The organism is Sphingomonas sp. 7/4-4, assembly GCF_027941955.1.
Taxonomy (GTDB): Bacteria; Pseudomonadota; Alphaproteobacteria; order Sphingomonadales; family Sphingomonadaceae; genus Sphingomonas.
Window position 1 is genome coordinate 3,719,389 of the sequence record NZ_CP115960.1, and the last position, 56,732, is coordinate 3,776,120.

Sequence of the window (56,732 nt, forward strand, 5' to 3'; positions counted from 1 at the left end):
CCGGCTCGAACGCGTCGAGAGCGGCGGCGCCGGCATTGCCCGGCTCGAACTCGCCGTCGAGGAAACCCACCGGACCTATCGCGAAGCGGCGCGCACGCTGTCGGCCGCACGCGCCGGGGCAGCCGCGCGGCTCGATGCCGCGGTCGAGGCCGAGCTCAAGCCCCTGAAGCTCGACGCCGCGCGCTTCCGCACCGTGGTCGAGCAACTCGACGAGGGGCAAGGGTCGGCGGCGGGCATGGACCGAGTCGAGTTCGAGGTCTCGACCAATCCGGGCGCCCCCTTCGCGCCGCTGATCAAGATCGCCAGCGGCGGCGAGCTTTCGCGCTTCATCCTCGCCTTGAAGGTAGCACTCGCCGAAGAGGGCGGTGCGGCGACACTGATCTTCGACGAGATCGATCGCGGCGTCGGCGGCGCGGTGGCCAGCGCGATCGGCGAGCGGCTGGCGCGGCTGTCGTCGAGCGCGCAGGTGCTCGTCGTGACGCACAGCCCGCAAGTGGCGGCGCGGGGCACGCAGCACCTGCTGATCGCCAAGAGCCATGACGGCTTCGTCACCCGGACCGGCGTCACGCCGCTCGACGCCGCACAGCGCCGCGAGGAGATCGCGCGCATGCTCTCCGGTGCCGAGATCACCCCCGAAGCGCGCGCGCAGGCGGAGCGTCTGCTGGTGGCCTAGCCAAAGCCCTCTCCCCTCCGGGGAGAGGGTTGGGAGAGGGGCAAGAGGGAGAGTGCGCCGCACTTCCCCTCTCCCGGCCCTCTCCCCGGAGGGGAGAGGGAGTGCAGTCTGAACGCCCGTTCAGTCTCCTTTCGCACATGCGACAAATCGCGACACAAAATGCCGGGCCATGGGACATCCCCGCGACAGGGGCGCTTCATAACGCCTTTCGACCGCAGCCGCGGTCCTGTTGCAAAAGGAGAGTAACATGAAGAAGTTCTCGCTCATTCTTGCCGGCCTCGGCATTGCCGCCGCGGCTGTCCCCGCCGCCGCCATCGCAGCGCCCGCGCCGCATTTCGCGAGCTATCAGGGCGGCTGGCAGAACATCAATGCGCGCCAGGCGAAGCTCGAGGCCCGCATCAACCAGGGCATCCGCTCAGGTTCGCTCACGCGGGCCGAAGCCGCCCGGCTCCGTGCGCAGTTCCGCGACCTCAATCGCCTCGAGGCGCGCTATCGTGCGAGCCGCCCCGGTCTGACGCTCGCCGAGCGCCGCGATCTCGATCGCCGCTTCGATGCGCTCTCGGCGCGGATCCGCTTCGAGAAGCATGATCGCCAGGGATATCGCGGCCGATAAGCGGCCTTGGCCGAAAGATCATGACGGGCTCCGCCAGCGATGGCGGAGCCCGTTCTACATCGGCCATGCGCCCCGTGCATTTGCTCCCAAAGAAAAATTAGGGCAGCAATTCAGACACATTTTTGTACAAGGACGCCATGTACGCTGCCGCCCAACCCCAGGCCGATTCCGCAACGCTCTTGGTTGTCGACGACGATCGGGACATTCGCCATCTGCTCGCGAACAGCCTCGGCGCGCACGGCTTCCGGGTCGAGACCGCCGCCGACGCGCGCAGTATGGACGAAGTGCTCGCGCGCACTTCCGTTGATTGCGTGATCCTCGACATCATGATGCCGGGCGAGGACGGCCTGTCCGCGTGCCGCCGCATCGCGAAGCGCGACGGGCCCGAAGTCATCCTGCTGAGTGCGCTCGGCGAGGAGCAGGACCGCATCCTCGGGCTCGAGGTCGGCGCCGGCCATTATCTGCCCAAGCCGTGCAGCCCGCGCGAGATCCTCGCCACGGTGCGCGCGGCGCTGCGCAAGCGCGGGACGAACCCTGCGCCGGTGAGCGAAGTCTATATGTTCGATGGCTGGCGGATCGACCTCGGCAGCCATGAGCTGTTCGATCCCGACGGCGTGCTGGTCGGGCTCACCGACGGCGAGTTCGCAGTGCTGCGCGTGTTCATCGAGCGGCCGCGGCGCGTGCTCTCGCGCGAGGCCTTGCTCCAGGCGGCGCGCGGTCCCGATTCGGACGCCTATGACCGTGCGATCGACGTGCAGGTCAGCCGCCTGCGGCGCAAGCTGCGCGCCGGCGCCGACGAGATCATCCGTACCGTCCGCAACGAAGGCTATCTGTTCGTGCCGCGAGTCGCGCGCGCATGATCCCAGCCGGGGCGCGGCCCGATCGCCGCTGTTCCTGCGCATCTTCCTGCTGATGCTGGTCTGCGTCGCCGTGGTCCAGCTCATGAACCTCGCGCTGCTGGTCGCGGCCCAGACGCCCTCGGCCAAGCTCTACACCATCGATTACATCGTCCAGACCATGAAGCAGGGCCGCGATCCGGGAGGCGAACTGCAGATCGCGCGGGTCGCGGACGTGCCGCCCGTGCCATGGAATCCGCGCAGCGAGCGGATCGGGGCGGCGCTGGCGACCGCGCTCGGCACCTCGGCCGACAAAGTGCGGATCAGTTTCCTCCGCCCTTCCTCCAGCGTGAGCGCGTGTTCGAGCGCTCCGCCGTGCCGCGCCCTTCGCCGATCAGCCCCACGGTCGCGCGCAACGTCATCGTCATCGGTGGGTTCTCGGCGGCGTGGCGCCAGCCCGACGGGCAATGGATCCGAGTCGAGCCGGTCGAGGCTTTCGAGCCGTGGCGCTGGTTCGTGCTGCTGTGGCTGATCGTCTCGGCGCTGGCCGTCGCGCCCTTCGCCTGGGCGCTCGCGCATCGCTTCGCCAAGCCGATCCGCGCTTTCGCCGCCGCCGCCGAGCGGCTGGGGCGCGATCCGCGCGCGCCGCCGCTCGAGCTCGAAGGGCCGGGCGAGATCGCCGAGGCGGCCGCCGCGTTCAACACGATGCAGGCGCGGCTCAATCGCTATGTCGACGATCGCACCACGGTGATCAGCGCAGTGGCGCACGATCTGCGCACGCCGCTGATGCGGCTCGGGCTGAGGCTCGAAGCCGCGCCCGATGACCTGCGCCGGGCGTGCGAAAGCGACATCCGCGACATGCAGGGGCTGGTCTCGACTGCGCTCGCTTATGTCCGCGATACCAGCGAAAAGCCGGTGCGGCGCCCGCTCGACCTGCGGTCGCTGACCGAGACGGTGGTCGACGATCTCGCCGATCGCGGGGAGGCGGTCACACTCGCGCCCGGAGAGACCGTGGTACTCGACGGCAATCCGGCGGCGATCAAGGCGCTGGTCACCAATCTCGTGATGAACGCCGTCAAATATGCCGGCGGCGCCGAAGTGACGCTCGATCGGGTCGATGGTCACGCGGTGCTGGAGGTGTGCGACCGCGGACCCGGCATCCCGCCCGAGGATCTCGATCATGTCTTCGAGCCGTTCTTCCGCGGCGAACGCTCGCGCAACAGGGACACCGGCGGGGTCGGCCTCGGCCTGCCCAGCGCGCGGGCAGTGGCGCGCGCGCATGGCGGCGATGTCGAACTGGCCGACCGGCCGGGCGGCGGGCTGATCGCGACAATGCGCCTGCCGATTTAGGTTGTATCGACATTCAGGCGAGCGAAGGCCTTCAATCCTCCCCCGCCAGGGGAGGTGGCACGCGCAGCGTGACGGAGGGGCGGAAGCACTGCGCTCAATGGGAGAGTACGCTGCGTACCTCCCCTCCGACGCCTTCGGCGCCACCTCCCCTGGCGGGGAGGATTTGAATGTCGATACAACCCGGCGCGAAGCGATCTGCCGGGGCGCCTCTCCGGCATACGACCATGAGGGGTCTTTCGCTCCCGTCCGCCATCATGATAGCGCTATCGCCTGCACGGCGGGCAGGTCGATTCACACGCGCGACGTGATCGAACGATCGGGCCCGCCCAAGCAGCGCGAGAGGAGAGGGTGATGAGCAACGGACGGAGCCGCCGCGAGATCCTGACCGGTTCGAGCGCCGCGCTGCTGGCAGCGACGCTGCCGGCATGCGGCTGGGCGCAGGAGCCGCCGAAACGCAAGCTGGGCTACGCGATCGTCGGGCTGGGCAGCTACGCCACCAACCAGATCATGCCTCGGCTGAAGGACTGCGAATTCGCCAAGCTCTCCGCGCTGATCAGCGGCACGCCCGAGAAGCTCGAGCGCTACGGTACCGAATACGGCATCCCGAAAACGCATCGCTACAGCTACGCCAATTACGACAGCATCCGCGACAATCCCGACATCGACCTGGTCTATGTCGTGCTGCCCAATTCGCTGCACGCCGAATATTCGATCCGCGCCAGCAAAGCGGGGAAGCATGTGCTCTGCGAGAAGCCGATGGCGGTGTCCTCGGCCGAATGCGAGGCGATGATCGCCGCCGCGAAGAAGGCGGGCAAGAAACTGATGATCGGCTATCGCAGCCATTTCGAGCCGTATAACCGCCATGGCATCGAACTGATCAAGAACGGTTTCATCGGCCGTCCGCGGCTGATCACCTCCGAGCACGGCTTCACCATCTCGCCCAACCAGTGGCGGCTCGATCGACCCTTGTCGGGCGGCGGATCGATGATGGACATCGGCATCTACAGCCTCAATGCCGCGCGCTACCTCTCGGGGAGGAGCCGATCGAGGTCAGTGCGATGGAATCGACCGACAGGACCGATCCGCGCTTCCGCAACGTCGAGGATCGGATCGACTGGCAGATGCGCTTCCCTCGGGCGCGCTGGCCGCGTGCGTGTCGAGCTACAGCTCGAACCACAATGCCTGGCGTGCCACCGGAGGCGATGGCTGGATCGGGATGGAGCCCGCGACACCCTATGAAGGGCAGCAGATGTGGACGCGCAAGAGAGGCAAGCCCGAGCAGGTGACTCTGCCGGTGCCGGCCAAGAACCAATTCGTGGCGCAGCTCGATCACCTTGCCGAATGCGCGATGAGCGGCCGCGAGCCGATCGTCGCGGGCGAGGAGGGCTTGCGCGACATGCGGCTGATCGAGGCGATCTATCGCTCGGCGCGCGAGGGCAGGGCGGTCCGGGTGGCCAAGGCGTGAAGGCGGACTGCGGGCAGCTTCTCATCACCAACCTCATCGAAATCCGCGTGGAGAGCGCCTGATGCCTGAGCCCTGGTACACGCTGGCGATCGTCGCCGCGAGCATCGCCGCGGTGATCGTGCTCGTCCTGCGCTTCAAGCTGCAGCCGTTCCTCGTCCTGCTGCTGGTGGCGCTGGTGACGGGCCTTGCATTCGGCGGCGAGCCCCAGTCGGTGATTGCCGCGATCCGCAAGGGCACGGGCGAGGCGCTCGGCTTCGTCGCAGTGGTGATCGGGCTCGGCGCAGTGCTCGGCGGGCTGCTCGAGGCGAGCGGCGGCGTCAACGCCATCGCGCATCGCCTGCTCGACTTGTTCGGCGAGAAGCGAGTGCCCTGGGCACTCACGGCGGTCGGCATCGTGGTCGGGGTGCCGTTGTTCTTCGACGTGGCCTTCATCATTCTCGCGCCCTTGCTCGCCACGCTGGCGATCCGCGCCGAGCGCCGGGTGACCTATTTCGCGCTGCCTCTGCTCGCCGGGCTGATGACGATGCACGCCTTGCTGCCGCCGCATCCGGGGCCTGTGGCGGTGGCCGAGCTGATCCACACCGATTACGGGCTGCTCGCTTTCTACGGCCTGATCTGCGGAATTCCCTCGGCACTCCTCGCCGGGCCGATCTTTGCGAAGATGTTCCATGGCGCGCCCGGTTTCGGAGATCAGGCGCCGCCGCCGATGCTCGACGAAGGCGCGCCCCAGACCAACCCGATCGGCTTCCTGCCGGCGTTGCTCGCGATGCTGTTCCCGCTCGCCTTGATCCTCATCGCGGCAGTGGCGGGGCAGGCGATGGCGCCGGGCCCGGCCAAGACCTTCCTGCTCTTCCTCGGCCACCCCTTCACTGCGCTGATGCTCGCCGCTTTGTCGGTGACCGGCTGGCTCCGCGTGCGCGAAGGCGCGCCCTGGGCGACGCTTTCGCGCATCATGACCCGCGCGCTCGAGCCTGCCGGCCTGATGGTGCTGATCATCGGCGCGGGCGCGGCGTACAAGGAAGTGCTGATCGAATCGGGGGCAGGGCAGCAGATCACCGCCCTGGTCACTGCGGCGCAGGTCTCGGTGCCGGTCTTCGCCTTCCTGCTCTCGGCGTTCGTCCGCATCGCGCAGGGCTCGGCCACCGTCGCGATGGTGACCGCCGCGGGTCTTGCCGGGCCGCTGATCACCGCGGCGGCGCTCAGCCCCAGCCGGATCGCATTGGTCACCATCGCGATCGGCGGCGGCGCCACGATCGCCAGCCATGTCAACGACACCGGCTTCTGGCTGGTGAAGCAATATCTGGGGCTGACCGAGGCGCAGACCTTCCGCAGCTGGACGATCGGCGCCACGATCGCCGGGCTCACCAGCTTCGGAATCGCGCTGCTGATCTGGCCGTTCGTGTAAAGAGAGGACATGACCAACTCCATCACGCGCCGCACGGCGCTCGCCGGAATGGCGGCGCTTCCCTTCGTCCCTGCGCTCGCACGCGCCAAAACCATCGGCAGCATCACCCGGCTCGATCCGGGCCTCGATGCCGTGATCGACGCGAACGCGCCGATCGAAGTGCTCGGCACCGGCTATCGATGGACCGAAGGTCCGGTCTGGGTGAAAAACGGCGGCTATCTGCTCTTCTCCGACGTGCCGGCGAACATCGCCTATCGCTGGAAGCAAGGCGAGGGCATCACGCCGTTCCTGAACCCGTCGGGACTGGTCGGGCCGATCCCGGCCGGCATTCGCGAGGCGGGATCGAACGGCCTCGGAGTCGATGCGCAGGGGCGGCTGATCATCGCCGATTCGGGAACCCGCGCGATCGCCGCGCTCGATCTCGCCACCAAACGCCGCACGATCCTCGCCGATCGCTATGAGGGCAAGCGCTTCAACAGCTGCAACGATGTCGCGTTCGGGCGGGACGGCGCGATCTACTTCACCGATCCGCCTTACGGCCTCACCGAAGGCGACACTTCGCCGCTCAAGGAACTGGCATTCAACGGCGTGTTCCGGCTCGATCGCGACGGCAAGGTCCGGGTGATCGACGACACGCTCAAGCGCCCCAACGGCATCGGCCTCTGCCCGAAAAAGACGACGCTCTATGTCGCGATGTCGGACGAGGCGCGGCCGCAGATCCTGGCTTATCCGCTGGGCGCCGACGGCATGCCGCGCGCCGCGCCGACCGTCTTCCACGATTTCAGCGAACCGCTTGCGCGCAAGCTTCCGGGGATGCCCGACGGGCTCGAGGTCGACAAGGCCGGCCGGCTGTTCGCTAGCGGGCCCGGCGGCATCTATGTCCTCTCGCCCGAAGGCAAGGCGCTCGGCCTGATCGCCACCGGCAAGGCCACGGCCAATTGCGCGTTCGGCGAGGATGGCCGGACCCTGTTCCTCACGTCGAGCGACATGCTCGCCCGCGTCCGGCTGAAGAGCTCGGGCTGGTAGAGCCGGGAATCGCCGCCTAGATCGGGTGCATGTCCGAACCCGAGGCGATTCCCGCGGCCACCGTGATCGTGATGCGCGAGACCGCCGACGGTCCGCCCGAATTGCTGATCGTCGAGCGCGCACGCGCGATGTCGTTCGCGGGCGGCGCACTGGTGTTTCCCGGCGGCCGTGTCGATCCGGGCGACCATGTGCTGGCGATGACGCTGGACGGGGATGCCGAAGACCGCGCCGCGCGGATCGCCGCGGTGCGCGAGACGATCGAGGAAGCCGGCGTCGCGGTCGGCGTGACGGTTCCCGTAGCGGCGATCCCCGGTCTCCAGCGCCGCCTCTATGCGGGCGAAACGATGGGGGCATTGCTCGACGAAGTCGGCGGCGCGCTCGATCTCGACGCGCTGGTGCCGTTTGCGCGCTGGCTGCCCGCCGGGGTCCATCACAAGGTGTTCGACACGCGCTTCTATCTCGCCCGGGCGCCGCGAGGCGCCGAGCCGGTGGTCGACGGCAACGAGAATGTCCGCGTCTTCTGGGCCTCGGCACGCGCAGTGCTCGACGCGGCCGATCGCGGCGAGGCCATGATCATCTTCCCCACCCGTCGCAACCTCGAACGGCTCGCATTGTTCGCCAGCTTCGCCGACGCGGCGGCCGATGCCCGCGCGCATCCGGTGCGCACGATCACGCCGTGGATCGAGGCGCGCGACGATGGCCGGCACCTCTGCATCCCCGACGATCTCGGCTATCCGGTCACGTCGGAGCCGCTCGCGCAGGCGATCCGCGCATGAGGACGATCCGCCAGGCGGTCCTCGCCGTCATCGCCTTCGCGGTGCTGCTCGGCCTCTTCTTCACGATCTATGCACTGGTCCGGAATCGACCGCAGGACCTGCCCTGGACGCGGCTCGATCTCGGCCAGCCGATCGGCGCCTTTACCGGGCGCAAGCTTGCCGGCCTGACCGACAATTTCGCCGAATGCCGCGCGCTGCTCCAGTCGGCGGGGGTGCGCTACACGATCCTGCCGACGGTGAAGTCGGGCGAGCGATGCGGCTATGCGGATGGGCTTCGCTTCGCGCCCGGCGGCAGCCAGCAGATCGAATTCAGCCCCGCGCGGCTCGGCGTCTCGTGCCCGGTCGCGGCCGCTCTGGCGATGTGGGAGTGGAACGTCCTCCAGCCCGCCGCGCAGAAGCATTTCGGCGCGCGGGTCGAGCGGATCGAGCATCTCGGCAGCTATTCGTGCCGCCGCATCTACGGCCGCAGCGCGGGCGACTGGAGCGAGCACGCCACCGCCGACGCGATCGATGTCGCCGGCTTCAGGCTTTCGGACGGCACGCACGTCAGCGTGCTGAATGATTGGGAGGATAAGGGAGAGAAAGCGGCGTTCCTGCGCGACGTGCGCACCGGCGGGTGCAAATTATTCTCGACGGTATTGTCGCCCGATTACAATGCGGCGCACCGCGATCACTTGCATCTCGACCAGGCGACCCGCGGGGAAATGGGGTGGCGGACCTGCCGGTAATAAAATCCTCCCTCGCGTAGCGGGGAGGGGACCACGAAGTGGTGGAGGGGCTTGGCCGCAGGCGATGGATTTGCGGCTACGCCCCTCCGTCGCCTTCGGCGCCACCTCCCCGCTTCGCGAGGGAGGATTTACGAGGGGATCAGTGCGGAAGCGCCGCCGCGTCGACCTTTTCCACCCATTGCGGGAAGAAAGCCGGCTGCCGGTTCGACCAGCCCGAGGCGGTCGCCGCGGCTTCGCTGATCGACTGGAGCAGTTTCCGGCGCAGATCCGGGTGCAGATGCGGCAGTGCTGCGGCGGAGCAGAAGGCCGAGGGCAGCCACGGACGGACCTCGGCGCCGATCAGCCGCTCATAGAGGAAGCGATAGGCCGAGAAGGTGGTCAGCCGCCCCTGGCCGAGATCGAAGGCCGACACGGTCACCAGCGGCGCCATGAACGGCTCGATCGAATCGAGATCGCTGTCCTCGGGCATCAGTGCGCGCAGTTCGGGAATGCGCTCGTACATGCGGGCCTGGGCGCGGATGCTCGCGGCCTCGACCACGTCGCGCGACCAGCGCTCCAGCGCGTCCTCGCGCTCGAACCCGATATCGAGCGCGCGGCGGACATAACGCTGCGTCGATGCGCTGAACCCCGCGAATTCCTTCATTTCGGCCAGCGTCATGGCGCCTTCGGCCGGCTTCATTCTGGATGCCATCACCTTAACTCCCACCCACTCAATCCCCGACGGTGATCATGCGGCAGAATGGTTAACGCGCCGCTTAATCAGCCGTTGGCTCCCATTCATCATAGGAATCGAAAAGGTGTTGCGGCGCAACAATGCTGCGATGAATCGAGTCCGCACTTGTGGAAAACTTGCACGCTGATGCTCTTGCGCAACAACGCAGCATTCGCCGAATCCGTCGCCCGGCATGCCTGGAATTAAGAAAGCATAAACCTTTGGAGCCAGCGAAAGCCGCTGTTTTCCGCGGTTTTTTGGCCGGTTCCTTCAATCCGTCGGTTCGTCGCAACGGTTCGTCGGATCGGTGGGGCGCAGGGCTGTACCGCCGTCCTATGTTGCGGTTAGCAACAATCAACAGCTTGATTCCTGACCGGGGGTCCATGAAGTTTCGTGTTCTCGCAGCGCGTTTTGCGCTGATGGCGGTTTGCGCCCTGCTCACCTCGGTGCCCGCCCAGGCGAAGAGCGCCTATCTCCAGTGCGTGCCTTATGCCCGTCAGGTCTCTGGCGTGAACATTCGCGGCAATGCCTGGACGTGGTGGGAACAGGCCGCCGGCCGCTACCAGCGCGGCGAAACCCCCAAGGTCGGCGCGGTGATGTCGTTCAAGAAGACCGCGCGGAACCCGTTCGGGCATGTCGCGATGGTTTCGGAAATCGTCAGTGACCGCGAAGTGCTGCTCACCCATGCCAACTGGTCGCGCCGCGGCGGCATCGAGCGCAACGTCCGCGCCGTCGACGTCTCGGCAGCCGGTGACTGGAGCGAAGTCCGCGTCTGGTTCGCCCCGCTCGGCGACCTCGGCACCTCGACCTACCCGATCAACGGCTTCATCTATTCGGACGGCGCGCCGGACGCATTCGCCGCACCGCAGGTAGCGAAGAAGGCCGACCCGATCGTCGTCGCCGCGCTGAACCTCGACCTCAGCGATCTCAAGCCCGAGACCGTCGCGAACTAAGCTTTCGCCGTGAACGTCAGCGCTACGCCGTTCATGCAATAGCGCTTGCCGGTGGGCTGGGGCCCGTCGTCGAAGACATGGCCGAGATGCCCGCCGCAGCGGCGGCACAGGATTTCGGTCCGCGCCATTCCCAGGGTCCGGTCGCTCTTCGTGATCACTGCATTTGGCAGGGCCGCAGTGAAGCTCGGCCATCCCGTGCCGCTGTCGAACTTGGTCGACGAGGCGAACAGCGGCAGCGCGCACCCCGCACAGGAAAACGTCCCCGCGCGATGCTCGCGATTGAGCGGGCTCGTCCCCGGAAACTCGGTCGCGCCCTGCCGAAGAGTTCGATAGGCGGCCGGGCTCAGCCGCTTCTTCCACTCGGCATCGGTGAGCGTGAAGGCGAAGCGTTGTGCCGCCTCGGCGGGCACACCACCGCATGCCGCGGTGATCGCGCCGAGGCCGGCGATGGTGAGAAGGGTGCGGCGATCGGTCTGCATGTAGAGAATGTGGGATCGCTTGGGGGCGATTCCAACGCTCCCTCTCCCTTTGGGAGAGGGAAGGGGCCCGCTCGCGAAGCGAGTGGGAAGGGTGAGGGCAGCTCGATCCTCACCCTTCCACCGACTTCGTCGGCTCCCTCCCTCTCCCAAAGGGAGAGGGAATTTGCTCAATATCTACTCAACTCCACCGGCATCTTCCTGTAGCCGTGGACGAAGCATGCCGCGACGCGCTCGGGCTCGCGCAGCACGTTCACGCGAAGCCGCCGCTTCGCCATTTCCTCGAGCAATATCCCGATCTGCAGCTCGGCGAGCCGCGCACCGACGCAGCGATGGATGCCATGCCCGAAGGCGAGGTGGCGCCGCGCATTCTCGCGATCGACGATGATCTTGTCGGCATTGGGGAAGATGCTCTCGTCGCGATTGGCCGAGAGATACCAGAGCGCCAGTTTGTCGCCTTCGCGGATCTTCTGGCCTTCCAGCTCGCTGTCCTGCGTCGCCGTCCGCCGCATATGCGCGAGCGGCGTCTGCCAGCGGATGATCTCCTGCACGGCGTTGGGGATCAGCCCCGGATCGGCCTCCAGCTTGGCGCGCTCGTCGGGGAATTGGTCGAGCCCCCAGGCATAGGCGCTCATCGAATTGCGCGTCGTATCGTTGCCGCCGACGATCAGCAGGATGAGGTTCCCGAGGAACTCCATCTGATCCATGTGGCTCATCGCATCCGAATGGATCATCATCGAGATGAGGTCCGGGGTCGGCTCCTTGCCGATCTTCCCCTGCCAGAGATTGCCGAAATAGGCGGCGCATTCGAACAGGATGTTGCGCCGCTCCTCCTTGCGCACCGGATCCTTGGCGATCTCGATATCGCCCGCCCAGTCGGACCAATAGGTCAGCAGCCGCCGCTCCTCCCACGGGAAGTCGAACAGGATCGCCAGCATCTGCGTGGTCAGCTCGATCGAGACGGTGTCGACCCAGTCGAACTCCTGTCCTACCGGCAGCGAATCGAGGATCTCGGCGCTGCGAACGCGTATATTCTCGTTCATCCGCACCATTTCCGAGGGCGTGAATGCCGGTGCCACCGTCCGGCGCTGTCCGGTATGCTTGGGCCGGTCCATCGCGATGAACATCGGCATCTTGATGTCGCCTTCCTTCAGGTCGGCGATGGTGATCCCGCCCGCCTCGGACGAATAGAGCTCGGGCAGCGATTCGACCTGGACGATCGGCTTGTACGACGAGACCGACCAGAACGGCCCGAAGCTGCTGTGCTCGGTATAATAGACCGGCGCCTTCTCGCGCAGCTCGCGGAACGGCGCCTGCCAGACATCGTCGCGGTACAATTCGGCCCGGCTCATATCGAGCGGATCGACGACCTTCTCCGGGCTCGACTCGGTCGCAAGCGTAGCCATTCCACCTCTCCTTTTCAGGCGAGCAGAACGCTAACTGACAGCAATGTCAATAGTGCCGCGCTTCCGCCGCTTCGGGCTGCCCGACTTGAGCACGCCGCGCCGGAACAGCCGCGCCGCCACCGTCACCGTGATCGCCACCCACAATATCTGCCAGGCCAGCGCCAGCGCGTGCGGCCAGAGCGCGGGCGAGTTCGCCGCATGCGCCGCCATCGCCAGCGGCGAGCTGAACGGGAAGATCTCCGCGGCGCGTGCCAGCCAGCTGTCGGTATGGCCGGCAGCATAGGATGCGAAGCCGAGCATCGCGAACTGGAAGATCGTGATCGGCAGCGACAGCATCTGGATCTCGCGCTGGGTGCCCGCCAGCGCTCCCACGCCCAGGAACACTGCGCTCTGCAGCATGTACGCCATGGTGAAATATACGACGAACAGCAGCGGGAAGACCGGCCCGACAGCGGCGCTCAGATTGCCCAGCTCGGCGGCGAAACCTGCCGGCACCACCTTGGGCAATTGCGCGATCAGCGTTCCCCAGAAGCACACGAACAGCAGCGCCGATCCGAACGCGCCGAGCAGTTTGCCGAAGAACACGCTCTCCAGCGGGATCGCGGCGGCAAGCACTTCGATCACCTTGTTCGATCGCTCCTCCGCCATCGCGCCCACTGCCTGGCCCGACAGCATCAGCGTCAGGAAGAAGATGCCCAAAGCGGCGAAATAGGCTGCCTGGCCGCGTCCGCCGGTCGTCGCCTGTCCGGTGGAGATCTCGGTGATTCTGGCGTGGCTTAAGGGGCCCGCACCGCCGCTGCGCTCGGCACGCAGCGCCTGCTCGGCGAGCTGGGCCAGATAGAGTCCCTCGGCATAGCCCGAGGGACGGCGCAGGATCTGTGGGCGGTCCAGCGGGCCGTAGAGCACCGCGGCCACGTCGAACTGGTTGCTGTCCAGCAGCGCGCGGGCCTGCGTTTTGATGTCGTCGCCGGCGCCTTCGATCTGGAGTTGCGGCCGGGCGGTCGGGTGGAGAAGACTTGCCGCAATTGCCTGTCGACCGCGGCGATCTCCGCGACCTTGTCGGGCGCGGCGATGACCACGACGCGCTGGCGCTCCTCGCTGCCGCCCGCGGCGCTGCTCGCGGTCATGCTGCCCACCGTTGCGAAGGCGATCATCAGCAGCGGGCTGAACAGGAAGAGCAGGAAGGTCGGCGTCATCACCGTCGCGGTGAAGTCGCGGCGCGCCACGGTGAGCGCCTTGCGGAGCATCCGTCCGAACTTCATGCCGCCTGCTCCAGCGCTTCGGGGCCGACGATCTTGACGAATGCGTCGTGCAGCCCGGGCCGCTCGATCGACAGCCCCGAAATCCCGTAACCGGCGTCGATCAATCGCACCAGCAGCGCCTCGATGCCTTCGGGCGGCACGGTGAAGCGCCAGCTCCCATTCTCGCGTTCGGCGTCCGCCGGCAGCAGCGCGCCTGCGGTGTCGGCATGGTGATGCGGTGTGTAATGCGCCTTGAGCGGCAGGGTCGATCGCGCTTCGTTCACCGTGCCCTCGAACTTCACCACGCCGCCGGCGATGATCGACAGCCGGTCGCACAGCCGCTCGGCATGCGCCATGACGTGGGTCGAGAACAGGATCGTCGCGCCGCGATCGCGCTGGCCGCGGATCAGTTTCTCGAGCCGTTCCTGATTGACCGGATCGAGTCCGGAAAAGGGTTCGTCGAGCACCAGCAATTCGGGCTCGTGCACCACCGAGCCCAGCAGCTGGACGAGCTGCGCCATGCCCTTGGAGAGCTTGCGGATCTTGTCGTCGGCGGCATGGCCGAGCCCGGCCGCTTCGAGCAATTCGCCCGCGCGTTTGCGCCCCACGCTCCACGGAAGTCCGCGCAGTGCGCCCATGAAGGCGATCGCCTCGCGGCACTTCATGTTGGGATAGAGCCCCCGCTCCTCGGGGAGATAGCCGACCCGGTCGCTGGCGTCGCGCGGCGCGTCATGGCCGAGCAGCATGCGTTCGCCCTCATCTGGCTCGATGATCCCGAGCAGCATGCGGAGCGTCGTGGTCTTGCCCGCGCCATTGGGCCCGAGCACGCCATAGATCATTCCCTTGTTGACTGCGATGTTGACACCGTCCACCGCCCGCCGATCGCCGAAGCGCTTGACGAGCCCCTTGGCGCTTACGGCCAAATCGCTGCTCAAATTGGTGCCCTCCATCAAGCTTCGTGGTAGCGGGTCCGCGTGCGCGAAGACAAGCCACTCGAAGTCCGGATCAAGGAGAAGGCGGCCGAAATCGGCTTTGCCGACTGCGGGATCGCACGTGCCGACGCCGCGCCCGCGGCGGGCGAACGGCTGCGCCAATGGCTGGCGGAGGGCCGTCACGGCTCGATGATCTGGATGGAGGAGCGCGCGCATCATCGCGAGAGCCCCACGTCGCTCTGGCCCGAAGTCCGTTCGGTGATCGCGCTCGGCATGAGCTACGCGCCGTCGGTCGATCCGCTCGCTCTGGAAAGGGAAGGGGAGGTCGGCCGGATCTCGGTCTATGCTCAGGGGGCCGACTATCATGATCTGATCAAGCGCAAGTTGAAGGAGCTCGCGCGCTGGCTGGTCGGCGCGGCGCCGGGTGCCGACGTGAAGGTGTTCGTCGATACCGCGCCGGTGATGGAGAAGCCATTGTCCGAGGCGGCGGGTCTCGGCTGGCAGGGCAAGCACACCAATCTCGTCAGCCGCAGCCACGGCAGCTGGCTGTTTCTCGGGGCGATCTACACCACGCTCGATCTTGCGCCCGATCACGCCGGCCGCTCGACCTGTGGAAGCTGCGACGCGTGCCAGACCGCATGCCCGACCGACGCGTTTCCGGCGCCGTACCGGCTCGATGCCCGGCGTTGCATCTCCTACCTCACGATCGAGCACAAAGGCCCGATTCCGCTCGAATTCCGCGAGAATATGGGCAACCGCATCTATGGCTGCGACGATTGCCTCGCGGTTTGCCCGTGGAACAAGTTCGCCGCCGCCGCCCAGGCCAATCTCGCCTTCGCCCCGCGCGCCGAACTGACGGCGCCCGCACTGGCCGACCTGCTCGCGCTCGACGACGCGGCTTTCCGCGAAGTCTTCGCCGGATCGCCGATCAAGCGAGATCGGCCGCGATCGCATGGTCCGCAATTGCCTGATCGCCGCGGGAAACAGCGGCAGTGAAGCGCTGATGGGGCCGGTGCGCGCGCTGCTTGGTGATCCCGACGAAACTATCCGCGAGGCGGCGGAATGGGCGTTGGCGCGATTGGAGGGAAACAGGGCGGAGGTGATCTGACCCAAGGCCGTGCTCCGGCGAAGGCCGGAGCCTTGGGTGGCGCGCGTCTCGCTCGATGCCAGCGCTCCGGCCTTCGCCGGAGCACAGTAGTTTTAACCGCGGCTCAGTATTCTACGTTCCGTTCGAACCGAGCTATGGAAGGGCCTTTCCTCTCCTTCTGCCAGCCTACCGCCCTGCCGGCTGCCGTGCCGCCAGCGCCGCGAGGCAGCTCGCCTGGTCGATCGGTCCGCCGTCGCGCTGGCGCGTGTCCAGCCAGGTCACCACCGGCTCGCCGCGCCCGTTCGAGGGCGGATATAGATATGCGTCGAGAACGCAGATCGGCCCGACGAACTGCAGCTTGCGCGCCCGGCTCTCGGTCGCGTCCATCGCCGGTGGGCCGAACTGCGCGATCAGACGCGCCGCGGTCTGGCCTTTCACCGCCGTGACGCTCGCCGGCGCGGCAGCGGGCGGCGCGGCGGGTACGGGGACATAGGCCGCGGGTCGCGCTTCGGGGATCAGTTCGCCCCCGCAGCCGCCCAGCGCCACCGCCCCCGCCAATATCCAGAACCTCATGCCTCTCTCCCGCGGTGGAATGCGTGCGTCGCCATCGCCGCGCCGAGCACCGGCGCCACCAGATTGATCACCGGCACGAGGAACAGTCCCGTGCCGATCGCGCCCAGCGAAAGACGGCGCAGGCGGGTTTGACGCCGCCACGCGTCGAGTTGCGCATAGGGCATATGTCGCGCCGCGACCATGTCGCCAAGGTCGCGCCCCAGCAGCCATGCGTTGACGAGGAAAAATGCCAGCGCTGTCCCAACACCGGTGACGAGCAGCATCAGATAGATCGGCGCGAGCAGCAGATTATAGCCGATCGTCCGCGCCGCCGATCCCACGCCCATCGCGATCGAGCGCCCCAGCGGCACCGCGCGCGCGGCGGCATGCGCGGCCGGATAATGCTTCGCCTCGACCGCCGCGACGACTTCGTCGGCGAAGATGCCCACCACCGCGACTGCCACCGCGCGGAACAGCAGCCACCAGCCGAGCACGAACAGCAGCAAGGTCGCGATATCCGCGAGCGCCCCGGCACCCGCGCCGTGCCCCATCCACTCGCCGGCCGCGCCCGCCAGCCAGCCCATCGCGAACCATAGCCCGACCCCGAGGCCCAAGAAGAGCAGCAAAGTCAGCGCCAGCGACTTGACCAGGACCAGCAGCACCGGTCGGTCGAACAGCTGGCCGACGGCGAGGAAGAACGCGTGTATCATTGCGCAATGCTTTGCCGCGCTCTAGGGCGCCCGCGCAACCCTATCGGAGCCCAGACTTGACCAGCCCCAACTATGACGTCGTCGCCATCGGCAACGCCATCGTCGACATTCTCGCCCAGGCCGAGGACAGCTTCATCGAGGAGATCGGCGTCGCCAAGGGCTCGATGCAGCTGATGTTCTCGCCCGAGGAGGCCGACGCGCTCTATGGCAAGATGGGCCCGGGCCGCGAAGTCTCGGGCGGTTCGGCCGCGAACACCGTCGCCGGCATCGCGGCTCTCGGGGAAAATGCGCGTTCATCGGCCAGGTCGCCGACGATCAGCTGGGTACCGTCTTCGCGCACGACATCCGCGCCGCCGGCGTCGACTTCGCCACTGCGGTCCGTCCCGGCCAGCCGACCACCGCGCGCTGCCTGATCTTCGTCACGCCCGACGGCCAGCGCACGATGAACACCTTTCTCGGCGCGTCGCAGTTCCTGCCCGCCGACGCGCTCGACGAAGCGGTGATCGCCAACGGCGCGATCCTCTATCTCGAAGGCTATCTCTGGGATCCCGAAGAGCCCCGCGCCGCGATGCGCAAGGCGATCGACATCGCCCGCGCCAACGGGCGGAAAGTCGCCTTCACGCTCTCCGACGTGTTCTGCATCTCGCGCCACGGCGGCGATTTCCGCAAGCTGATCGAGGATGGCCTGATCGACATCCTGTTCGCCAACGAGAGCGAATTGCTCGCCTTGTGCGAGCACGAGACGTTCGAGGCGGCGGTCGAGCACATCCACGGCAAGGTGCCTCTGCTCGTCGTCACGCGCAGCGAGCAGGGCGCGATGGCGCTGCAGGGCACCGAGCGCGTCGAAGTGCCGGCCGAGCCGATCGAGAAGCTGGTCGACACCACCGGCGCCGGCGACATGTTCGCCGCGGGCTTCCTGTTCGGCCAGGCGCAGGGCCGCGGTCTCGAGGAATCGCTTCGTCTCGGCGCGATCTGCGCGGCGGAGATCATCCAGCATTATGGCGCACGCGCCGAAGCGGACCTCAAGAAGCTCGCCGCTGGTTGAGGATCCCGCTCGATCGCTCTGGAAACATATCGGAAATACAATAGCCTGTTTCCGGGCGATATTTTTAAGCACTGAGAAACCTCGAGACCGGTAGACCGCTGAAACGGCTACCGTTTCGCGGGGGCAAAGAGTGCTGCGACGGATCGCGCCCGGGCAGGCCAGGATGGGGATGTTCATCCACGGCTTCGAAGGCTCCTGGTTCAACCATCCGTTCTGGCGCACGCGATTCCTGCTCGAACGGCCGGAGGACCTTGCCGCGTTGCTCGCCAGCGACGTTCCCGCGGTGCTGATCGACGTGGAACGTGGAGTCGGTCCCGAACCGTCTCCGGCGCCGCGTCCGGGGGCACGCGCGGCTCGCTCAAGCCCGCGCTCGCCGAGCTCCACGTCACGTCCTTCACCCCGGCCGATTCCGCCAAAGCCGACCGCGAGTTCGCGAAGAAGACCATCGCCCGATCGAAGCGCGTAGTGAGGAGGCGTTCGAAGGCGCGCGCCTGGGTCAGCCGATCCATGCCGAAGCGGTGGCATCGGTCGTCACCGACATCGCCCAGGCCGTCGATCGCAATCCCGCAATGTTCATCGACATGGCGCGGTTCAAGTCGAAGGACGAATATACCTATCTCCACTCGGTCTCGGTCTGCGCGTTGATGGTCAATTTCGCCAATCAGCTCGGCCTCGAGGAGCCGACGGTGCGGGCGATGGGGCTCGCCGGGCTGCTCCACGATATCGGCAAGATGGCGGTGCCCGAGGAGATCCTCAACAAGCCCGGCCGGCTCGATGACAAGGAGTTCGCGCTCATCCGCACGCATCCGGAGCACGGCCATGCGATGCTCGCCAGGGGCGAGGGCATCACGCAGGAAGTGCTCGACGTAAGCCTGCTCCACCACGAGAAGGTCGATGGCACCGGCTATCCCTATGGCCTGAAGGGGAGCGCGATCAGCCTCGCCGCGCGGATGGGTGCGATCTGCGACGTCTATGACGCATTGGTCTCGGACCGCGCCTATAAGGAGGGCTGGACCCCGCTAAGGGCGGCGACCGAGATGCATGGCTGGGAAGGGCATTTCGACCGCGAATTGCTGTTCAAGTTCTTCCGCAGCGTCGGCATCGCGCCCACCGGGCTGCTGGTGCGGATGCGCTCGAACCGGCTCGGCATCACCTTGCCCGACGGCACCGGGGAAACCCGCAGCAAGGTCCGCGTCTTCCACTGCGCGCTCGAACGCGCCCCACTCACGCTCGAAGACGTCTTCCTGTCCAGCGCGGGCGGCAGCGATCCGATCGTCAGCGAAGAGGATCCCGATCGCTGGGGCTTCGCCGATTGGCAGGGGCTGTCGCAGCAATTGATCGCGGGGCGTGCCGTACGGGGCTGAGGCGTTTGGAGCCGAATCGCCCCGCGCAATACTGCCAGCGATTTTCAGACATGGAGCCGCAAGCAACTAGTGTTTCGGAGTATCGGCGAACCTGTATTTGGGCAATATATGGCTTCCGTCATTGACGACATAACGCAAACGCCCTGCGAGCCATGCTTCCGCCTTTGGCCAATCCTTGAAACTGACTGGAAGCCGCGCGACGTGGTTCAGTTCGTGATCGTAGAGATCCACGTGTTGGAAAGGCATGACCATCACACTGACGATCATTTGTCCAAATCCCGCCAGACCAGAGATAGGGATAGTTTTGTTTTTAAAGAGGCGATGATAGATGATGGTTTCGCCTTCGACGCTCCAGCGTACATATTGCATCGCGATCCCGAGGACCATGAGGCCGATAAGGAAAACGCCAATGGCGACCGCGGACCAAAGTTCGTCTGGGGTCTGGTTTTCCGGATGCGTATAAATAGCATACGTCATCGCTATCAATGCGCCCGCAGCACCCAGGCAAACAAACCATCCCAACGCTCGTTTTGCAAACCCGGTCTTAAATACGAGATCATTCCGCATAAGATTCACCTATAAGATCAGGCCCAAAGGTATGGCCGATGGGTAGCGGGAACCCCGCGCCGAATTAATCGCCATGTCGCAGATGAGCGGAAAAAGGCCAACCGCTGGATGGTTCAGATCGTCGGGTGATCCAATCCTGCTTTGGTTTCAGAGCCCAGGTCATCCGGGGTATGACCGGCCCGGTGCTCTGCAAGCCGGGAGGAGTCAGTCTGTCTAATGTCGCCTCGACTTAAGCGGCGCCGGCCCTCGGCGGTTCGCTGATCCGCCCCGGCTGGCCATATTCGGCGAGCGCCTGGGGATAGCCGAGCAGGAAGCCCTGCACTTCGTCGCACCCTTCGCGCCGCAGCACGCCCAACTGGCGCTCGGTCTCGATGCCCTCCGCGAGCACGGGGATCGACAGGCTCTTGCCCAATGCGAGCACCGCCCGGACAATCGCGACTGCCTGCGGGCTCTCGAGCTCGGAGACGAACAGCCGGTCGAGCTTGATCTTGTCGAACGGAAACGCGCGCAACGTCTCGAGCGAGGAATAGCCGGTGCCGAAATCGTCCAGCGCGACGCCGATCCCCATCGCCTTGATCTGGCGCAGGACGTGCAGCGCGCGGTCCCGATCGGCGAAGATCGCGGTTTCGGTCAGCTCGATCTCGAGGCGGCGCGGCGGCAGCCCGGTATCGAGCAGCACCTGATGGAACAGCCGCGGCAGATCGGCATGGGCGAGCTGCATCGGCGAGACGTTGATCGCCACCTTGGCCTCGCTGGCCCAGCCGGCCGCGTCCGCGCAGGCGCGCCGCAGCACCCACTCGCCGAGCGGCAGGATCAGGCCGTTCTCCTCCGCGATCGGGATGAACTCGCTTGGTCCGATCGGCCCGCGTTCGGGGTGCGTCCAGCGCAGCAGCGCCTCGTACCCGGTCACTTCGTGCGTCGTGACCGAGGTCTGCACCTGATAATGGAGCTGAAGATCGCCCCGATCGAGCGCGATCCGCAGATCGTTCGCCAGCTCGCGCCGGTCGCGAATCGCTTCGTCGAGCGGCGCATCGTAATAACAGGGCGTGGGCGAGCGCTGGCTCTTGGCGCGGAACATCGCCAGATCGGCATTGTTCATCAGCGTTTCGGCATCGTCGGCGTCGGCCGGATAGACCGCGACGCCGAAGCTGCCGCCGACACGTGCGTCGAACTGGCCGAGCGCCAGCGGGGCTTCGACCGCTGCCTTCAGCCGGTCGGTGAAGAGAGTCAGCTGGCTGGGATGCTCGAAGCGCGTGAGCGCGACGAATTCGTCGCCGCCGAAACGCGCGACCATCTCGTGCCGGCCGAGCTGGCTCGCCATGCGTTGCGCGACGAGGACGAGGACCTGATCGCCGGCCTGGTGGCCGTGGATGTCGTTGATTTCCTTGAAGCGGTTGAGGTCGATCGCGACTACGCCCAGCTGGCTCCCGTTCGCGCGCGCCAGCTCGAGCTGATGCTTGAGCTCCGACTTGAAATTGACGCGGTTGGGAAGCCCGGTGAGCGCGTCGTTCATCGCCATATGGTGCAGCCGGTCCATCGCGTCCGAGCGCGTCCAGCGGTCGATCAGCGCGGCGAACACGCCGGCGGCGATCACCACCAGCCCCACCAGCGCGGTCGCGAGCGCGAGTGCCTGCATCTGCCCCGGTTCGAGCGGCGCGGCGCTGAGGCGGAGCGGGGTGATGCGCAGCGCCGTCATCGCCACGAAGTGCAATGTGGCGATCGCCGTGACCAGCAGCCCCGTGCTCGTCGCGACGCGGTAACGGCCCAGCCGGGGCGAGGCGAAGGCGCTGAGCGCGGCACCCGCGAAGACCACCGCGCACAGCACCGATGCCGCGACATAGGGGATTCGCCATTCGACGAGTCCGTCGATCCGATAGGCCGCCATGCCGGTGAAGTGCATGCCCGAAATCGCGAGGCCGACGACTCCGCCTCCCGCGATCGAATAAAAGCGGCTCCGGTGCGAAACTGCGATTCCGAATCCCATCCCCGTGCCGATGACCGCGGCGATCAGCGAGACGATGGTGAGCACCGGATCGAGCCGGACCGGAACACCCGCGCGATATGCCAGCATCGCCACGAAATGGGTGCACCAGATCGTCGCGCCGGCGCCGACGGCGGTGAGGAAAAGCCACGCGATCCGCTGAGGGCCGTCCGTGACCTGCGCGCGGCCGAACATCTGCATGATCGCGAACGCGCCGGTGCAGCAGACGAAGACTGCGAGCAGCACCAGCCAGGGATCATGGTCCCTGCCGATACACATTGCGACGTCGATCATCGGGCGGACCCTGTACGCTGCGGGCCGGAATGCCGGCACGCTTGAACACCCTCCCTGCGCAAAACGGGTTAAAAGGTGATGAAGTCCCGGCGCGACTCTCCAGCGAATGGCGGCGTCATGCGCTTGTCGCTTTGTTCATTCTTGCGGCGTAGCCACGAGATATTGGAGCCGTAAAGATGTTCGCCTTTCTAAACCGCAGGAAGGCCGCCGGCGTCGCAGCTGGTGAGGAGACCGCTGCCCTGGGAGTCTCGGCAAGCGCGCGCCGCAAGCGTCTGTTCGCCCGTATGGTCATGGCCCCCGACCCCGTAACGCCGGCTCCGCGCCTGCTCGCAACCCGCGACACCTTCGGATTGAAACCTCCGAGCGAGTGATCGGTTCGCACACGGCACGGCGGATTCGGCTTGCGCTATATGCCGCTGAACCCCACATGAGAGGCGCTGGCACTCGGGCTTTCAGAGTGCCAAATCGCAAATGGCGGCGCTGGCTTCCGATTGTTAAAACGACGCTTTGTCGTGGCCCAGCAATTGAACGGCCCGCCCCATGCCAGCCAAGGATCTGAAATTCTCGCGCGACGCGCGGGAGAGCATCGTTCGCGGCGTCGACATCCTCGCTGACGCCGTCAAAGTCACGCTTGGCCCCAAGGGGCGCAATGTCGTGCTCGACAAGGGCTATGGCGCGCCCCGGATCACGAAGGACGGCGTAACAGTCGCGAAAGAGATCGCGCTCCGGGACAAATTCGAGAATCTGGGGGCGCAACTGCTTCGCGCCGTCGCCTCGAAGACGCAGGATCACGCCGGTGACGGCACCACCACCGCCACCGTGCTCGCCCAGGCAATGGTGCGAGAGGGCATGAAATCGGTCTCGGCGGGCGTCAGTCCAATCGACCTCAAACGCGGCATCGACCTCGCGGTCCTGGCCGTCGTGGAGGTGCTGAAGGCGCGGTCGCGGCCGGTGTCCAGCAACGACGAGATCGCGCAAGTCGGTATCGTCTCCGCGAACGGCGACGAAGAGATCGGCCGCATGATCGCGGCGGCGATGGCCAAGGTCGGCAAGGAAGGCGTCATCTCGGTGGAGGACGCGCGCGGAATGGAATTCGAGCTCGAGATCGTCGAGGGCATGCAGTTCGATCGCGGCTATCTGTCGCCTTATTTCATCACCGATGCCGCGAAGATGACCGTCGAGCTTGAGAATCCCTACATCCTGATCCACGAGCAGAAGCTGTCCGATGCCCAGGCGCTGCTCCCGCTGCTGGAGGCCGTTGCGCAATCGGGCAGGCCGCTGCTGATCGTGGCGGAAGACGTCGAAGGTGCGGCGCTCGCGACCCTGGTGGTCAACCAGTTGCGCGGAGGACTCAAGGTCGCTGCAGTCAAGGCGCCGGGCTTCGGGGATCGCCGCAAGGCGATGCTCGAAGACCTCGCGGTCTTGACCGGCGGTGCGGTAGTTTCACCCGATATCGGCGTCAAGCTCGAGGGGTCGCGCTCGACAGCCTCGGCTCCGCCCGTCGCGTGACGATCGATAAAGACGATACCACCATCATCGACGGCGCTGGTGATGCCGCGGCGATCGCCGGCCGGGTAGCCGCGATCAAGCAACAGATCGAGCTCGGCGGCAGCGACTATGATCAGGAAAAGCTCCAGGAACGGCTTGCCAGACTGGCGGGCGGAGTCGCGATCATACGCGTCGGCGCCGCGACCGAAGTCGAGATGATCGAGCGCAAGGACCGGGTCGACGACGCGCTTCACGCGACGCGCGCCGCGGTGGAGGAAGGCGTGGTCCCAGGCGGCGGCACGGCGCTGCTCTACGCGTCGCGCGCCCTCGATGGCCTGACCGGCGCCAGCGACGACCAGATGCGAGGCGTCGATATCGTCCGCCAGGCGCTGTCCGCGCCGCTGCGCCAGATCGTCGAGAATGCCGGGCACGATGGCGGCGTCGTCGCCGGCCGCCTGCTCGACGGGAACGATGAGGAGATGGGCTTCAACGCCCAGACCGAAGTTTATGAGAATCTGGTCGCGGCGGGCGTGATCGATCCAACTCTAGTAGTTCGGTCCGCGCTTCAGGACGCCGCGTCGGTGGCGGGACTGGTGCTCACTACCGAAGTCGCGATCGTCGATTTTTCGGAGAGCTCGCCGGCCTCGCCGACAATGACCGGCACCGGCGGCTTTTGACCTACTCATTCGTCGCAACAGGAGGCCATATGTCGAGAGTTCCCGTTCGTCCCTATCTCGTCGCCAAGGACGAAGAAGGCGTCTTCCGCATCACCGTGCGTACGACGCGGTTCAATTCGCAAGGCTACCCGCTCGTGTCCAGCGAGACCCTCGCCGATGCATTCAAGACGCAGACCGCGGCGAAGGCGTTCGTGCGCGAGGAATTTCACGCCGAATCTAGCGACATCGCAATCAAATAGGGGCGGGATCGCCAGATCCGGGCAGAGGAAGCTAGCCGACCCGCTGCTGTCGCCACGCGCTCCGCGTGACGGGACCCGTGAGGACGCGGGCGCCATAAACGCGTGCAACAACGGCTGCATCGTCCGCGTTCATGAAGACCACCCGCGTGCCCTGCGGATGCAGCGGTTCGATCGCGCTGATCGCCGCGTTGTGTTCCGCCGACAGGGCAACCACCTCGTCGACGGTGGCGTCGATATTCACTGCGCGCGACATGCGAGCGCCAACGAGAGAGAAGGGACGGCCGGCGGCAACAACGGGCGGGAATTGCTTGCCGTGAAGAGCGAGAGAGGCGGCTTCTCACGGCGCTGCCCAGGCAGCGGCAACGGGACGAGGATTTCGGAAATTTGCAGCACGCGATGCTCCCAGCCAGAGCGGGAGCGCGAACCTCTCTCAGTCGCTTCCTTGCTCGTGACGAAGCGGAGCGATCCTTCCTAGATGGTCTTCGTGGCGCGTATTACCAGCGGCCTCGCCAAAGATATCGGGTCTGGATTCGCGGTAGGCGGTTTTCGGGGTGGAAAGCCCAGGGGGACGACAGCAACTTTACGACGTCAGGCCTCTCCCTCGCGCGCCACTTCGCGCCAGCCGATATCGCGCCGGCAGAAGCCGGTGGGGAAGTCGATCGCATCCACCGCGCGATAGGCGGCCGCCTGAGCCGCGCGTACCGAAGCGCCCCGCGCCGTCACGCCGAGCACACGCCCGCCGCTTGCCACCAGCGTCTCGCCGTCCAGCCGCGTGCCCGCGTGGAACACCTTCGCGCCAATCGCCTCGGCCGCGTCGATCCCGCGGATTGCGCCGCCGGTTTCGGGGTGCCCGGATAGCCGTTCGCCGCCATCACCACGGTCAGCGCCGTATCTGCGGAGAAGGCGGGATCGGGCCGGCCGCCAAGCTCGCCCTTCGCCGTCGCGATCATCAGCTCGAGCAGATCGCCTTCATAGCGCAGCATCAGTACCTGGCATTCGGGATCGCCGAACCTGGCGTTGTACTCGATCAACTTCGGTCCCCGATCGGTCAGCATCAGCCCCGCATAGAGCACGCCCGAATACGGCGAACCCATCCGTGCCAGCGCCTCGATCGTCGGGCGGACGATCGTCTCGATCGCTTCGCGTTCCAGCGCGGGCGTCAGCACCGGTGCGGGGCTGTAGGCGCCCATGCCGCCGGTATTGGGCCCGGTGTCGCCGTCGCCGACGCGCTTGTGGTCCTGCGCCGATCCGAACGGGAGCAGATGCGTTCCATCGGTCAGGACGAACAGGCTGGCTTCCTCGCCCTCGAGGAACTCCTCGATCACTGCGCTGGCACCGTGCACCGCGAAGATGTCGCGGATCGCCTCTTCGGCTTCCTCGCGCGTCATCGCCACGGTGACGCCCTTGCCCGCGGCGAGGCCGTCGGCCTTGATCACCACCGGCAGGGGAAAATCGTCGAGCGTCGCGAGCCCGCCGTCGCGGCTCTCGACGCGGACATAGCCCGCGGTCGGGATCTTCGCGCGCGCACACAGGTCCTTGGTGAAGCCCTTCGACCCCTCGAGCTGCGCCGCCGCCTTGTTGGGGCCGAACACGCCGATCCCCATCGTGCGCAGATTGTCGCCGAGCCCTTCGACCAACGGTGCCTCCGGGCCGATCACGACGAAGCCGATCGAGTGGCGGATGCAGAAATCGATGATCGCGCGATGGTCCGAAAGCGCGATCTCGGCCAGTTCGGCGTGTGCGGCTATTCCCGGATTGCCCGGCGCGGCGTAGAGCTTCGTGAGGAGCGGCGATTGCGCCAGCTTCCACGCGAGCGCATGTTCGCGGCCTCCCGACCCGAGTAGCAGGACGTTCATGGCCGACCCCTTTTCCGATACGTCATCCGGGCGGCTCGTAGCCGAGCAGGTGCCGGGGGACAACGCACCTGAAATGAGCGTCAGCGAACTCTCGCTCGCGCTCAAGCGGATGGTCGAGGGCGAATTCGGCCATGTCCGGCTGCGCGGCGAGATATCGGGCTGGAAACGCGCCGCCTCGGGCCACGCCTATCTCGCCCTCAAGGACGCCGATGCCGTGATCGACGGCGTGATCTGGCGCGGTGCCGCGAGCGCGATCCCGTTCCAGCCACAGGACGGGATCGAAGTGATCGTAACCGGCAAGCTCACCACTTATCCCGGCCGCTCCAAATATCAGATCGTGATCGAACGGATGGAGCTCGCCGGCGAAGGCGCGCTGATGGCTTTGTTCGAGAAACTGAAGGCGAAGCTGGCGGGCGAGGGGCTGTTCGATCCCGCGCGCAGGAAGCCCTTGCCCTATATGCCGCGCACGATCGGGGTGGTGACATCGCCGACCGGGGCAGTGATCCGCGATATCCTGCACCGGCTCGCCGATCGCTTCCCCAGCCATGTCCTCGTCTGGCCGGTCAAGGTGCAGGGGAGGGCGCCGCTGCCGAGGTCGCCGCGGCGGTGCAGGGATTCAATGCGCTTCCCGCCGACGGGCCGGTGCCGCGTCCTGATCTCGTCATCGTCGCGCGCGGCGGCGGCTCAATCGAGGATCTGTGGGCGTTCAACGAGGAAGTCGTCGTCCGGGCAGTCGCGAACAGCGACATTCCGGTGATCTCGGCGGTCGGCCACGAGACCGATACCAGCCTGTGCGATTTCGCCGCCGATCTGCGCGCGCCGACCCCCACTGCGGCCGCCGAGATCGCGGTGCCGGTGCTGGCGGACGTCCGCCACACCGTCGCGACGCTCGCGCATCGCACCGAACGCTGTGTCCGCCGCTATCACGAGCGTGCCGGCGAACAGCTCGCGGCATTGGTTCGGGTGCTGCCGCGCCGCGACGCGCTGCTCGGGCCCCAGCGCCAGAAGATGGACGATCTCGCCGGGCGCCTGGATCGCGCGCTCGAACGCCGGGTGACTCTCGCCCGCGCGCAGCTCGATCGCGACGCCGGCGCGCTGCGCCCCGCCGTGCTCGACCAATTGGTGGCGACGGCGCGGCATCGCTTCGAAGGCGCGTCGCGGCTGCTCGACAGCGTCAATCCCGACAATCTGCTCCAGCGCGGCTATGTCCGCGTGGGCGCCAAGGCGACCGGAAAGGTCGTCACCACCGTCGCCGAAGCCCAGGCGGCGGGGGCGATTACGCTTCAGTTCAGGGATGGCCCGGTAGATGCCCGGGTTGAGCGGCCCGCCGGCAAACCCTACACCGGTTCGGCCCCCGAGCAGCCGAGCTTGCTGTAAACCACTATGGAATCGAGACCGTCATGCTGATGTCCAACACCGCCCGCGCCGCCAAGCTCCATTACATGGCCAACGGCTTCCGCGTGCTCGCCCCCGGCGACCACGTCGTCTGCGCGGTCAGCGGTGAGCGCATCCCGCTCGACATGCTGCGCTACTGGAGCGTCGAGCGTCAGGAACCCTATGCCAGCGCCCAGCACGCTGCCGAGGCGATCCACGGCAAATGAGGCAAGCCCGGTTGGGGGCGGCTCTCGTGCTGGGCCTGCTCTGCGCCTCCGCCCAGGCCCGTGACGTTCAGCCCGCTGCGGCGGCGGTGCAGGCCGATCCCTTCGCACTGACCGGAAAGCTGGTGCAGGGCGGCATGGCGACCGGCACGGCGCCGCGCGGGACGACGCTGCTCAGCCTCGACGGCAAGCCCGTTCAGATTGCGTCCGACCGACGCTTCCTGATCGCGTTCGATCGCGATTCCGCTCCGGCGGCGACGCTCGTCGCCCGACTCGGCAACGGAATCGAGGTCCGCAAGCAGCTTTCGATCGCCCCGCGCGCCTGGGACATATCGCGCCTCAATACCTTGCCTAAATATCCGGTGCCTCGCCCCGAGTTCGACCGGGTGCGCCCGGCCGAGCTCGCCCAGATCAGCGCGGCGCGCGCGCTGGGGAGCGATTCCCAGGGCTGGCGGCAGACCTTCCTGTGGCCGGCGGTCGGCCGCATCTCGACGCTGTTCGGCTCGCAGCAGAATCTATGCCGGCGAACCCGGCGCCTATCATTCGGGCATCGATATCGCCCGGCCTACGGGCACGGTCGTGTTGGCGCCGGCCGACGGCGTGGTCATTCTCGCCACGCCCCGGCCCTTCACGCTCGAGGGCAATCTGGTGCTGATAGACCATGGCATGGGGCTCAACAGCGCGTTCATGCACCTCTCCCGAATCGACGTGAAGCTCGGTGAGCGCGTTCGCCGGGGACAGCCGCTCGGCGCGGTCGGCAAGAGCGGGCGGGCGACCGGCCCGCATCTGCATTGGGGGTTGCGCTGGAACGACGCCCGGCTTGATCCCTTGCTCGTCGCCGGACCCATGCCTGCCGCGGACTAATGTGTCCCCTGCATTGCGACGCAACATTATTTTCATGTCCCGCGTCGCTGACGCAACATTCAAACCAGCAATGTGGCATTTTGGATACAGTGCCTCCAAAAGGCGGGGTGCCAACCTGAATGCACGCTTTACAGCGGGCGGACCCCTCTCCATCCATCGAGCCAAGCTTTGCCCAGAGCATGTCTACAGACGTGCGGGGGCGGAGCGGGGAGACACATCGGCCGGAATGCACTGCAGCACGGCCGGACCAAGCGAGGGAAATTCATGAAGAAGACCCAGATCACACGCGGTCTGCGCGGCGGTACGGCTTTGTCCGCTATCGTACTCGCAGGCACGCTGTTCGCCGCGCCTGCGTTCGCGCAGGACGCATCGACGCCGGGGCAGACCCAGATTGCGACGCAGGCCGACGACGCGCAGGACACGGGCGACATCGTCGTCACCGGCACGCTCTTCCGTCGCACCGACACGGAAACCGCTTCGCCGGTGACCGTCGTCACCAGCGAGACGCTCAGCCGTGCAGGCACCACCACGATCGCCGACGCGATCCGGCAGGTTTCGGCCGACAGCGCCGGCTCGATCCCGACCGGCTTCCAGGGCGGCTTCTCGGCCGGCGGTTCGGCAGTCTCGCTGCGCGGCCTCGGCGTTTCGTCGACTCTCGTCCTCATCGACGGCCTCCGCTCGGCTGCCTTCCCGCTGAACGACGACGGCCACAATTCCTATACCGATCTCAACTCGATTCCCTTCAGCATCGTCGATCGCGTCGAAGTCCTGAAGGACGGCGCTTCGTCGACCTATGGCGCCGAGGCGATCGGCGGCGTGGTCAACGTCATCCTCAAGAAGCAGTTCACCGGCGTCGCCGGCACCGTCGAGGGCGGCGTTGCGGAGGGCGGCTATGGCGCGCGCTATCGCGGCAACCTGACGGCGGGCTTCGGCGACTACGAAGCCACCGGCTGGAACTTCTACGTCAACGGCGAATACCAGCAGGACCGCCGCATCTCGGTGCAGGATGCCGGTTTCCCGTTCAACACCACCGATCTGAGCTCGATCGGCCTGATCGACAACAATACCGGCGACAGCGCGCTGTCGACCGCCACGATCAACGCCGTGGTTCGCCGCACGACCCAGAGCGATCTCAACAATCCGTTCACCGGCGGCGTTGCTGCAACGGGCCTCTACACCACGCTGAACCCCTCCAATTGCGTGGGTAACACCTACACCGTTGCAGGCGCTTCGGGTGGCGTCGGCTGCCGGCATGACAACACCTATGAGTTCAGCCAGGTGCAGCCGTTCCAGGAGCGCTTCTCGGTCAATGGTCGCCTCAGCATTCGCCTGACCGACGATATCGAAGCCTATGTGCTCGGCAGCTATTCGCACAGCCAGGTCGACATCAAGGCCGCGCCTTCGGCGATCCGCCAGCGTCAGCCTTATGGTGCGGCACCGACCACTGCGTCGAACAACCCCGGCATTGTGCTGCCTTATTATGTCTGCGCAGCGGGCGTGAACTGCATCACCGCCGCCGACCGGCGCCTGAACCCGAACAATCCTTATGCGACCGTCAACGGCGCCGATGCAGCGACTGCGGCGGCGAACGCGGCACGCATCTACTATCTGTTCGGCGACATCCGCACGGGCACCGAGCGTGGCAACGAAGTCATTCGCGGCGCGATCGGCTTCAACGGCTCGTTCGGCGACAAGACCCACTGGCGGGTCGAAGCAGTCGGCGCGCGTGACAATCTGGAGCTCAATGCGTTCGGCGTGATCAACATCGCAGGCCTGAAGCAGGCGGTGAACACCGGCGCGTACAACTTCATCAATCCGTCGGCCAACACCGACGCGGTGCGTCAGCTGATCGCTCCGAACATCACCAACCGGGCAACCACGTCGCTGGCATCGTTCGATGCGTCGATCACGCACGAGTTCTTCCAGCTTCCCGGCGGTCCGCTCCAGGTCGCCGTCGGCGGCCAGATCCGTCGTGAGACGCTCGACAATCCGGGCCTGAACCCGAACCGTGAGAATTATGCCAACACGGCGGCTGCTTTCGGCGCGCACACCGTGACGGCGGGCTATTTCGAAATCAGCGCACCGATCCTGCCGGTCCTCGAACTGAGCGGCTCGGGCCGGTACGATCATTATTCGGAAGGCTTCTCGCGCTTCTCGCCGAAGGTCGGCGCGAAGTTCACGCCGATCCGTGAAGTGGCGATCCGCGGCACCTATTCGCAGGGCTTCCGCGCTCCGACCTTCGCGGAAAGCAACCCGCGTTCGAGCTTCCCGGGCTTCGTGACCTTCACGCCGCCGACGAGCTTCCAGATCGCGCACGGCGGCCTGATCAGCGGCGGCAATACCAACCCCTATGCGCAGTCGTATGCCATCGGCGGCGGCTTCTCGGGCAACCCGGACCTCAAGCCGGAGACCTCGCGTTCCTTCACCGGCGGTATCGTTGTCGAGCCGACCCGCGGCGTCAGCATCACGGTCGACTATTACAACATCAAGAAGAACAACGTGATCGTCGCCGGCCCGGATGCCGGTGCGGCACGCGCAGCCTACTTCGCCGGTCAGCCGCTTCCGGCGGGCTATACGGTGGGCGCCGTCGACGCGATCGACCCGCTCTTCCCGAATGCCCTGCCGCGTGTGCTGGTCATCAACGGCCCCTACGTCAACGCCGGTTACTTCAAGACCCAAGGCCTCGACTTCTCGGCTTCGCTCGATCTTCCGATCACGGACGGCGTGCGGTTCGTCAGCCGTCTCGACGTCAACAAGATCCTGAAGTTCGACGTCGACTTCGGCGACGGCACGACGCGTCCGTATGTCGGTACGCTCGGGCCGTACGAGCTGTCGTCGGGTGCCGGTACGCCGGAATGGCGCGGCAACTGGCAGAATACGCTCGAACTGGGTGACTTCTCGATCAGCGCGACGACTTATTATGTCTCGCGGATCAAGGCTGTCGCTGCCGACGAAGTCGAGCCGGACAACAACGGCGACCTCGATCTATCGTGCGACCAGAACCTGTACGGGACCGGTGAAGATGCGTGCTACATCAAGCGCTTCATCTATGCCGACCTGAACATGACGTATAAGGTCAACGACGACTTCTCGTTCTACATGAACGTTGGCAACTTCACCAACGAGCGCGCGCCGATCGCTCCGGCGTCCTACTCGGGCGTGAACTACCTGCCGACGTGGCATTTCCCGGGCGTTATCGGCCGCACCTTCCGTGCGGGCGCTTCGTTCAAGTTCTAAGAACCGGACAGCACAACAAAATGGGGCGGCTCCGCGAGGAGCCGCCCCTTCTTGCCCGGCGATCGCGGCTCAGACGACGCTGAGTTTCAGAGCCCCGTCCCCTTCGTCGATCGCCACGGTCGACCCGTCCTTGACGTCGCCGCGCAGGATCAGGTCCGCGAGCGGGTCCTGCAGATAACGCTGCACCGCGCGCTTGAGCGGACGGGCGCCATAGACCGGATCGTAGCCGACCCGCCCGAGCCACGCGCGCGCGGCGTCGGTGAGCTCGATCCGGATCTTGCGATCCGCGAGCAGCTTGCTCACCCGGCCCACCTGGATGTCGACGATCGGCGCCATATGCTCCTGGCCCAGCCGGTGGAACAGGATGATCTCGTCGAGCCGATTGAGGAACTCGGGCCGGAAATGCGCGCGGACGATCTCCATCACCTGCGGCTCGACATCCTCCACCTTCTGCCCGTCGGCGAGGTTGGTCAGGAACTGCGATCCGAGATTCGAGGTCAGGATCACGATCGTGTTCGAGAAGTCGACCGTGCGGCCCTGGCCGTCGGTCAGCCGCCCATCGTCGAGCACCTGGAGCAGGACGTTGAACACGTCGCTATGCGCCTTCTCGACCTCGTCGAACAGCACGACCTGATAGGGCCGCCGGCGAACCGCTTCGGTCAGCACGCCGCCTTCCTCATAGCCGACATAGCCTGGAGGCGCGCCGAGCAGCCGCGCCACGGAATGCTTCTCCATGAACTCGCTCATGTCGATGCGGACCATCGCGTTGCTATCGTCGAACAGGAATTCGGCGAGCGCCTTGGTCAGCTCGGTCTTGCCGACGCCGGTGGGCCCGAGGAACAGGAACGAACCGAGCGGGCGATTGGGATCCTGCAGCCCGGCGCGGCTGCGGCGCACTGCGGTCGCCACGGCCTTCACGGCTTCGGCCTGGCCGATCACGCGCTTCCCGAGCTGTTCCTCCATGTTGAGAAGCTTCTCGCGTTCGCCCTCGAGCATCCGCTCCATCGGGATGCCGGTCCAGCGCGCGACCACCGCGGCGATGTCGTCGGCGGTAACTTCCTCGCGCAGCATCGCGCCTTTGGTCGTCGCCTGTGCCTCTTCCAGCTGCCGGGTCAGCGCCGGGATCGTCCCGTAATTGAGCTCGGCCATCTTGCCGAGATCGCCTGCGCGCTGCGCCTGCTCGAGCTCCATTTGGCGGCGTCGAGCTGCTCCTTGAGCCGCGATTCGGCGTTGATCTTGTCCTTCTCCGCCTGCCAGCGCCCGGTGAGCTCAGCCGACTGCTGCTCGAGATTGGCGAGCTCGGCCTCGAGCGTGGCGAGCCGGTCCTTCGACGCGGCGTCGGTCTCCTTTTGAGTGCCTCGCGCTCGATCTTGAGCTGGATGATCTCGCCGGTCGAGATTCTCGATCTCCTCGGGCTTGCTTTCCACTTCCATGCGGATGCGGCTGGCGGCCTCGTCCATCAGGTCGATTGCCTTGTCGGGCAGAAAGCGATCGGTGATGTAGCGGTTGGAGAGCGTCGCGGCGCTGACGATTGCGCCGTCGGTGATCCGCACCCCGTGGTGCAGCTCGTATTTTTCCTTCAGCCCGCGCAGGATCGAGATCGTGTCCTCGACCGTGGGCTCGCCGACGAAGACCGGCTGGAAGCGCCGCTGGAGCGCGGCATCCTTCTCGACATATTTGCGGTACTCGTCGAGCGTGGTGGCGCCGATGCAGTGGAGTTCGCCGCGCGCGAGCGCGGGCTTGAGCAGATTGCCCGCATCCATCGCGCCCTCGGTCTTTCCGGCGCCGATCAGCTGGTGCATCTCGTCGATGAACAGGATGATATGGCCTTCGCCGGCCTTGACCTCGTCGAGCACGCCCTTCAGCCGCTCCTCGAATTCGCCGCGATATTTGGCGCCCGCGATCAGGCTGCCCATGTCGAGCGACATCAAAGCGCGGTCCTTGAGATTGTCGGGAACGTCGCCATTGGCGATGCGCAGCGCCAGCCCTTCGGCGATCGCGGTCTTGCCGACGCCGGGCTCGCCGATCAGGACGGGATTGTTCTTGGTGCGCCGGGCGAGGATCTGGATCGTGCGGCGAATCTCCTCGTCGCGTCCGATCACCGGATCGAGCTTGCCGTCGCGCGCCGCCTGGGTGAGATCGCGCGCGAACTTCTTGAGCGCGTCGTAGCGATCCTCGGCGCCCGCAGTGTCGGCGGTGCGCCCGCCGCGAAGCTTGTCGATCGCGGCATTGAGATTTTGCGGCGTGACGCCGGCGGCGGCGAGTGCCTTGCCCGCGGTCGTGGTGCTGGCCAGCGCCAGCGCGAGCAGTAGCCGCTCGACCGTCACGAAGCTGTCGCCGGCCTTGGCCGCGACCTGCTCGGCCTGGTCGAGCACGCGCACCGCGTCGTTATCCAGACCAGGCGTCTGCTGCGCGCCTCCGCCCGACACGGCTGGAACCTTGGCCAGTGCCGCATCGGTTTCGGAGAGCGCGCGCTTCGCATCGCCGCCTGCTGCATTGATCAGTCCGCTCGCCATGCCCTGCTCGTCCTCGAGCAGCGCCTTGAGCAGATGTTCGGGCGAGATCCGCTGGTGGTTCATCCGGATCGCCACGGTCTGCGCCGACTGGAGGAATCCCTTGGCGCGGTCGGTGAATTTTTCGAGGTTCATGCTGGCCCCTGTTGGTTACGGAGCCGATGTAGTGTTGCCATTGTGCAACACAAGGGTCTTGTCGTGTGGGCTCAATCCGGAATGTCGTCCTGGAAATCTTCGTACGTCTCGCCATTGAGCAGGAAGAATGTCAGCCGGTCCAGCTCTTCCTCCTGCTCGGCGTTCATGCCGTGCATTCTCGCGAAGAGCTGCACCGCGATCGTTCCGATGTGCTCGTAATGTATCTCACCATCTTCAATGGATACGACGGTCAGGTCGATCGCGGTCTTCAAATGTCGCGCGGCTTCCTTGAGATTCTTCGGCGCATTGAAATCGATGAACTTCGTCAGGGCGCGTGCGGCGGTAAGTTTCCAGCCGGTTCCTTCGTCGTCCGCTTCGAGATCCTGACGTTTCGACAGCTCCTTCAGATCTTTCTTGGCGCTCTTCTCGTCCGCGCCGCCCGTGCCGCCGCTGGTCATCCCTTGCTTGCGGTCATAAGCGGACCCTGCGCGCTTGTTCCACACGCGGAGGAACATTTCGAGGATGTTGCTCAACGTCTCGTTGAGATCCTCGCCCTCTGCGCCGTGTGTCGCTTCATGGTGATATTGCCCGATCAGCGGCTCGATGCTCGACAGGTCGATGGTATGAAATTTGTTGTCGCCGCCAAGATATTTGGCGCTCGCCTCGGCATCGAGGTGCAACAGCATTCCTGGAGCGTCGTCGCTATCTGGACATGAGTCTTGTCGCGGCAATGTTTCTCCAAAGCCAGTTCGACCAGCGCCTCGGCAACGGTGTGGTCGCCTTGCCCGCCCGAGGCCGTCGTCGGCACGCGCTCTGCGAACTGGATCTTGTCCACGACGCGCGACGCCATGTGCTTGCGGGTCGTGACCTTGATCAGGATGCATTGAGCGACATCGGCCTCCGCGGCGCGCTGCAACGGTACCGCCGCCGCGGTCTGCGGCTGCGCGTCCGCGCGGGTACCCATCACGTCCGCCTCGCGCTCCAGTGCCGGATCGTCGTTTATCGCGGTGTCGTTCGCCCTCAGCGTCGGACGCACCCGGCCCTGTTTCTGCTGCACCACGTGCCACGCTTCGTGGGGAAGATGATGGTTTTGGCCGGGTGCAAGATGGATGTCGCTGCCCTGGGCATAGGCATGTGCGCCGAGTTGCGCGGGCTTGTCCGAATTGCGATGCACGCGGACATCGTCGAGCGACAGACCCGACACCGCCTCCATTCCCAGCTTGAGTCGATCGGGAGTCCGGTGCGATTGGCCGCGCGGGCATTCAGCTGTGCCGCACGATCGCGCATCGCCTGCATCGTCGGGCGTTCGGTTAGCTGGTGCGGGCTTGGCGAAGCGTCCCGCGCGGGGCTTGCCGACGAAAGCGGTCCCGCTTGCTCCCTTTCGAGCTATACTGCGTCATCCGCATCTCCTTCGTCGCCGACCGCCGCGCCCGCTGGAAGTGCGCGCGTCGCGGCCACGGAAACCGTCGAATCCTCGCCGAACGTCTCCCTCCACTGGTGCTGGAAGCTCTGCTCGCCCTCGCGTCCGTACATCTCGTAGGTCGGCACGACGCGCGGGGCATCCTCGTCTGCACCTACCCGCCGCCACGTTTCCATCGTCATGTCGTCCGGTCCATCCTTCGCCACGACCGCCGCGCCGTGATATTTGGTGCCATCGCCGCTTTGCCGCACTATCACATAGCCTTGGCCCACCGCCGGGCTTGCTTCCGCATCCTGATCGGTGGCCGCGCCGCGCTGGACGTTCAGCGCGTCGCTTTCGCCCCAGAGCGATCGCGCGCCGGTCTCGGGATGGATCAGGTCGGATACGTCATGGCCTTCGTTGAGCTGCTGCCCGTGCATGATTTCTTCCATGCCATGGGTGCAATCCTCAAGGACCTCGATGGCTGGTTTGTAGCGGTCGTAGGTGATGGTTTCGGGGGCCGCATCGGCAGCGTCCGCTCCCGCTTCTGCGGCGCCTTGCCAAGCGGGGTTGGGCAACTCGGCCGTCCCGTCCGCTGTGCTCTGGTGCGGGGCCGCCTCGCCTTGCGCGGCATAGCCGGAGGACTGCCCGCCATCCTCATCGATCGCGTAGCGCTGGTTCTTCGAAAAGGTATAGTCCCCATGGTCGAAGAAGCATTGGACCACCGGCGTCGCCGCCCGTCGCTGGACCAATGCAGCGGCAATCCGGCGCTGGGCCGTCACGCTCGCCCGGGCGTTGAGGCTGGCGGCGATCGACGCCTCCCGCGGCGATCGGTCGGCGGCGGCGTGCGTGTGCCCGCTTGCATTCGCCATTCGGCGGGTGGGCGTCGCGAATTCGGCCATCGTGCTGCCTCGAGTGCGGACGCCGGGATAATGCATCCGCGCGCGAGCGAGGTGACAATCGTCCCCGTTATGGAGCGGTCTTTGCCGGTCGAGGTGCGCGGGGCGCGCCCTTGGCGAAGCGATTGCCATAGCGATTGCCTTCATACCAGCGCGGCGGCTCGGGCGCGTCGGCCACTTCGCGGGCGATCAGGTAGTTGAGCCGCGCGAACTTGGCTCCCGCCTCCCAGTTGAAGGGCAGATCTGCCTGATCGGACGGCTGATGGTAGTTCTTCGCGAGGAAGTTCCTGAACGCCTTTTCGCCGCCATTCTTGAACCCCGTCATCAGGAAGATCGACGGCACACCGACCTTGACGAAGCTGTAATGGTCGGAGCGTTCGAAGAAATCCTCCTCGGGCATCGGATCGGGGAGACCGACACGCCCATGCTGGCGCCCGCACGGGCAGTGACTTCGCCCAACGTCGAATGCTCGCCGCCAAAGGCGATCACGTCCTGAAAGTCGTAGAGCAGGATCGGCATGTCGAGATTGATGTCGGCGACGACCCTGCCCTTGCCGACCACCGGATTGCGGGCGAGGTAGTTCGATCCCAGCAGCCCGCTTTCCTCACCCGCCAGCGCTACGAACAGGATCGATCGCTTCGGCCGCTGCCTGCTCCCGGCGAATGCGCGCGCCGTCTCGAGCATGGTCGCGACGCCCGAGGCATTGTCCATCGCGCCGTTGTAGATCTTGTCGCCCGCGCGCAGCGGATCGGTTCCGACATGGTCGAGATGCGCGCTCAGCACGACATATTCGTTCCTTAGCACCGGATCGGAGCCGGGCAGGACGCCGATGACGTTGGGTGCCTTGTAGATGCGCTGGCGCGGCGGATCCCCCGCCGTGATCGGGAGCTTCGCGATCTGGAACCAGCCCGCGTCAGTCCGGGCCTGAACCAGTCCGAGCGCGGCAAAGTGCTCGGCGACATAGACGGCTGCGGTCAGATAGCCTTTCGACAAGGTATAGCGGCCCCCTAGCGCGTCGTCGGCGAGGAACTCGACATGCTTGCGCACTTCGCTGGCGCTGAACGCCGGTTCGTTCGGAGCTGCCTGGGCATGCGCGGCCATGGGCGCGAGGACGAGCGAGAGCCCGGCGAGGAGCATCGGAACACGCATGGGAGGTCTCTCGGAAAAAGGCGCCAATCGGCTCGAGGCTAATCGAAAAACGGTCGGCTGCAAACGCTTACGGATTCGGTTGCAGCGGTTACCGCCTGCGCTATGTTCGGCCGCAGCCTCATCCTTTCCCGGGAAGCCCACCGCACATGAAATCGTTCCTGATGTACTGCAGTGCAGCCACGGTTGCGCTCGCCACCGCTTCGATTCCGCCGCCGCGCAGCAGGTCGCCGCGAGCGCTTCCGCCGCAAAGCCGGTGCCGGTGGCCGAACTCGTGAAGCGCGTCGACATTCCCTTTGAGGAATTCACGCTCAAGAATGGCCTGCGCGTCATCGTCCACACCGATCGCAAGGCGCCGATCGTCGCGGTGTCGACCTGGTACGATGTCGGATCGAAGCACGAGCCGCAGGGCAAGACCGGCTTTGCGCATCTGTTCGAGCATCTGATGTTCAACGGCTCGGAAAACGCTCCGGGCGATTTCTTCGAGCCGCTGAAACAGGTCGGCGCGACCGACTTCAACGGCACCACCAGCTTCGACCGCACCAATTATTTCGAGACCGTCCCGCGCCCGGCGCTCGATCGCGCCTTGTTCCTCGAGAGCGACCGCATGGGCTATCTGCTCGGCGCGATCACCCAGGACGTGCTCGACGAGCAGCGCGGCGTCGTCCAGAACGAGAAGCGCCAGGGCGACAACCAGCCTTATGGCCTCGTCTATTACAAGCTGCTCGAGGAGCTGCTGGCGGGCAACGCCTATGGCCATAACGTGATCGGATCGATGGCCGATCTCGATGCCGCGAGCCTCGACGACGTCAAGAACTGGTTCCGCTCGCATTACGGCCCGAACAACGCCGTGCTGGTGCTCGCCGGCGATGTCGACGCGAAGGAAGCGCGGCCGCTGGTCGAGAAATATTTCGGCGCGATCGCCGCGGGGCCGAAGAGCGTGCTGCCCAAGGTCGAGGTGCCGACGCTGCCGCAGTCCAAGACCGTGGTGATGAAGGACCGCGTCGCCGCGACGATGATCCTGCGTACCTGGGCCGTGCCGGGCATGAACGATCCCGATGCCGTCGCGCTCGACGTGTTCGGCGACGTGCTCGGCGGTCTCGCCAGCTCGCGGCTCGACAATGCGCTGGTGCGCAAGGACAAGGTCGCGGTCCAGGTCTCGGCCGGCATACAGTCGATGTCGCAGCTCGGCATCTTCCAGGTTCAGGCGATCGTGAAGCCGGGCGTGGACGCTGCGCTGGTGGCGAAGCGGCTCGACGAGATCGTGGCCGATCTGATCAAGAACGGCCCCACCGCGGATGAAGTCCAGCGCGTCGCCACCACCACCGTTTCGGGCCGCATTTCGGGGCTGGAATCGGTCGGCGGCTTCGGCGGCAAGGCCGTCGCTCTGGCGTCGGGCGAACTCTATTCGGGCGATCCCGCTTTCTACAAGAAGCAGCTCGCCGAAACGGCGGCGGTGACGCCGGCGCAGGTTCAAGCCGCCGGCCGCAAGTGGCTGAGCCGGTCGTCGCTGACGATCCTGGTCGAGCCCGGCCAGCGCGAAGCCTATCAGGAAGCGCAAGCAGTGCCGGCCGCCGCCAAGCCCGCCGAAGGCGCAGCCAAGGCCGAGCCGGTCAAGGGTACCCGCGGCGCATTGCCGGGCGTCTCGCAGATCGGCGATCTCGACTTCCCGGACGTCAGCCGCACCAAGCTCTCCAATGGCGTCGAGATCGTCTACGCCAACCGAACCGCGGTTCCGGTCACGCAGGTGGTGATGAGCTTCGACGCAGGCGTCGCGGCGGATCCCGCCGCCAAGCTCGGCACGCAGAACCTCGTATTGTCGCTGCTCGACGAAGGCACCACCAGCCTCAACTCGACGGCGATCGCCGAGGCGCGCGAGCGGCTGGGGGCGAGCATCGGCACCGGCAGTTCGTCGGACCGCACCTATTTGTCGGTGGCCGCGCCGAGCCCCAATTTGCCGGGCGCGCTCGACCTGTTCGCCGATGTGGTGCGTAACCCGGCCTTCGCGCCCGACGAGATCGAGCGCATCCGCGCCACCCAGCTCACGGGAATCGCGCAGGAACTCACCAGCCCGCAGGGGCTCGCCAATCGGGCATTGCCACCGCTGCTCTATGGCCCGGGCAATCCTTATGTGAAGCTGGCCGCCGGTTCGGGCGATCCCGCGGCGGTCAAGTCGCTCACCCGTGACGATCTGCTCGCTTTCTATCGGGCGTGGATCCGCCCGGATAAGGCCAAGGTCTTCGTCGTCAGTGATCGCCCGCTCGCCGAGGTCAAGGCGGCGCTCGAGGCGCGCTTCGGCAACTGGAAGGGTCAGGGCGCCGCGGGCGTGAAGGCGTTCAACGTCGCGCCGAAGCAGGTCGCGCCGAAGATCGTGCTGGTCGACCGTCCGGATTCGCCTCAGTCGCTGATCCTCGCCGCGCAGATGACGCAACTCGATCCGTCGAGTGAATTGCTGACTCAGGTCACTGCCAATCAGGTACTCGGTGCCGGCTTCCTGTCGCGGATCAACATGGAACTGCGCGAGAACAAGCATTGGTCCTATGGCGCGCGCGGCGGCTATGACTGGCTCGAAAAGGCCGTGCCCTACACGATCAGCGCGCCCGTCCAGGCCGACAAGACCGGCGAATCAATCAAGGCGATCCAGCAGCAGGTCGGCGATTTCCTGACGACGAAGGGCGTCACCGACGCCGAACTCACCCGCGAGATCAACGGCACGACGCGCGAGCTGGCCGGCCGATCTCGAAACCTCCGGCGCAGTGCTCTCGGCGATGCAGCAGAACGACCTGCGGCACCGTCCGGACAATTTCTACGATACCGTCACGCAAAAATATCGGGCGATGACCGTCGCGCAGCTTGACGCTGCGGCACGCGCGGCTTTGGACCCGAAGAAGTTCGTCTGGGTGGTCGTGGGCGATGCCGCGAAGGTCAAGCCGCAGCTTGACAGCCTCGGCCTGCCTGTCGAGGTGGTCCCCGCAGCGTCGGTTGCGGGCTCGGCCGCGACCGCCGCATCGAAGTAAAATCCGGATCAGGAGAGACGATATGGCGAATGTCGATGGCAGCTGGAACACGGTGACCAAGTCGCCGATGGGCGACCAGCAGGCAGTGCTGACAGTGCAGAGCGCGGGCGACAGCTTCACCGGCAATTTCTCGGGCGGGCTCGGCACCACCGACATCAAGGACGGCAAGGTCGACGGCGACACGCTGACCTTCTCGCTCGACATCACCGTGCCGATGCCGATGACGCTCACCGTCGAGGCCACCGTGGACGGCGACGACCTCAATGGCACCGTCACCGCGGGTGCGTTCGGGAGCTTCCCGATCAACGGTACGCGCGGCTGAGGTTTCGCTTCGGGTGAAAGGGGCCCGCTTCCGAAAGGAGGCGGGCCTTTTTGTTCAATCCTCCCCGCCAGGGGAGGTGTCGGCGAAGGCGACGGAGGGGGAGGACTCACTACACTCAGTGAAACCTCCCCTCCGTCATGCTACGCATGCCACCTCCCCTGGCGGGGGAGGATTAGGTGCGCTTAACCCGCGTCACATGCCCCATCTTGCGCCCCGGCCGGGCATTGCCCTTGCCGTAAAGGTGCAGATGCGTTCCCGGCTCGGCGAGCAGTTCCGCCCATTGGTCGGCATCGCTGCCGATCAGGTTGATCATCTCGACATGGCTGCCGGTGAGCGCGGTCGATCCCAGCGGCAGGCCGCAGATCGCGCGGATGTGATTCTCGAATTGCGAGGTCTCGGCGCCCTCGATCGTCCAGTGCCCCGAATTGTGCACCCGCGGCGCCATCTCGTTGAACACCGGGCCGTCTTCGGTCGCGAAGAATTCGAGCGTCAGTACGCCGACATGGCCGAGCGCCTCGGCCACGCGTCCCGCAAGCGTCGCCGCCTCGGCCCAGTGCCGCGCGATCTCGGCGGGGGCGGGGAGCGAGGAGCGCGCGAGGATGCCGTCCTTGTGTTCGTTCCACGGCGGCGGATAGCTGGTTAGTTCGCCGTCCACCCCGCGCACGGTGATGATCGAGAATTCGTGGCTGAATTCGACGAACCCCTCGAGGATCGCCGGCCGCTCGCCGATCTCGGCCCAGGCGGCTTCGGCTTCAGCAGCGTCGCGGATGCGCACCTGGCCCTTGCCGTCATAACCGAGCCGCAATGTCTTGAGGATCGCCGGCGCGCCGATCTGGTCGACTGCGGCCTTCAATTCCTCGAGCGTCGAGACCGGCGCCCAGGGCGCGGTCCGCCCGCCGATCCCGCCGACGAACGCCTTCTCGCGCGCGCGGTCCTGCGCGATCGAAAGGCTCTGTGGGCCGGGCCGCACCGGCACCTTGCCCGACAGATATTCGACCGGACCGATCGCGATATTCTCGAATTCGTAGGTCACCACGTCGGTCTGCCCGGCGACTTCGTCGAGCACGATGCGGCTGTGATAATCGGCGCGAGTGTAGCTGGAGGCGGTCTGCGCGGCGACGCTTTCGGCATCGGGGGCGAGAACGTGGGTGCGATAGCCGAGCTGCGCGGCGGCGACTGCCAGCATCCGCCCGAGCTGGCCGCCGCCCAAAATACCGATGATCGATCCGGGAGGCAGCGCAGTCATTCGGGGTTGGTCGCCACGCTGTCGGTCTGCGCCGCGCGCCACGCCTTGAGCCGTTCGGTGAGCGCCTCGTCCGACGTCGCGAGGATCGCCGCGGCGAGCAGCCCCGCATTGATCGCACCGGGCTTGCCGATCGCCAGCGTGCCCACGGGCACGCCGCCGGGCATCTGGACGATCGAATAGAGGCTGTCGACGCCCTTCAGCGCCTTGGACTCGACCGGCACGCCGAGCACTGGCAGATGCGTCATCGATGCCGCCATGCCCGGCAGATGCGCCGCACCGCCCGCGCCGGCGATCACTACCTTGAGCCCGCGGTCGGCGGCGCCGGTGGCGTAATCGTAGAGCCGCTGCGGAGTGCGATGGGCGGAGACGACCCTGGTCTCGTGCGGCACACCCAGTTCGTCGAGCACGCGCGCGGCATGGCGCATCGTCTCCCAATCGGAAGTGCTGCCCATGATGATGCCGACTAGAGGTGCGTCCGACATGCCTGCCCCGTGTTGCGGAAGGCTGGGTTGTTAGTGGGGGAGGGGGCGAGGGCAATTCTATTCCTGCAAGGGCACGGGGGCACGAAGAAGAAGGGGTTCACGCGGAGGCGCGGAGAAGAGAGAAGGTTGTTCACGCGACGGCGCGACGAGGGTGCGCCGGCGCGCCAGCGGCGCTCTTCAGCCGCGTGGCAATGTCTCCCGACGTGAGCGTAGGGCGATAACATCGTCGCGTCGTTGCGTCGTTGCGCGAAATCTCCGCGCCTTCGCGCCTCCGCGTGAACCTTTTACCGCTCGCTCAGATAATACCGATCCGTCGCCACCAGCCCTTCGTCCAGCTCGTAGACGATCGGCTGCCCCGTCGGGATTTCGAGGTTGACGATCTCCTCGTCCGGGATTCCCGACAGATGCTTGACCAAGGCCCGCAGCGAATTGCCGTGCGCCGAGATCAGCACGCGCTTGCCCGCGCGGATCTCGGGCGCGATCCGCTCTTCCCAATAAGGCAGCACCCGCGCGATCGTGTCCTTCAGGCTCTCGGTCTGCGGGATCGGCACGCCGTGATAGCGCAGGTCCTTGGCAAGGTCCCAGGGCGACCCCTCCTCGGGCAGCGGCGGCGGGATGTCGAAGCTGCGGCGCCAGATCTTGACCTGCTCGTCGCCGTGCAGCGCCGCGGTCTCGGCCTTGTTGAGCCCGGTGAGCCCGCCATAATGCCGCTCGTTCAATTTCCAGCTCTTCTCGGTCGGCAGCCACAGCCGGCCCATCGCCTCGAGCGACAGGTTGAGCGTCTTGATCGCTCTGGACTGGAAGCTGGTGAAGGTCAGGTCGAAATCGAGCCCCTTTTCCTTCATCAGCTCACCTGCGGCCCAAGCTTCCTTGACACCCAGCTCGGTCAGATCGACGTCCCACCAGCCGGTGAAGCGGTTCTCGAGGTTCCAGGCCGACTGGCCGTGGCGGATCAGGACGAGCTTGGGCATGGGGCCTCCTTGCAACACTTTGGGCAGGTCCTTAGCGAGTCACGCGGCGCGGACAAGCGGGCGGTCGTTCGGGTGAACCAACGCGGCCCTCGCTCAGTTTCCCGGGCGGTCCAGGACGAGCAGGGAGACGCCTTGCCGGCGCAGGGTTACCTCCAGGTTTGCTCGACCGCCACTGACCGCGACGCTACGGGCCGGTCCCACCGGCGCGAGCTGAGAGGCTTTCTCCAGCACGGCATATTGGGCGGCATCGGGCGATTGCGGGGAGCCCATCGCCTTCCATGCGCTGAACGCATTGGCATGACTCTCGTCGACCGGCCACTCCGTCAACTGGCGGCTCTTGCCGCGGCCCAGCCCCGCCAGATTCACGCGGATGGCGGCGTCGGGGCCGGCAAGATCGTCGTCATGATAATACCAGATGAGGATCGCCAGCTTCCCGTCGGCAGTCGTGGTGGCGATCGTGCCGATATCGGGAGCGCTGCGGACACCCGCCTCCATCATGGCGGCGAGCGGGATCTGGCCGCTGCTTCGTGCCGCGATGCGCGTGTCGCCCAGCTGAGCGAACAGCCGGAACACGTTGAGGACGGGCAAGTCGATGCCGTTGGTGGCGAGCTGGCGATAGCCGGCGAACCAGGGCTGGTCCTCGAAAGTGAAGGCCCAGGTGAGCGCGCCTTCGATGTTCACCTTGTGCTGGTCGGCTAAGTCCCAGATCCGCGCGAAGCTGGCGGCGGTGTAGCTCGAATACATCGTGCCGTTGCGATAGGCGTTCTGCGGACCGGGGCAGGCGGCACATCCTCGGGATCGCTTTCGCCGATGACGATCGGCTTGCTCGCCAGCTCGGGCACGGCCGCGATCTTGGCGAAACCGTTGCTCACGCCCTTCAGATGCGTCGCGATGCCCATGCGGACGTGACCGTCGACGAAGCTCGGCTGTCCCTTGGCGTGGAAGGCGAGGAAGTCGGTCGGTGTGCCGATCCTGCCCGTGGCGTGATTGGTGCCACGCGCGACATGGGCGAGGAACTCGTCCATGAACGCGCCGCCCGATCCGGCGACGTCGGGTCCGCCCACGCGCGCAGTGGGAAGCGCCCGGCGCACGGCATCGATCGCATAGTCGTGGAGCTTGTTGAACTCTCCCTGCGTGCCCGTCCAATAAGACGGGCCGTTGGGCTCGTTCCAGACCTCGAAATACCAGCTTTCGACTTCTTCGCGCCCGTAGCGTTCGACATTGTGCTTCGTCCATTGATAGACGAGCTCCGCCCATTTGGCGTAGTCCCGGGGCGGCGCATTCCACGCCCCGGCGATGAGGTTATAGGCGAAGCCGGGGCGCCAGCTGTGCTGATAGGGCGTGCCCGGCGGCGCCGAGGACAGGGCTTCGGGCATGAAGCCGATCTGGAGATAGGGCCTGACGCCGCGCGCGCGATAGGTGTCGATAATCCGGTCGACCACCGTCCAGTCATAGACCGGTTTGCCGTCGGCACGCTCGGTATAGGCGTTGGTGCTGCCCCATTTGAACGCGGGCGTGCCGTCGCCCGTGTTGAGCAGATTGTGCGCGCGGAAATACACCGCGCCCGGCTTCAGCGCACCCAGATGGGCGAGCAGCTTTCGGCCGTCCTTCATCGTCGCGTAATTGGGCTCGTCTGCACCGAAGAAGCGCCAGATGGGCTTCAGCGGACCGCGCCGGAGGCCGGCGTCGACCTCGATAATGACAGGGATGCTGGCGGGGGCCGAGACCTGGGCGGCGGGCGCGTTTTGCGGCGGTGCCGCCGCGACAGGGAGCGCTGGACTGGCGAGCAAGGCGATCATCGCGACCCCGCTCGCGATCCGTGTAATCGCCCGCATCATTCCCCCTTTTGCAAAGCAACGTTCCGTACCGGCGGCTTCGCAGGATCAATTAGCAGGTATCTGAACCACTGCTAGTCGGCGCATTGTCAGCGTGCGCCGCCGCCTGCGAGGGCCTGAACCCGCAAGCGCGGGAAAACCACTTCGAGCGGCTTCGTGTCGGGCAGCACGTAGACATATCCGCCCTTCTTCCGGAAAAGCGGGCGCACGGTCTTGCTGTAGAAGGTCGCGGGCACGTTGATGCACCCGAAGGTTATCCGATTGTCGTCGGAAGTCGGCGACAGCATCCGCTGGCGCCGCCGCTCCTTCGCACTGACGCCCTTCGGGATCGGGTGCAACGCCACGGACGTGGCGTAGTCGACCCAGAGCACCTTTTCCTTGCCCGCGGCCAATCCGTATTTCGCGAGGAAACGCCCAGCGGGTGTCGTCTTCTCCGCAGGGCCGATCTCGGCGAGGTTTTTGCTGCCGATGCCAGGGCTGGCATCGTCCCCGACGGCGACCCCGATCAGCACCGGAACCTGGCCGAGCGCCTTCCCCTTCGCATCGAACAGCAAGAGGGAGGCACTTGTCTTGTCGACGATGATATAGGGCAAAGAGCGATTATCACCCGACGCGGCAACCCAGTCGGCGACGCGCGCAGCCGCTGCCGAAGGGCTGATTTCAACCGGGGGCGGCGTTGCTTCCGATGGCCGGGGATCCCCGGCCATCAGGAAGCTTGCGAGCCCGGCGAGCGCCAGAAACACGTTGCTCATCGAATCGGGCGCTCACCCTGCGGCGATACGATCGCCGCGAAAGATTTCAGCATTTGCGAGCCTGTAATCTCAATTGCGCGGCCGCTTTGCCCGATTCTCCTGCGCCTGCAGCCGCTGCTCCACGCCGTCGACCCGGCCGTTGAGCTGATCGAGCCGCTGGCCGTTATTCTGCGCTTGCCCGGATGCGGCCTGTGCCTCTGCGAGTGCAGCCTTTGCGGTGCCGTCGGTTTCCTGCAATTTCGCCTCGAGTGCATCGACGCGCTGGCTGACAGGAGCGATCTGCTCTCTCACGAAGGATTTGGATGCGCAGCCGCCCAGGCCGGTTGCACCGGCCAGAATGACGGCTGCGGGCAAAAGTTTAGTCACGAAGTGCGACATGGTGTTTCTTTCATTAATTAACCAAGCGGAACAACCCAAGCCGAGCGTTCTGGTTCCAACAATCCGATTCTGTCCGGCTGTGCATCTTCTCCGGCCAGCGGAGGTGGCAGCCCGCGATCACGCGTTCGCTAATCCCTGGATTTGGGCTCGGTGTCGGGTGCGAACGGGTCCTTGGGTATCAGGCCCGATCGGCCCTTCTCACGAGCGCCTACCGCTGTTTTCGCACTGAAAATCTCGACACAGTGCCGGAGCTCGGCGACCGCAGCACCACTCCCCTCGAGGCTCAATTGCTCGACCGGCACCTTGCCGCGATAGATGTGAAGGGCCTTGGATGTGGCGAAATAGGAGGGGAATTTCGGCTCGAAATTCGTGACGAAACCCTGCTTCCCCTGCGACGCCATTCCGACGACCGGCTGATTGGAATAGCCGCCATTGGAGAGGCGAAAGGTCAATTTCCACCGGTCCTTCGGCTTGATCGACCAATTGGCATTCAGGACCGAGAGATGGTTGCCGCCGTCGACATCGAGGCCGAGAAGAAGCGTCGTTTCCCCGTCGCCCCCGTACGTCCGGGTCACGAAGCAACCCTCTTTATCCTTGCTCGCCGCCACGGTCCAACCGCCGACATCGCGCGCAGGATAGTCCTGAGCGGACGCAGGCGCGCCTGCGAACAGGCCTGCGAAGAGCGCGAACGGAAAGAATGCCGAGCAGAAGCTCGCCCGAAACCAGACATGGACCAGTTCACGCATTCAGCACCTATTCTCCGGGGCGTCCTATCCGATAGCGGCGCCGTTGGCCACGAACGCCGCGCGACGGCGGACGCTCCGCAACCCTTGCACGAATGACTGCGTTCGGGTCGTGGTCAGATCGACTGCGGCGCGGACAAGCAGGAGACAGATAATGGCAGTCGTTCGGCGGCCCCTGGTTTATGACGGCCCGGGCGGCCCTTTCGAAGGCGTCGCGGCATGGGACGACGCCGTCGAGGGACCGCGCCCCTGCCTGCTCGTCCTGCCCAATGTGCTCGGCCAGAAGGAAGCGGATAATCTCAAGGCCGATGCCTTGGCCGGACTGGGCTATGTCGCGCTTGCCGCCGATCTGTTCGGGCAGGGCAAGCGCACCACGCTGCAGGCCGAGGACCGCAGCCGCTACATGGACGAACTGAACGCCGATCGCGCGCTGCTCCGCGACCGCCTTGCGGCATCGCTCGCGGCGCTCACGGGCCTGTCTCAGGCCGATCCGGACAATGCGGCCGCGATCGGCTTCTGCTTCGGCGGCAAATGCGTGCTCGACATGGCGCGCGCCGGACTGGGTATCCGCGGCGGCGTGTCGTTCCACGGCATCTATGATCGGCCCGATTACGCCAGCGTCTCCCCGATCGCGGCGAAACTGCTGGTCTGCCACGGCTGGAACGATCCGATCGCCTCTCCCGACGCGACCGTCGCGCTGGCGAACGAGCTCACGAAAAGCGGCGCCGACTGGCAGCTGCATGCGTACGGCCATGCCGGCCATGCCTTCACCGATGTTAGCAGGGCTGGGCCGGGCAATATCGCCTACGAGCCGCGCGCCGATCGCCGCAGCTGGCAGGCGATGCAGGATTTTCTCGGGGAATTGTTTCGTTAGCGACCGTCCAGCGTGGTCACGGGGCCAGGTTGTCAAAGTTTCCCATCGCTGGCTGGCCCGGTATCGCCTGCTTGAGCCTGATTCGTGCACGCGCGCATCGGCGTATCGGTATCCGAGGGGACTCCCGATACCCGTTCGAACCCACCCGCCTTCTGCTTTCCGGCAGGGTCTGGCGGCATCTGCTCCGATGGAGCACCGGCCGCGGCGTCTGTCTCCGGAAGCCCGCCCGTTCGATCATTCGAATGCCATTCGAGATGCGCCAGAATGCGGGCGAGGCGCCGTAACGACACCATTGCCGATCAGCGCTCCGGGACGGTTCGCGACCGCCTCAGCGTGAGTAGGCGATTCTCGATCATCGGGCTTTCCCCGTTGTGCGCGAAGCTTGGGCTTGCGCTGGCGATCGGGCACTGCACGCGATGTCACATCTATTCGGCGCGGCCCGTCTGAAGCTGCGGACCTACAAGGAGAGCGGCCTCGTTACAACCCTGTAAGTATTGTAAAATCATGTAACATCAGTGATTTGGTTGTAGGTCCTCCGATTTCGAGCGCGTCATTCGATGTCCGTCATTTTATTGCTGCCGAGTTGAGACTTGGCGGCGGTTTCGTCTATGCCGCGCGGCGGACAAGGTGAAGGAGACGGCATGAAGGCGCGACAGGCGATCGCGGGAGCGATGCTCTTCCTTGTCGGCGCATGCACGTCTCCGCTCACCCGGGAAGGCCGACTGCCGCCCGCGGCGGCGGGGCTTGCGGACCCGACCTATGTCCTCGCCTCCATGCCGGGCGAAAGCGACGCCGCCGCCTCGGATGCCGCCGCGCTGGTTCGCTCAGCACTTGCGGCGAAAGGCTATCGCGAAACTCCCGACGGGCGGTACCGTCTCGAAATCGGCCTCGCGACCGCACCTGCGAAGCTCGCGGTAAGACGCGGCGAGGCCGCTGAACGGCCGGCGACCGTGAGCGCGCGCAACCCCGTCGTCCTGTGCCGCCCGCGACGCCACGTGCTCACGGTAGGCATGATCGATCGCACGAGCGGGGCTATACTCTTCCGCAATGCCGCCGCCGCCCAGCACTGCGGCCCTTCTCTGGAGGAAATATTGCCGCGGATGGCGCGCGCGGCCGTCAACGGCTGAGGGAACCGGCAAACTCCGGCAGCACCAGGGCGAAGCGCGACCCGTGCGGCGAGACGGGAGCATAATCGAGCCTGCCGCCATGGCGCTCGGCTACGGCCCGCACATAAGCGAGCCCCAGCCCGACGCTGCGTCCTGGCCTGGCGGCCAGAGGGCCGAAACGACCGGTGAGATCTGCCAGCCGCTCCTCGGGAATGCCGGCGCCATGGTCCTCGATCCAGGCCTCGAACATCGGGGTTCCTTCAGCGGTCGCCGCCGCGACTCCGCAGTGGACCTCGGCGTCGGCCGGGCTGAACCGCACCGCATTGTCGAGCAGGTTGAGGAAAGCCCGGGTAAGCGCATGGCGCTCACCGGCGACGCAGCAGGGCTCGCCGGAATGCACGATGATCCGCACACCCTTTTTCGATGCGAGCGGCCACAACGCGTCACTCGCCTCTCCGAGACAATCGTGAAGGTCGGTTTCCTCGGGAGCGAAGCTGGTCTCCCGAAGCCGTGCGAGCTGCACGAAATTCTCCGCCAGCTCCAGCGTTCGCCGTGCATGATAGGCGATCTTGTCCGCCACATTGCGCGTGAGCCTCTCTCCGCTGTCGGGTCCGCTCCCGGACGGGCCGTGCAACAAGGTGAGGATCGACGCCTGTGGCGAGCGCATGTCGTGGCTGAGAAACTCGAGGGCCTGTTCCCGTTCGCGCTCCACGGCGCGGATGTCGGTGATCTCGGCCAGAAGATGGATCCAGCCGCGCTGTCCGCCGTCTGCATCGGCGAGCGGCGTCCGGCGATGGGAGAAGTGCCGGCCGTCGGCCGATATCAGGTCTCTGGCTGACGGAAGGCGATAGAATGCCGCATGGAGATCGGCATCACTCGCGAGGAGAGCCTCGGCGGGCCGGTTGGCGACCAGTATTTCTCCCTCCATCGTGGTGACGACGAGCGGATCGGCCACGCCTTCGATCGTGTCCGTCACGAGCCGCTTCAGATCGCGCAGCGCGGCTATCGAACCGCTCAACGCCGCGGCATTGCGGCCGGCATGGTCGAGTGGCTGCGAGGCCGCCGCCACCGGATCGCCGAGATCGAGCGAGAGGGTCGAAAGCTCGCCGGCGATCGCCCGGTCGATCGTGTGGAGGCGTCGCCAGCCCCAGAGCGGATAGACGAACAGGACGCCGAGCAAGGCCGTCGCTGGCGGGATCCACAAGCCGGTGGTTGCGACCAGTAATACCGGCAACGCAGCGACCAGCGCGAACATCGCCAGTGCCGCGATCAAGGCGCGCGAAGGCGTGAGGCGCCAGAACAGGAGCAGGAGGAAGATTGCCGGGAACGTGCCCGCCGCCAGCCGCACCGGCAGCGATGCCTCCCGGACGAAGCGGTCGGCGAGCATGGCGCTGAGCAGGTTCGCCTGCACCTCGACGCCGGCCAGCGTTCCTGCGCCCGACACGTCGTGACGGTCCCCCAGGCCCCCGGCGGTCGCGCCGACGAGGACGAGGCGGTCGCGGATGAAGTCCGCAGGCAGGCGGCCGGCGACGAGATCGCTGAACGACACGCTGCGCCACGCGCCGGCCGGGCGATAGGGCACCAGCACCGACATTTCGTCCCGCGCCTTGGCGCGCTGCCAGGCGGGGGAGGGATGACCGAATGCCAGCCGATAGGTCTGCTCGACGAGATGGGGCCAGCTGCGTGATCCGTCATCGACCTCCAGCAGCGCGGCACGCGCCGTTCCGTCTTCCTCATGGGGAGCGCGACCTGGCCGAGCGCTCCGGCGGTTTCCGCGATCGGTGCGACCGGAGGGATCGTGTCGAAATCACGCCCGTCTTTGCCGGGGGCGTCGAAAAGCACCGGCAGCGCGACTTTCGCATGTCGCAAGGCTTGGGCGAGCGCCGCATCCTCCCCGGTGGTGCGTCCCGGTTCGGTGAACAGCACGTCATAGGCAATTGCCGCGGGCGCCGCACGGGCAAGCGTGTCGATTGCGCGGGCGTGGGTCGTGCGTGGCCATGGCCATTGGCCGAGTGCCGCGAGGCTCGCATCGTCGATCGCGACGACGAGAATTCGCTCGAAGCGGGCGGTGCGCGCAACTCGACGACGAGGTCGTAGAGCGCGTCGTCGGCCCGCGCGGTGACACCGCTGAGGGTGAGGCCCAGCGTCAGCGCCAGTACCAGCAGCGCGACTGCGCACCATTCGACCAACAGCCGCCGGAACAACCGTTATCGCCTTCGCGGTCGCGACGGATCGGTGATCGTCAGCTTCGCCGGATCGGTCCAACTTTCGGTGACTTCGCCGTCCTCGACCTGCACCAGGCCGACGCGCCAATGATAGACGCCGGGGAAGCCGTCGCAGCGTCAGCGCATCGCGCTCCAGTGCGACTTCGTCGACCAGGGGTTTGTCTTCCGACCCGTCGCGCATCAGCTGGAACCGATAGCGGCGAACACCTCCGCCCGCTCCGGACCAGCGGAACCGATAGCCTTCGTCTCCGGTCTCGACCAAAGCGTGGATCGACGCGAGCCGCCGCGTGAAGCTGTACGATTGCGCGAGACCCTCGAGACCCGAGCGGGCGATGGCCGAAACCCGGACGAACAGGTTCCCATTCGGGAGATCGTCGAGCGCGAACACGCCCTCGTCCGAGAATTGCTCCGCGATATTGTCGATGAAGCCGGCGTCCGACGCGATCAGGACGCGATAGCGTGTCGCGCCGTCGAGCTTGCTTGCGCGGAATTCCACAGCGTCCCGGGTCTGAACCGGCGCCGGATTGTCGAGCTCGGGCGCGCCCAGCAGCTTCTCGACGCGAGGCGTGCTGTTTGGATCCAGCGTTGCGCCGACGCCGCGCTCCAGGTCGACCGATGCCGCGCTCCCGGGAGCCGAGAAGGCGACGGTCCCGGCGAGGACCTCGGTTGCGGCCGTGCGGTTCGCCTCTTCGAACGAGACGCGGAATTGCGTGCCGCGCACCGCAGTCATGCTGATCGGCGTGCCGATGCGGTAACGACCCGAGGGCCGATCAAGCGGCGTGACCTTGGTCTCCAGCCGGCCCTTTTCTACGTCGATGCGATAGTCGATCGCGCCGGTGAGCAGGAACCGGCGCAATTCGCGGATCCGGACCCGACTCTGCGAGGGGATCACCACCTGCGAGCGATCGGCGAGAATGAGTGTCGCGAAGCTGTTGCCGGCCGTCGCCACCTGAGTGCCCTCGCCGATGATCGCGCCGCGTGACGGAGATATCGCGCGGCCGCCGATCGAGAGGCTGATCGTGCCGCGATAGCTGACGAGCCGGGCGGGCTCGACCGTGAAGCGGAGCCACAATCTCGGGATGAGAAGGCGCCGCCCGATCGGAAGACGCCTGGGGTTGCGGATCGCCGCGAGCTTCAGCAGCGCCCGCCACCGCCGTTCCGGCACGAGAAAGCTACGGCTCAACCGGTCGAGCGTGTCGCCGCGGCGGACGGTGTAAGCGATTATCTCGCCCGAAGGGGCGGCGATACCGGTGCAGCGGCCTGGAGCGCGACCGCAAGAAACATGTTTAACCCTCTGTCCCGAAACGCTCGATGCGATAGCCATAACCGGAAATCGCAACGATGCGGTAGCCGTTCTCCGGAGTTAGTCTGAGTTTTGTGCGGATCCTCGAAACATGCATGTCGAGCGTGCGCGTCGAGAGATCGGCTGCGCTCTGCCAGATCGTCTCGAGCAGATAGCTTCTCGACAGCGCACGATGCATGTTCTCGAACAGGGTCAGCGCCAGCTGGAACTCCTTCGCGCTGAGCGCCACTTCTTCATCGCCGATCTTCACGCGTTCGGTGAGCCGGTCGAAGGCATAGGGTCCGAACTGCAGGACCCGTTCCCGCGCAGCGCTGGGCATCGCCCGCCGCAGCACCGCCTGCACCCGGGCGACGATCACCGAGGAGGTCTCCGGCTTCACGACATAGTCGTCAGCCCCGGCGTGCAATGCGGCGGCGACGTCGTCCTTGTCGGACCGGCTGGTCAGCATGATGATCGCAGTCGCGCGGGATACTGCGTCCCGGATCGAGCGGAGCAGCTCCATTCCGGAACTGTCGGGCAGGTTCCAGTCGAGCAGGATCAGGTCGAAGGTTTGCCTGCGCAGGGCCGCCAGAAGCGCGGCGCCGGTGCGAAAGCCGGTGCAACCGTGCCCGGCAGCACCCAGCGCTGCCGAAGCGAACTCGATCACGCCTTCATCGTCGTCGACAATGGCTATCCGCATGCAAGACCCCGGTACCAGCTCAAAAGCGCTGGGCCAAAGGCGCCGCTGCCGGAGGTCGCGAAGCGGCGCGGGACCATTGTTGCGAGAAGGCCCGAACGGCGCGGGCGGCAAGCGTGTTCAGATGTCGTATATCGAGGCGGATTGCGGCAATGTCGCGCCGCCCGGTCGTGCCGCGGCCACCGGCTGCAGTGCCTGCAATTGCGGATGAACCTCGGGAAGCGATCATCGACATGCGCCGCTGCTAGCAATGGGGCGGGAGAGCGACAATCGCGCCGTTGTAAACAGTTGTAACAAATTGCGGACATTACGTTACGTCAGGGCCGCGCTGCGCCCTGTTCCCGGCACGTTGGTCCCGCCGGCGCGAAGCCGGCGGGACCGCGTGGCCCATCATGCTGTTGGCGAGCATGTGCGCTTCGCTTCCACTGCGGTCATGTGTCGGCGAAATTGGGAGATCGTCGGGCCGCAGCGCCTTTTCGAATAGCAGGTCGAAGAGGCTGTAAGGACCGGATTCTAATCAATTTACAAGAATTTACATGGACTGTTCTTGAACCGGATCAGGGTGAAGTCATCAGACTCTAGTCGTCCTGAAACCGTTCTCCCGTTTACAACTGTTTACTGGCCAGTTTCGCAGCGCGCGATAGCTTCGCCTTATGGTTCCCGCACCATCCCTTCGTCCTGACCGCGCCCGCGATGGCCTGCGGATTCTGGTCGTCGAGGATGATGATCGGATCCGTCATCAGATCGTCGACTATCTGGCAGCCGGCGGACATGCGATCGTAGAAGCCACGAGCGCGGACCACGCCTTGCAGCTTCTGGAAGGCAATGGCCGCCCGTTCGATTGCGTATTCTCGGATGTTCAGATGCCGGGCCACATGGACGGTCTCGCTTTGGCGCGGTGGATTCGGCGCAATCGCCCGGGACTCCCCGTTCTGCTCGCCTCCGGAAATGTCCGCGCCGACGACCTCGAGCCGGACCTTCGAGCAGCCGTGCCGCTGATGACCAAGCCTTATCTCGGCCATGCGATCGAGACGCATATGGCGGCGCTGATCGCGAGAAGCGCGACCTAGCTGGGTCGAATCCACGCGAACGCCGTACGGCAAATGCCCGCTTTCGTCTGCGGCGTCCGCCCGAAATATCTTGCGGACCACCGCGATCGGGCTTCTGCGCCACCGATCAGCAACGTATCCGGTTGCAATCGCTCAAAACGGCTGGGTGCGTCCGGGCTTATTGACTGGAGATCGCGTCGCCGGACCACGTCGCACCGTCCAGCGGCACGCCGGCGTTACTCGTGCGTTGAAGCGGAAGACGAGGAGTCGCCCGGTCGCCCAAAAGGTAACCAAGGCATTAGGCATGCCCATCGTCCGTTCCTTAGGGATGTCCGGCTAGGCCGTGGCATCGGATGAAGGAGTTTCGGTGATGGCACGTTTTGCAGCGATGTTCGCATGTACGCTCGGTGTGTTGGCCGCGGCTCCTGCGCAGGCGTCGGACGCCGGCGCCGAATCCACCGGCACTGTCACCATCACCGTCAACATTCCGCCGTTCGCCGCGGGACTGGCCGCGCAGGGCGAAGGGGCGGTGGGGCTGTGGACCGTCTCCACCGACAGTTCCGCGCTGATGCTCAAGCTTCCGGACACCCTTACTTCGGACAAGGCGGCCGACGCAGCGATCTTCACCAACGGCAATACCGTGCTCGACATCTCGGTCGATGCGCCGTCGAGGCTCGAGATCGTCCGCACCGGCTCGCGTGTCGATAACGGGCTGGTCCGCCAGGCGCTCAGCCTGCGTCCGCTCGACGCGGCGTTGAGCGACCCTGCGGTGCCCGTGACGATGTTCATCCGCACCCTCTGACCGGGCGTTTCACTTCGGGACGGCGTCTGTAGCGGTCCTTGACCTATACCCTTCGATATAGGACACGCCCCGGTGGGGGTGCCGTCTGCGAATGATTCGCGGGCGGTTGGGGGAGTATTGTTTCAATGCGAGTGCACATGGCTGCAGCCGGGCTTCTGCTCGGCTCGGCGGTTAGCGTCCCTGCGCATGCGCAGTTGGCGATCGATCGGCTTTGGGTCGATTTCGAGCCTGGTGCACAGCCGCGCGCGGACGTGGTGATCCGCAATGAGAGTGCAGACCGCTATTATATCTCGGTATCGCCGGTTGAAGTCGCGCATCCAGGCGGCAACGATGAATCGCGGACCGACGAGAGCGATCCCGAGAAGCTCGGACTGCTGGTCTCGCCCAATCGGCTGGTGATCGATCCGGGCGGCATGCGCTCGCTCCGGATCGTCTCGCTCAACAGCGCCCTGACTGCCGACCGGATCTATCGCGTCAAAGTCGTGCCGCAAGTGGGTGAGATCCAGGCTGGGGATCCGGGCACCGGCAATCGCGGCGTCTCGGTGAAGCTGCTCACGGCCTATGACCTGCTGGTCACGGTGCGCCCTTCCAAGGCGAAGTCCGAATTGACCGCGACCCGCACGCCCACCGGCCTGACGATCCGCAATAGCGGGAACACGAACACGCTGCTGTTCGAAGGTCAGGCCTGCAAAATCGGTGTAAAACCCG

Annotated in this window: 49 protein-coding genes and 10 pseudogenes (2 of these 59 only partly in view); 29 read left to right on the forward strand and 30 right to left on the reverse strand. The window is 66.0% G+C overall.

Going from position 1 to position 56,732, the window contains the following annotated elements:
* The 9 genes and pseudogenes from recN to PIB19_RS19135 all read left to right on the forward strand — a co-directional run.
* Positions 1–673, forward strand: the 3' end of a protein-coding gene (gene recN, locus PIB19_RS19095; RefSeq protein ID WP_271238602.1) for a DNA repair protein RecN. 989 nt of this gene lie to the left of the window's left edge; only the last 673 of its 1,662 coding nucleotides appear in the window; its start codon lies beyond the left edge, outside the window; its stop codon occupies positions 671–673.
* A gap of 247 nt (positions 674–920) precedes the next feature.
* Complete coding sequence (locus tag PIB19_RS19100) at positions 921–1,286, forward strand: hypothetical protein (protein ID WP_271238603.1); 366 nt, start codon at positions 921–923, stop codon at positions 1,284–1,286.
* A 137-nt stretch (positions 1,287–1,423) separates the two neighbouring features.
* Positions 1,424–2,146: a response regulator gene (locus PIB19_RS19105; protein WP_271238604.1), complete on the forward strand. Its 723-nt coding sequence runs from the start codon at positions 1,424–1,426 to the stop codon at positions 2,144–2,146.
* 333 nt (positions 2,147–2,479) lie between these two features.
* Positions 2,480–3,472, forward strand: a complete 993-nt coding sequence (locus tag PIB19_RS19110) for an ATP-binding protein (RefSeq protein WP_271238605.1) — start codon at positions 2,480–2,482, stop codon at positions 3,470–3,472.
* A gap of 351 nt (positions 3,473–3,823) precedes the next feature.
* Positions 3,824–4,937, forward strand: a pseudogene (locus PIB19_RS19115) (Gfo/Idh/MocA family protein).
* Between the two features lie 61 nt (positions 4,938–4,998).
* Entirely contained in the window at positions 4,999–6,342 is a 1,344-nt protein-coding gene (locus PIB19_RS19120; protein WP_271238606.1) for a GntT/GntP/DsdX family permease, read from the forward strand.
* A 9-nt stretch (positions 6,343–6,351) separates the two neighbouring features.
* Positions 6,352–7,368, forward strand: a complete 1,017-nt coding sequence (locus PIB19_RS19125; RefSeq protein WP_271238607.1) for an SMP-30/gluconolactonase/LRE family protein — start codon at positions 6,352–6,354, stop codon at positions 7,366–7,368.
* Positions 7,369–7,397: 29 nt separating this feature from the next.
* Entirely contained in the window at positions 7,398–8,144 is a 747-nt protein-coding gene (locus PIB19_RS19130) for an NUDIX hydrolase (RefSeq protein WP_271238608.1), read from the forward strand.
* Positions 8,141–8,872: an extensin-like domain-containing protein gene (locus PIB19_RS19135; RefSeq protein WP_271238609.1), complete on the forward strand. Its 732-nt coding sequence runs from the start codon at positions 8,141–8,143 to the stop codon at positions 8,870–8,872. Before PIB19_RS19130 ends, PIB19_RS19135 begins: the two co-directional genes overlap by 4 nt.
* Before the next feature lie 139 nt (positions 8,873–9,011).
* Here PIB19_RS19135 and PIB19_RS19140 read toward each other — a convergent pair whose 3' ends face one another.
* The gene (locus tag PIB19_RS19140; RefSeq protein ID WP_271238610.1) at positions 9,012–9,563 is read right to left on the reverse strand and encodes a hypothetical protein; all 552 of its coding nucleotides are present in this window, start codon (positions 9,561–9,563) and stop codon (positions 9,012–9,014) included.
* A 404-nt stretch (positions 9,564–9,967) separates the two neighbouring features.
* Between PIB19_RS19140 and PIB19_RS19145 the strand changes: the two genes are divergently transcribed.
* The gene (locus tag PIB19_RS19145; RefSeq protein WP_271238611.1) at positions 9,968–10,537 is read left to right on the forward strand and encodes a CHAP domain-containing protein; all 570 of its coding nucleotides are present in this window, start codon (positions 9,968–9,970) and stop codon (positions 10,535–10,537) included.
* Here the strand turns inward: PIB19_RS19145 and msrB are convergent.
* From msrB to PIB19_RS19160, 3 genes are all read right to left on the reverse strand, one after another.
* A complete protein-coding gene (gene msrB / locus PIB19_RS19150; protein ID WP_271238612.1) occupies positions 10,534–11,016 on the reverse strand; it encodes a peptide-methionine (R)-S-oxide reductase MsrB in 483 nt (160 codons plus the stop codon). The genes PIB19_RS19145 and msrB overlap by 4 nt on opposite strands.
* Before the next feature lie 167 nt (positions 11,017–11,183).
* Positions 11,184–12,419: a cytochrome P450 gene (locus tag PIB19_RS19155; RefSeq protein WP_271238613.1), complete on the reverse strand. Its 1,236-nt coding sequence runs from the start codon at positions 12,417–12,419 to the stop codon at positions 11,184–11,186.
* Positions 12,420–12,449: 30 nt separating this feature from the next.
* On the reverse strand, positions 12,450–13,334 hold the full coding sequence (locus tag PIB19_RS19160) for an ABC transporter permease (protein WP_271238614.1): 885 nt from the start codon (positions 13,332–13,334) through the stop codon (positions 12,450–12,452).
* Positions 13,335–13,424: 90 nt separating this feature from the next.
* On the opposite strand from PIB19_RS19160, the gene PIB19_RS19165 reads away from it, so the two are divergent.
* On the forward strand, positions 13,425–13,718 hold the full coding sequence (locus PIB19_RS19165) for a hypothetical protein (RefSeq protein WP_271238615.1): 294 nt from the start codon (positions 13,425–13,427) through the stop codon (positions 13,716–13,718).
* Here PIB19_RS19165 and PIB19_RS19170 read toward each other — a convergent pair.
* Positions 13,678–14,610: an ABC transporter ATP-binding protein gene (locus PIB19_RS19170; RefSeq protein ID WP_271238616.1), complete on the reverse strand. Its 933-nt coding sequence runs from the start codon at positions 14,608–14,610 to the stop codon at positions 13,678–13,680. The two genes, PIB19_RS19165 and PIB19_RS19170, sit on opposite strands and share 41 nt — an antisense overlap.
* A gap of 24 nt (positions 14,611–14,634) precedes the next feature.
* Here PIB19_RS19170 and queG point away from each other — a divergent pair.
* Positions 14,635–15,700 (forward strand): annotated as a pseudogene (gene queG, locus PIB19_RS19175) (tRNA epoxyqueuosine(34) reductase QueG).
* 165 nt (positions 15,701–15,865) lie between these two features.
* Here queG and PIB19_RS19180 read toward each other — a convergent pair.
* Positions 15,866–16,252, reverse strand: a complete 387-nt coding sequence (locus PIB19_RS19180) for a hypothetical protein (RefSeq protein ID WP_271238617.1) — start codon at positions 16,250–16,252, stop codon at positions 15,866–15,868.
* Entirely contained in the window at positions 16,249–16,941 is a 693-nt protein-coding gene (locus tag PIB19_RS19185) for an EI24 domain-containing protein (RefSeq protein ID WP_271238618.1), read from the reverse strand. The genes PIB19_RS19180 and PIB19_RS19185 overlap by 4 nt, the downstream gene beginning before the upstream one ends.
* A gap of 56 nt (positions 16,942–16,997) precedes the next feature.
* On the opposite strand from PIB19_RS19185, the pseudogene PIB19_RS19190 reads away from it, so the two are divergent.
* The 3 genes and pseudogenes from PIB19_RS19190 (at position 16,998) to PIB19_RS19195 (ending at position 19,350) form a co-directional block, all read left to right on the forward strand.
* A pseudogene (locus PIB19_RS19190) lies at positions 16,998–17,986 on the forward strand (adenosine kinase).
* Positions 17,987–18,155: 169 nt separating this feature from the next.
* Positions 18,156–18,452, forward strand: coding sequence for a DUF3391 domain-containing protein (locus PIB19_RS23785; RefSeq protein ID WP_443018755.1), 297 nt, complete (start codon positions 18,156–18,158; stop codon positions 18,450–18,452).
* A 52-nt stretch (positions 18,453–18,504) separates the two neighbouring features.
* On the forward strand, positions 18,505–19,350 hold the full coding sequence (locus PIB19_RS19195) for an HD-GYP domain-containing protein (protein WP_271238619.1): 846 nt from the start codon (positions 18,505–18,507) through the stop codon (positions 19,348–19,350).
* Positions 19,351–19,416: 66 nt separating this feature from the next.
* Here PIB19_RS19195 and PIB19_RS19200 read toward each other — a convergent pair whose 3' ends face one another.
* Together PIB19_RS19200 and PIB19_RS19205 are read right to left on the reverse strand one after the other, a co-directional pair.
* Entirely contained in the window at positions 19,417–19,917 is a 501-nt protein-coding gene (locus PIB19_RS19200; RefSeq protein ID WP_271238620.1) for a hypothetical protein, read from the reverse strand.
* Positions 19,918–20,146: 229 nt separating this feature from the next.
* Positions 20,147–22,192, reverse strand: coding sequence for a putative bifunctional diguanylate cyclase/phosphodiesterase (locus tag PIB19_RS19205; protein WP_271238621.1), 2,046 nt, complete (start codon positions 22,190–22,192; stop codon positions 20,147–20,149).
* 540 nt (positions 22,193–22,732) lie between these two features.
* On the opposite strand from PIB19_RS19205, the pseudogene groL reads away from it, so the two are divergent.
* Positions 22,733–24,357 (forward strand): annotated as a pseudogene (gene groL / locus PIB19_RS19210) (chaperonin GroEL).
* Between the two features lie 29 nt (positions 24,358–24,386).
* Entirely contained in the window at positions 24,387–24,596 is a 210-nt protein-coding gene (locus PIB19_RS19215; RefSeq protein ID WP_271238622.1) for a hypothetical protein, read from the forward strand.
* A 31-nt stretch (positions 24,597–24,627) separates the two neighbouring features.
* Here PIB19_RS19215 and PIB19_RS19220 read toward each other — a convergent pair whose 3' ends face one another.
* Together PIB19_RS19220 and purD are read right to left on the reverse strand one after the other, a co-directional pair.
* A complete protein-coding gene (locus tag PIB19_RS19220) occupies positions 24,628–24,837 on the reverse strand; it encodes a hypothetical protein (protein ID WP_271238623.1) in 210 nt (69 codons plus the stop codon).
* 347 nt (positions 24,838–25,184) lie between these two features.
* Positions 25,185–26,452 (reverse strand): annotated as a pseudogene (gene purD / locus PIB19_RS19225) (phosphoribosylamine--glycine ligase).
* On the opposite strand from purD, the pseudogene xseA reads away from it, so the two are divergent.
* The 4 genes and pseudogenes from xseA to PIB19_RS19245 all read left to right on the forward strand — a co-directional run bounded on the left by xseA (position 26,451) and on the right by PIB19_RS19245 (position 32,151).
* A pseudogene (gene xseA / locus PIB19_RS19230) lies at positions 26,451–27,829 on the forward strand (exodeoxyribonuclease VII large subunit). The pseudogenes purD and xseA sit on opposite strands and share 2 nt — an antisense overlap.
* Before the next feature lie 23 nt (positions 27,830–27,852).
* A complete protein-coding gene (locus PIB19_RS19235) occupies positions 27,853–28,053 on the forward strand; it encodes a DUF2093 domain-containing protein (protein ID WP_056610889.1) in 201 nt (66 codons plus the stop codon).
* Positions 28,050–28,914 (forward strand): annotated as a pseudogene (locus PIB19_RS19240) (M23 family metallopeptidase). Before PIB19_RS19235 ends, PIB19_RS19240 begins: the two are co-directional and overlap by 4 nt.
* Before the next feature lie 264 nt (positions 28,915–29,178).
* Positions 29,179–32,151: a TonB-dependent receptor domain-containing protein gene (locus tag PIB19_RS19245; RefSeq protein ID WP_271238624.1), complete on the forward strand. Its 2,973-nt coding sequence runs from the start codon at positions 29,179–29,181 to the stop codon at positions 32,149–32,151.
* Positions 32,152–32,220: 69 nt separating this feature from the next.
* Here PIB19_RS19245 and PIB19_RS23790 read toward each other — a convergent pair whose 3' ends face one another.
* The 6 genes and pseudogenes from PIB19_RS23790 to PIB19_RS23800 form a co-directional block, all read right to left on the reverse strand.
* Positions 32,221–33,342 carry an AAA family ATPase gene (locus PIB19_RS23790; protein WP_443018648.1) on the reverse strand — a complete coding sequence of 374 codons (1,122 nt, stop codon included), beginning with the start codon at positions 33,340–33,342 and terminating at the stop codon, positions 32,221–32,223.
* Positions 33,264–34,799 carry a Clp protease N-terminal domain-containing protein gene (locus tag PIB19_RS23795; protein ID WP_443018649.1) on the reverse strand — a complete coding sequence of 512 codons (1,536 nt, stop codon included), beginning with the start codon at positions 34,797–34,799 and terminating at the stop codon, positions 33,264–33,266. Before PIB19_RS23795 ends, PIB19_RS23790 begins: the two co-directional genes overlap by 79 nt.
* 71 nt (positions 34,800–34,870) lie before the next feature.
* The gene (locus PIB19_RS19255) at positions 34,871–35,479 is read right to left on the reverse strand and encodes a hypothetical protein (RefSeq protein WP_271238625.1); all 609 of its coding nucleotides are present in this window, start codon (positions 35,477–35,479) and stop codon (positions 34,871–34,873) included.
* The gene (locus tag PIB19_RS19260) at positions 35,392–35,973 is read right to left on the reverse strand and encodes an eCIS core domain-containing protein (protein WP_271238626.1); all 582 of its coding nucleotides are present in this window, start codon (positions 35,971–35,973) and stop codon (positions 35,392–35,394) included. Before PIB19_RS19260 ends, PIB19_RS19255 begins: the two co-directional genes overlap by 88 nt.
* A gap of 212 nt (positions 35,974–36,185) precedes the next feature.
* On the reverse strand, positions 36,186–37,100 hold the full coding sequence (locus tag PIB19_RS19265) for a hypothetical protein (RefSeq protein WP_271238627.1): 915 nt from the start codon (positions 37,098–37,100) through the stop codon (positions 36,186–36,188).
* A gap of 67 nt (positions 37,101–37,167) precedes the next feature.
* Positions 37,168–38,576: pseudogene (locus PIB19_RS23800) on the reverse strand (M28 family metallopeptidase).
* On the opposite strand from PIB19_RS23800, the gene PIB19_RS19280 reads away from it, so the two are divergent.
* Genes PIB19_RS19280 through PIB19_RS19285 form a run of 3 tightly spaced genes read left to right on the forward strand, consistent with a single transcriptional unit; the run spans position 38,506 to position 41,582 of the window.
* Positions 38,506–41,100 carry a M16 family metallopeptidase gene (locus PIB19_RS19280; protein ID WP_336297192.1) on the forward strand — a complete coding sequence of 865 codons (2,595 nt, stop codon included), beginning with the start codon at positions 38,506–38,508 and terminating at the stop codon, positions 41,098–41,100. The pseudogene PIB19_RS23800 and the gene PIB19_RS19280 sit on opposite strands and share 71 nt — an antisense overlap.
* Positions 41,081–41,260 (forward strand): hypothetical protein, encoded by a 180-nt coding sequence (locus tag PIB19_RS23230; protein ID WP_336297193.1) that lies wholly within the window; start codon positions 41,081–41,083, stop codon positions 41,258–41,260. Before PIB19_RS19280 ends, PIB19_RS23230 begins: the two co-directional genes overlap by 20 nt.
* Positions 41,261–41,282: 22 nt before the next feature.
* Entirely contained in the window at positions 41,283–41,582 is a 300-nt protein-coding gene (locus PIB19_RS19285) for a hypothetical protein (protein WP_271238630.1), read from the forward strand.
* Positions 41,583–41,754: 172 nt separating this feature from the next.
* On the opposite strand, the gene PIB19_RS19290 is transcribed toward PIB19_RS19285, so the two are convergent.
* The 8 genes from PIB19_RS19290 to PIB19_RS19325 all read right to left on the reverse strand — a co-directional run bounded on the left by PIB19_RS19290 (position 41,755) and on the right by PIB19_RS19325 (position 47,854).
* A complete protein-coding gene (locus tag PIB19_RS19290) occupies positions 41,755–42,828 on the reverse strand; it encodes a 5-(carboxyamino)imidazole ribonucleotide synthase (RefSeq protein WP_271238631.1) in 1,074 nt (357 codons plus the stop codon).
* Positions 42,825–43,310: a 5-(carboxyamino)imidazole ribonucleotide mutase gene (purE, locus tag PIB19_RS19295; protein ID WP_271238632.1), complete on the reverse strand. Its 486-nt coding sequence runs from the start codon at positions 43,308–43,310 to the stop codon at positions 42,825–42,827. Before purE ends, PIB19_RS19290 begins: the two co-directional genes overlap by 4 nt.
* Positions 43,311–43,594: 284 nt before the next feature.
* Complete coding sequence (gpmA, locus tag PIB19_RS19300; RefSeq protein ID WP_271238633.1) at positions 43,595–44,281, reverse strand: 2,3-diphosphoglycerate-dependent phosphoglycerate mutase; 687 nt, start codon at positions 44,279–44,281, stop codon at positions 43,595–43,597.
* A gap of 93 nt (positions 44,282–44,374) precedes the next feature.
* Positions 44,375–45,025 carry a GH39 family glycosyl hydrolase gene (locus PIB19_RS19305; protein ID WP_271238634.1) on the reverse strand — a complete coding sequence of 217 codons (651 nt, stop codon included), beginning with the start codon at positions 45,023–45,025 and terminating at the stop codon, positions 44,375–44,377.
* Positions 44,977–46,116 (reverse strand): GH39 family glycosyl hydrolase, encoded by a 1,140-nt coding sequence (locus PIB19_RS19310; RefSeq protein ID WP_271238635.1) that lies wholly within the window; start codon positions 46,114–46,116, stop codon positions 44,977–44,979. The genes PIB19_RS19305 and PIB19_RS19310 overlap by 49 nt, the downstream gene beginning before the upstream one ends.
* Positions 46,117–46,205: 89 nt before the next feature.
* On the reverse strand, positions 46,206–46,868 hold the full coding sequence (locus PIB19_RS19315; RefSeq protein WP_271238636.1) for a hypothetical protein: 663 nt from the start codon (positions 46,866–46,868) through the stop codon (positions 46,206–46,208).
* Between the two features lie 69 nt (positions 46,869–46,937).
* Positions 46,938–47,246: a hypothetical protein gene (locus PIB19_RS19320; RefSeq protein ID WP_271238637.1), complete on the reverse strand. Its 309-nt coding sequence runs from the start codon at positions 47,244–47,246 to the stop codon at positions 46,938–46,940.
* Positions 47,247–47,374: 128 nt separating this feature from the next.
* Positions 47,375–47,854: a hypothetical protein gene (locus PIB19_RS19325; protein ID WP_271238638.1), complete on the reverse strand. Its 480-nt coding sequence runs from the start codon at positions 47,852–47,854 to the stop codon at positions 47,375–47,377.
* A 289-nt stretch (positions 47,855–48,143) separates the two neighbouring features.
* Here PIB19_RS19325 and PIB19_RS19330 point away from each other — a divergent pair, with 289 nt between their 5' ends.
* Positions 48,144–48,863, forward strand: coding sequence for a dienelactone hydrolase family protein (locus PIB19_RS19330; RefSeq protein WP_271238639.1), 720 nt, complete (start codon positions 48,144–48,146; stop codon positions 48,861–48,863).
* 641 nt (positions 48,864–49,504) lie between these two features.
* On the forward strand, positions 49,505–49,990 hold the full coding sequence (locus tag PIB19_RS19335) for a hypothetical protein (RefSeq protein WP_271238640.1): 486 nt from the start codon (positions 49,505–49,507) through the stop codon (positions 49,988–49,990).
* On the opposite strand, the gene PIB19_RS19340 is transcribed toward PIB19_RS19335, so the two are convergent.
* On the reverse strand, positions 49,980–51,677 hold the full coding sequence (locus tag PIB19_RS19340; RefSeq protein WP_336297345.1) for an ATP-binding protein: 1,698 nt from the start codon (positions 51,675–51,677) through the stop codon (positions 49,980–49,982). The genes PIB19_RS19335 and PIB19_RS19340 overlap by 11 nt on opposite strands.
* Before the next feature lie 167 nt (positions 51,678–51,844).
* Positions 51,845–52,150: pseudogene (locus PIB19_RS23805) on the reverse strand (CHASE2 domain-containing protein); the annotation flags it as partial.
* Here PIB19_RS23805 and PIB19_RS19350 point away from each other — a divergent pair.
* On the forward strand, positions 52,103–52,285 hold the full coding sequence (locus PIB19_RS19350) for a hypothetical protein (RefSeq protein WP_271238642.1): 183 nt from the start codon (positions 52,103–52,105) through the stop codon (positions 52,283–52,285). The pseudogene PIB19_RS23805 and the gene PIB19_RS19350 sit on opposite strands and share 48 nt — an antisense overlap.
* Positions 52,286–52,897: 612 nt before the next feature.
* Here the strand turns inward: PIB19_RS19350 and PIB19_RS23810 are convergent.
* The 3 genes and pseudogenes from PIB19_RS23810 to PIB19_RS19365 form a co-directional block, all read right to left on the reverse strand.
* Positions 52,898–53,518: pseudogene (locus PIB19_RS23810) on the reverse strand (FecR domain-containing protein); the annotation flags it as partial.
* The gene (locus PIB19_RS19360) at positions 53,481–54,176 is read right to left on the reverse strand and encodes a response regulator transcription factor (RefSeq protein ID WP_271238644.1); all 696 of its coding nucleotides are present in this window, start codon (positions 54,174–54,176) and stop codon (positions 53,481–53,483) included. The pseudogene PIB19_RS23810 and the gene PIB19_RS19360, both read right to left, overlap by 38 nt.
* Positions 54,177–54,778: 602 nt before the next feature.
* A complete protein-coding gene (locus PIB19_RS19365) occupies positions 54,779–55,324 on the reverse strand; it encodes a hypothetical protein (RefSeq protein ID WP_271238645.1) in 546 nt (181 codons plus the stop codon).
* Positions 55,325–55,592: 268 nt separating this feature from the next.
* On the opposite strand from PIB19_RS19365, the gene PIB19_RS19370 reads away from it, so the two are divergent.
* Together PIB19_RS19370 and PIB19_RS19375 are read left to right on the forward strand one after the other, a co-directional pair.
* Positions 55,593–56,024: a hypothetical protein gene (locus PIB19_RS19370; protein ID WP_271238646.1), complete on the forward strand. Its 432-nt coding sequence runs from the start codon at positions 55,593–55,595 to the stop codon at positions 56,022–56,024.
* 137 nt (positions 56,025–56,161) lie between these two features.
* A protein-coding gene (locus PIB19_RS19375) for a fimbrial biogenesis chaperone (RefSeq protein WP_271238647.1) crosses the window boundary here: on the forward strand, positions 56,162–56,732 show its 5' portion. The gene runs 146 nt beyond the window's last position; the window shows 571 of its 717 coding nt (coding positions 1–571); its start codon is at positions 56,162–56,164; its stop codon lies beyond the right edge, outside the window.

Coding starts and splice junctions, on each gene's coding strand:
- PIB19_RS19100 (WP_271238603.1), top strand. CDS start 921: ATGAAGAAGTTCTCGCTCATTCTTGCCGGCCTCGGCATTGCCGCCGCG.
- PIB19_RS19105 (WP_271238604.1), top strand. CDS start 1,424: ATGTACGCTGCCGCCCAACCCCAGGCCGATTCCGCAACGCTCTTGGTT.
- PIB19_RS19120 (WP_271238606.1), top strand. CDS start 4,999: ATGCCTGAGCCCTGGTACACGCTGGCGATCGTCGCCGCGAGCATCGCC.
- PIB19_RS19125 (WP_271238607.1), top strand. CDS start 6,352: ATGACCAACTCCATCACGCGCCGCACGGCGCTCGCCGGAATGGCGGCG.
- PIB19_RS19130 (WP_271238608.1), top strand. CDS start 7,398: ATGTCCGAACCCGAGGCGATTCCCGCGGCCACCGTGATCGTGATGCGC.
- PIB19_RS19135 (WP_271238609.1), top strand. CDS start 8,141: ATGAGGACGATCCGCCAGGCGGTCCTCGCCGTCATCGCCTTCGCGGTG.
- PIB19_RS19140 (WP_271238610.1), bottom strand. CDS start 9,563: ATGGCATCCAGAATGAAGCCGGCCGAAGGCGCCATGACGCTGGCCGAA.
- PIB19_RS19145 (WP_271238611.1), top strand. CDS start 9,968: ATGAAGTTTCGTGTTCTCGCAGCGCGTTTTGCGCTGATGGCGGTTTGC.
- msrB (WP_271238612.1), bottom strand. CDS start 11,016: ATGCAGACCGATCGCCGCACCCTTCTCACCATCGCCGGCCTCGGCGCG.
- PIB19_RS19155 (WP_271238613.1), bottom strand. CDS start 12,419: ATGGCTACGCTTGCGACCGAGTCGAGCCCGGAGAAGGTCGTCGATCCG.
- PIB19_RS19170 (WP_271238616.1), bottom strand. CDS start 14,610: ATGGAGGGCACCAATTTGAGCAGCGATTTGGCCGTAAGCGCCAAGGGG.
- PIB19_RS19180 (WP_271238617.1), bottom strand. CDS start 16,252: ATGAGGTTCTGGATATTGGCGGGGGCGGTGGCGCTGGGCGGCTGCGGG.
- PIB19_RS19185 (WP_271238618.1), bottom strand. CDS start 16,941: ATGATACACGCGTTCTTCCTCGCCGTCGGCCAGCTGTTCGACCGACCG.
- PIB19_RS23785 (WP_443018755.1), top strand. CDS start 18,156: ATGTTCATCCACGGCTTCGAAGGCTCCTGGTTCAACCATCCGTTCTGG.
- PIB19_RS19200 (WP_271238620.1), bottom strand. CDS start 19,917: ATGCGGAATGATCTCGTATTTAAGACCGGGTTTGCAAAACGAGCGTTG.
- PIB19_RS19205 (WP_271238621.1), bottom strand. CDS start 22,192: ATGATCGACGTCGCAATGTGTATCGGCAGGGACCATGATCCCTGGCTG.
- PIB19_RS19215 (WP_271238622.1), top strand. CDS start 24,387: ATGTCGAGAGTTCCCGTTCGTCCCTATCTCGTCGCCAAGGACGAAGAA.
- PIB19_RS19235 (WP_056610889.1), top strand. CDS start 27,853: ATGCTGATGTCCAACACCGCCCGCGCCGCCAAGCTCCATTACATGGCC.
- PIB19_RS19245 (WP_271238624.1), top strand. CDS start 29,179: ATGAAGAAGACCCAGATCACACGCGGTCTGCGCGGCGGTACGGCTTTG.
- PIB19_RS23790 (WP_443018648.1), bottom strand. CDS start 33,342: ATGGAGCTCGAGCAGGCGCAGCGCGCAGGCGATCTCGGCAAGATGGCC.
- PIB19_RS23795 (WP_443018649.1), bottom strand. CDS start 34,799: ATGAACCTCGAAAAATTCACCGACCGCGCCAAGGGATTCCTCCAGTCG.
- PIB19_RS19265 (WP_271238627.1), bottom strand. CDS start 37,100: ATGGCCGAATTCGCGACGCCCACCCGCCGAATGGCGAATGCAAGCGGG.
- PIB19_RS23230 (WP_336297193.1), top strand. CDS start 41,081: ATGACCGTCGCGCAGCTTGACGCTGCGGCACGCGCGGCTTTGGACCCG.
- PIB19_RS19285 (WP_271238630.1), top strand. CDS start 41,283: ATGGCGAATGTCGATGGCAGCTGGAACACGGTGACCAAGTCGCCGATG.
- PIB19_RS19290 (WP_271238631.1), bottom strand. CDS start 42,828: ATGACTGCGCTGCCTCCCGGATCGATCATCGGTATTTTGGGCGGCGGC.
- purE (WP_271238632.1), bottom strand. CDS start 43,310: ATGTCGGACGCACCTCTAGTCGGCATCATCATGGGCAGCACTTCCGAT.
- gpmA (WP_271238633.1), bottom strand. CDS start 44,281: ATGCCCAAGCTCGTCCTGATCCGCCACGGCCAGTCGGCCTGGAACCTC.
- PIB19_RS19305 (WP_271238634.1), bottom strand. CDS start 45,025: ATGTATTCGAGCTACACCGCCGCCAGCTTCGCGCGGATCTGGGACTTA.
- PIB19_RS19310 (WP_271238635.1), bottom strand. CDS start 46,116: ATGCGGGCGATTACACGGATCGCGAGCGGGGTCGCGATGATCGCCTTG.
- PIB19_RS19315 (WP_271238636.1), bottom strand. CDS start 46,868: ATGAGCAACGTGTTTCTGGCGCTCGCCGGGCTCGCAAGCTTCCTGATG.
- PIB19_RS19320 (WP_271238637.1), bottom strand. CDS start 47,246: ATGTCGCACTTCGTGACTAAACTTTTGCCCGCAGCCGTCATTCTGGCC.
- PIB19_RS19330 (WP_271238639.1), top strand. CDS start 48,144: ATGGCAGTCGTTCGGCGGCCCCTGGTTTATGACGGCCCGGGCGGCCCT.
- PIB19_RS19335 (WP_271238640.1), top strand. CDS start 49,505: ATGAAGGCGCGACAGGCGATCGCGGGAGCGATGCTCTTCCTTGTCGGC.
- PIB19_RS19360 (WP_271238644.1), bottom strand. CDS start 54,176: ATGCGGATAGCCATTGTCGACGACGATGAAGGCGTGATCGAGTTCGCT.
- PIB19_RS19370 (WP_271238646.1), top strand. CDS start 55,593: ATGGCACGTTTTGCAGCGATGTTCGCATGTACGCTCGGTGTGTTGGCC.